Genomic DNA, 57,653 nt, shown 5'->3' on the forward strand with positions numbered 1-57,653 from the left:
AAAATGTACTTCCAGTCCCCTTATCCGTCATGCGACTTGCTGTTAATGCATTGATACTCACCGCTTCATCAGATGAGTTACGTTGCCACCATACCCCATAGGTCAAAACTGTACCTAATGCGACCCGATTATCAAAGAATAGAGGCACTCTCACTCGACCACGCTCATTTTGTAAATACACTTCACAGCCTTCTTTTAGTTTAGAAGCCAAATTCTCCTGATGATTTATATAGGCTGCCATAAGTGGCTTTTCCTTAGGATGCAAAATTTCATCATAGGCTTCATTAAACGAAGAGTCTAAAATACGTGGGTCTGGTGCATTAATAAGCCAGAATTCTTCCTCATCACCATATGGTGCCGTATACATAGGCAATGGTGGAGTTTCCCGAGGATTTAAAATTTCTATCTTATGTGATGGCGTTTTAAAATCCATCTTATAATTACTTGGCAAGGTAACTTCTACTGGTTCGCCCCTCAATACCAGATCTCGCTCTGCTTCACTTAAATTAGATACACGCAGCGTATCCGCTATAAGATCAACCGCCGTTTTATCAAAGACAGGGTCCTTCATGCCAAGAGCCTTCGCAATAGCGCAAATAGCATCCCAATTTGACTTACTGTCTCCGATAGGTTCAATACACTTTCTCCCCAAACCAATGGAATAATGGCCATAGGAATTATATATATCATCATGCTCTAAAGACGATGTAGCGGGCAGAACTATATCAGCATACTTAGCCGTATCAGTCATAAAGCGTTCGTGTACAACCGTGAATAAGTCATCTCTACTTAAACCTTTTCGAACAATGTTCTGGTCCGGCAAAGTAATGGCTGGATTGGAGGAGTATATATAAAGACACTTAATAGGCTTTGCCTCATCTAGCAAAGCAGGTCCTAATTGTACCATAGGAATTAAACGCCCCACTAGCACCTGATTATCAAAACGCCCCGCTAACGCTTGATTATCGGTCTTAATGGCATTTGCAAAATCTTCAAAAGTCTTACGAAGTACTTGTAAATCCTCAGAAAGGTTTTGCATATGCATATCCAAAGTACCTAAAGAAGGCGCATGTGTCTCCCATTTCATAATCTCTTTGTCCACAAATGCACTCCCTGAAGTACTGCTTAAAAATCCGCCCCCTAATTTTTCATAGGCTCCCACCAAGGCTGGCAAACAAGTGATGAGCCGAACGGTCATAGCCCCATTGCCATAACGCGATAAGCCACTGCCAAGGCGGATAAAAGGGGCCCTAGCACGACCATAGGCAAGTGCCAATGCTTCCATACGCTCTTCACTAACACCAGCAATCGTCGCTAATTCACCTAGAGAATACTTCGACAATACCTCTTCACTTAGTTCTTTATAGCCTTGCACATACTTAGTAACAAATGCTTCATCAACTAGGCCATCCCGATCTAATAACTTCATTAGGCCCAAAGCTAAGGCGCCATCACTACCTGGTTTAGTAATAAGCACCTCATCTGCCAGGTCAGCCGTGGTACTGTGGTACACATCAATAACCCAGACCTTAGCCCCTTTTGTCTTAGCCGCTTTTACATCGTGAAGAATATGTAAATTAGTACTCATTGCATTGAGGCCCCACAAGATAATTAAATCACTTTCGCCCATTTCTTGAGGCCTTGTGCCCAAGGTTTTACCCATTACGGCTTGCCAACCATGTCGTTTAGCTGGTGAACAAATGCCTCGATCCTGACGTGTAGCACCGAGTTTTGCAAATAGAGAATCGCCCGCTGCACTTTGAATTAAACCCATAGTCCCTGCATAGGAGTAGGGCATAATACTTTCACCACCATATTCTTTTATAGCCTTTTTAAATTGACTGGCAATCTCCTGAGTTGCCTCTGCCCAAGAGCAAGGTTCAAATCGTCCTGAACCTTTTGGCCCTACGCGGCGTAATGGTGTAGTCAAACGCTCTGGCGAATGAACCACCTTCTCATAATGGACCATTTTTTGACAGAGACTACCTCGTGTAAATGTATGGTCGCGATTTCCTTGCACTTTTACTATACGATTATCTTCTACGGTCACCACGAGTCCGCAAGCATCGGGACAATCATAAGGACATACTGAATGTTCTATATGCTTCATAATCTACCTCCTCACTTATTTTCTACACAAAGGTTAAAGAAAGAGCTCCCTATTTCTAGAGAGCTCTTTGACTTATTCAACCATATACGTACCATTTAAGTATGTATGAGTATAGCTGAATATGCCTAAGTATAGCTAATACCTGCATACAACTAATTATACACAAATACACCTGCAAACATACCGGTAAATCTTAGTAATTCCTAGTAATTCTTAATAATTACCCTTAAAATCCCCTGCTTCTGGTGGCTCATAATCACCAAAATAATCAGCAAAATTAAGGCCTATGGATTTACAAAGATTATAAATCTCAAGCATAGTCATATCAATAACAGGGATACCTTCTTTACGACGTTTTTCATAGGCTTCCACTTCTTTTTCACCATGCGTATAAATGCGTGGCTGTCCTTCCGCTTTTGGACTATTGCGGATTTCTTCAAGAAGCTGAGATAAATGTTGTTTAATCGCTTCTGCATCGCCAAAATAAGCAGGATTAATCGCCATAAAGCCATGACAAGTATTGGCACGGCCACCTTCACCTAAATGATTAGATGTTGCCCCTACCGATAAGATGGAGGCAAAAAGTTCTGCCACCATACCATTGCCAAAGCCTTTATGAGAACCCAATTCTTCAGTACTGCCGCCGAGAGGCATAATGCCACCGCCTCGTTTATGTGTTAAATTATCAAGAATCATCGCCGCATCATCACTAGGACGGCCTTCTGTATCAACAGCCCAATCCTTTGGCACTTTTTTACCTAATTTGTTATAAATTTCTAATTTGCCACGTGTTACCACCGTAGTGGACGCATCAAAGAAGAAATTATATGGCTCAGCTGGTGCTGCCCAAGCTTGCGGATTAGAGCCTAATAGGGCTTTACGGCCAAATGTAGGCACCATAAGGGATTCTGAATTAGTTGAGGAAAAACCAATGAGCCCTTCCTCAACAGCCATATTCGCATAGTATCCAGCAATACCATAATGATTGGAATGTTTAACCGTTACAATGCCTATACCATTTTGTTTTGCCTTTTCGATAGCAAGCTTCATCGCAAAATGGCCATTCACTTGTCCCATCCCATGATGTCCATCAACTACCGCCGTTACAGGCGTTTCAAAAATAACTTCTGGCTTTGTATTTACCTCAATTCTGCCATTTTGAATCCCTTTTTGGTAACGCACTAAGCGCTGTACACCATGACTATCAATACCATATAAATCGGACATGAGCAATACATCACGAATAATGCCCGCATCTTCTTTAGAAAAACCAAACTTCTCAAATGCATCCATGCATAAGCGATTTAATTGATCATACATAACGGTAACTGTGTGTTCCATACGGAGGCCTCCTCTTTGGCTTTTCAGCCCAATAATATCCTTTTCGGCCGCTTCACTTTCATTATACTATAGTAGATGTTAGCCCTATGTGGCTATTACCACATTCCTACGGTTTTACATATCTCATACTATTGACCTTTGCCGTCACGCTACAGAGCCTAATTAACTTAAGTTCCTATGTTAGCGTCTCATATATGATGGTACTCAAACTGTACGACCTACTGTGCCCGACCTTATTTGTCTATAGCTTCATTAATAGCGGCACTAATACTCTGTGCCTGTGCAGCATTACTAGCTGTTACTAAGGCAACTTGATTCATCATCACTACCTGTCCATTAAGGGTAGTCGTAGTCACTTGTTTATCATGGAATAAACGGGCTAATTTGCCGGCCACTAAATAGGCCCTTTCTTCTGATGAAAATTGTCCCGCCGCTTCCCCTGTATATACAGCTTTATTATTAATATATACAGTGCTTTCCTTTACCTGCACCTTCTTACCAGAGTATTCATATAGACGTTGTAAGTTTTCGTTAATGCGATTTGTAGTTTTCGGATGGTCATTAGGATTTATAATTTGAACTAAACCTTCTTGATACAATTCACCATATTTTTCGCGAATCGTATACATCGACATAGGGGCACCACCTAAGTTATATGCACTGTCTGCTAAAATTTCAAACCCTAGCTCATCAGCCTTTTTCTCTTGCGATACAGAGAATACCTGATTTGTTAAGTACTGACCGGCAATATTCCCCAATAGTACACTGGCTGTACCTGCATCAGACGTAGCAGCGCCAACAGCTACTTGAACGCCTAATTTTTTCTTAAGGCCACGAATGCCATCCTTGTGTTCACCATGGGCAATTTCATGACTCATAATATAAGCCAATTCATCATCTGTCATGCGGTCCATAGTACCCTTGTTAACTGACATAACTCGGCCAATCGCCATAAACGCATTAATATCATCTTCAGGATTTACATATACCACATAGGAGCGCTTCACTTTAGGAGATAAGGCCAGTGTATCTAAAATACGCTGAGCTCTCTGTTGATACGCCTCATTTTGATAATAGCCAGTCATTTCCTTGTATTTTTGCAAACTCGCTGCTTGCCCCTCCTCAGTATCATCTAGCTGTGAGGCTGTTTGATGCACTTCCGCCATCCCTAGCGCCCCTCCTAGCAATACTTCTAAGGCTGATGCCTGCACTGGTTCTATCTGAGAACTTGCACCTAGTAGCAAGGTAGCACCAAGTAAACCTACACCTAATCGTCGTCGCCATTGTTTCATAGTCATTCACCCCTACCAAATCACTATCACACATTTGCAAACCCATTCACTTGTAACGCCTTTATTTCATTATGACAAATAAACTACCTTTTGTCTTCAGGTTCCATAATAAATTAACCTTCCATAAAGGACTTATTTTTGGCCCTTTACTAGAATTATGGCGTCCTGTTTTGGCCTGTAGCACTATTACGCATTAACCTGTAGCACTATTACACATTAACCTGTAGCACTATTACGCATTGACCTGTAGCATCATTTGCATCTTCCTTTGACCCTAGATCGTCCACTATATAGTAATCTATAGCACTAACCACACATTATCGGTCTTTAGATCTAGTCATATAGTACCTATCTAGGGATTAAGTTATACTTCATCAGGTCGCGAAGTCGTATTACGGAATTTAGTTAAGGCGCCATCGAAGAGTAATCGAATCGTATCTAGCGCACCATTACGATGCTTACTAATAATTACCTCAGTCACATCTTGAGCATTTTCGTCCTTTGTATAATATTTATCGCGATATAAGAAAGCTACAATATCAGCATCCTGCTCTAGAGAACCAGATTCGCGCAGGTCACTGAGGAGCGGCCTCTTATCTTGACGCGCTTCTACGGCACGGCTAAGCTGTGAAAGAGCAATTAAAGGTACATTAAATTCACGGGCCATTATTTTAAGATTTCGAGAAATCTCTGAAATCTCCTGCTGCCGATTTTCAGGATTTGATTTACTACCACTGCGCCCCTTCATAAGTTGAATATAGTCTATGATAATTAAATCAAGACCATGGTCTACTTTGAGTCGACGAAGTCTCGAGCGCATATCCTGTGGTGTCATATCCGCTGTATCATCAATATACAATCTAGCACTGCCCATTAATTCCGCCGCTTTAGCTACACGGTTCCAATCATCTGGGTCGAGCTGACCACGGCGCAATTTCTCCGAGCTAACCTGTGCTACGGACGATAAAATACGCCCTACTAACTGTGCCTTTGACATTTCCAAGGAGAAAAAGGCTACTGATTTTTTAGACTCCAAGGCTACATTAGAAGCAATATTCAAAGTAAATGCTGTTTTACCCATGGACGGACGAGCTGCCACCAAAATTAAATCCGATGGTTGCAAACCATTAGTCAATTTATCAAGGTCAAAAAATCCCGTTGGCACACCGCTAATAGCATCTGTATTTTGCGATAATTCACCTACGCGATTAACAACTTCTTCCATGACTTGCCCAATGGAGGAAAAGCCTGTATCGGCCTTAATCTGGCCGCTCACGCCAAGAACTAATTGTTCTGCTCTATTTACGATTTCCTCGGCCGTATCGGCTCCATCATAGCTAATGCCCACAATTTGTTCCCCCGCCGCAATTAAACGACGAAGCTGTGCTTTTTCCGCTACGATGCGAGCATGCTCTTCTGCATTATATACAGCTAGGGAATCATTCGTAATTTGTGTAATATAAGCTATACCGCCTACTTCATCGAGTTTTTTTAAGCGCGTCAATTCATCCGTAAGCAATACAAGGTCCGCTCGCTTATTAGCGTACACAATATTTTGTATGGCCCCAAAAATAATTCGATGCGCATCGCGATAAAAATCTTGTTCCGTAATAATGCTACTAATATTGTCATACACATTATCCCCCGTCAATAGCGCTGCTAGTACAGCTCGTTCAGCTTCTATACTGTGGGGTGGAATGCGTGCATCCGCCATTAAACTTCCTCCTTTTACTGTGCCACTATGGCTTTTATCCTAGCTCCTTGAGGCTAATTGCCCCTTTATCAAAATCTTACCATCACTTTATCCCTAGTTAATAGTGCAAATAAGGCACCCAACACAATTGGGTGCCTCAGAATTAACCTTCTACTACCTCAACCTTAATGGTGGTGGTAATTTCTGGATGCACACGAATCACCACATCATGTACGCCCAAAGTTTTGATTGGGTCTTTTAATTCAATTTTCTTTTTATCTACAGTTACATCAAATTGCTTAGCCAATGCGTCAGACACATCTTTACCAGTAACAGAGCCGAACACACGACCGCCTTCACCCATTTTTACAGGAATGCGCACTTGTACTTTAGCTAATTGACTAGCCAAAATTTTAGCTTCATCATTATCTACCTGTTTTTTATGTGCTGCTGATGCTTGTTTTTGTTTTGCATTATTTAAATTAGCTGGTGTACCTTCAAGAGCTTGACCTTTTTTAATCAATACATTACGGCCATAGCCTTCACTTACTTCAATAATATCCCCACGTTTACCAACTTTTTTTACATCTTCTAATAAAATTACTTTCATTCTGAGTCTTCCTCCTCTTTCATGGCTAACAATTGCTGCTGCGCTGCCTTCTTAACAGCGGCGCGCGCCTCTGCCATTGTCATATCATATAATTGGCCTCCCGCTACGGTACGATGACCACCGCCACCGAGAGATTCCATAATAAGCTGTACATTAATTGCCCCTTGTGATCGCGCGCTGACACCAATGCCCCCATCAGCCAAAGCATAAAGAACAAAGCTAGCCTCAATGCCTTCAATAGAAATCAGCTGATCCGCCGCTTGTGCTGACACAATAGAGGCATTTTGAATACCTTCAGGGCATTCTGTGACAGCCAAACCATCAAATCGCTCTGCTTCTGCCAACATCTTGGCGCGCAATTGCATGCTGTCAAAACTTTCCATAAAGAGATGACGTACAATGGACAAATCGGCCCCTGAACGGCGCAAGAAAGATGCCGCATCAAAGGTCCTCGACCCAGTTTGCACTACAAAGTTTTTCGTATCTACTACAATGCCTGCATAAAGCGCACTCGCTTCTACTACATTAAGGGCAATAGGGTCTGCAAAATATTGAATCAATTCAGTGACCAACTCACTCGTTGAAGAAGAAGCTGGTTCTAAATAAGTCAATAATGGTTTTTCAATAAAGTCTGAAGCGCGGCGATGATGGTCAATGACTACGCGTCGCTTAGATAATTGCAAAGCCCGCGGTGCTGCCACCATGTCAGGACGATGCACATCCACTACAAACACTAAGGTCGAATCAGTTATAAAATCTTCCGCCGCTTGCGGGGTGATTAATAAACTTTCAAAACCCGGTTCAGTAGGGAACAAATCAGATAGTTTTTTAATAGCTACAGTCTGATCGCTCACAGCTACATGGACGGATTTACCCGCTGCCCTAGCCATCGCGGCTACGCCTATGGCGCCGCCAATACTATCATAATCTTCTCGCTCATGTCCCATGACGATGACGGAATCAGCATCATCCATCAATTCCTTAATAGCCTGTGCTACTACACGAGCTCGAACGCGCGTATTCTTTTCCGCCCCTTGAGTCTTACCGCCAAAGAATTTCAATTCCTTACCTACATACACACTGGCTTGGTCACCACCACGGCCTAAAGATAATTCCAGAGCAGAACGGGCCCGTTCAGATTGTTCTTTAATGGATGGCTCCCCAACAGCAATCCCAATACTAATAGTAGCAGGAATACGTCGACTGGTAGGTAAATTGTGAACCTTAGCCAATAAAGGAAAATTATGGCTAATCATATCTAATAAGGACTCTTTAGAAATACAGAAAATATAAGAGTCTTCCGTATAATTTCGCACAAAACCATCATATTGGTCAATTTCCTCTACAATGGCATTGTTAATTTCGGCCCAAAGATTGGTGTATTCCACATCACTAAGACCCTTAGTTACTTCTTCAATATTATCCATCATGAGAAAACCAAAAGCTGGTGCCATAGCTTCCGCTTCATGGCGCAACTGTTCAGATTCGGTAATATCATCAAAGTAAAACGCCATGTACGATTCTGGTACAGCTTCGCCTTTTTCCCAAGGCTCAGGTGCTACGCCCTCGATAAATTTATAGATAATCCGATAAGATCGTTCTTCAATTTGTTCATTGAAAAATCCCGACTTTCCCCATAATTTATCGAGTCGCAAGCTAGGAATAAATGTATTAAGTCGCTGCGTTTTATCGGGGTCCTGTGGCATCCAATCACGGAATACACTATTGCACCAGCAAACGCGCGCCTTACTATCAATAATAACAATAGCCGTTGGCAAGTTTTGAATAGCATAACTTGTCGCCTGAGTAATCCCTTTAGCAATCGTATCAAATTGAACACTCATATTCTTGCGCTGCTTATAAATAGCTCGACTAGCCACAATATAAGCTACAATAACAAAGAATAAGCTAAAGAGTGCCATAATCCAGTTTAACCAACAAATGACTAACAATAAAGCAATGACAACGCCTATAGCAGTGCCTTGCAGTGCTCCATAATAGCCTTTATTCGCATTCATACATTCGCTCCTTGTCCCACTTAATCCTCGCTAGAACGCTTAGCAAGGCGGTGACGTAAATCCATAAGTAAATCTAGCATGCCCACAATCATAACGGCATAACCTAATAATAAACTCATAAAAATAAGTAACATACGCATTGATTTAGAATAATTATAGCTACTTAAAACATACCACAAACAACTCAAGCCTTGTGCCAATAACATGTAAAGACCAAGTACAAAAAAGTTAGTAGCTATAAAATTTAGCCATTCATAAGGGTAGAGATTTACCCAATATTGTAAAATCAGTCCTAGTAAAAATAAATATACGGACCATTTCGGCATGCGCCATTCTGTAAGGCCTGGCAAGGGTACTTCTGCACCACCAGTGCGCCTCATAATACCATTGGCGAACCAGCAAGTAATATAATTTAAGCACGCCACCCCAACAAAGGACGCTGCCGCAATCATATAAGTAAATTGTTGCATAGCCTCACGGGCTGCCGTTAATTGGCTTTGAATCTGCTCTTCCAATAGGCCTTGACTTCGATACGTCTCTTCCATATTGTTAAGCGCATTAGCAAATTCTTGATCCCACAAGGTAACAAGGTCTACGTTCAAAAATTTAAAACTCAACCATGCTTCGAGTGGAAAGGCCACTAAAAAGGCTAGCGTGGGAATTACTAGTAAACGACTCACGGGCCAACGCCGTTCATACCCATAGGCCAATACTAAGGCCGGAAGTCCTACAGACAATACTTGCAATAAGGATTGTAAAGGGGAGATAAAAAACGCCATTACAATCGCCGCTGTAATAACAGCCAATACACTCCAGCGTATACCATGGCGCGCTGCTAGCACAAGTAAGGTAATAGGCACCATGAGGCTCACTAAAATATATAAAAAAGGTACACTGGAACCCACGAGAGTAAATACCATAATCAGAGCTGTTAAAAAACCTGTTTCCACCACAGCTCTTGTATTTGTTTGATTCATAATCACACTCCTATGTAAATAGACGTATGACTATTACGTCATACGTCTATTATTATATCATGTTACATTATATTTGAATATGTTTACGCCACCATCTAAGAAAGAGGCTCGAATCTAAAGCCAAGACTATAACACTAGATTAAGGCAAAATGACTATCTCTACCATAGAATATCTGACGCAAGGAAGCTATTGAAAGTAACAAATATATAGTTCTTAACTGATTGGCTTATACAGCTTAACTAATCAGCCCATACATTTTAACTAATCAACCTATACGTCTTGGATAATTGGTAAAATCATTGGACGACGACGAGTCTTTTCATATAAGAATTTACCCAATGTATCGCGCACCTGTGATTTAATAGTAGCCCAATCTTTAAGCTGTGCTGCCTCACATTTTTCAATTACATTTTCTACGCGATGCTGTGCTTCGTTCATTAAATCCTCTGCATCTCGTACATATACGAAACCGCGAGATACAATATCTGGCCCTGATACGATTTGACCGCTCGCCCGATCCATAGCCATAACTACGATAACCATACCTTCTTGAGCTAATTGTTGACGATCGCGGATTACAATATTGCCCACATCGCCTACGCCCAAGCCATCTACAAAGACTTTACCAGCTGTTACATGACCTGCTTTACGACCTGTACGACTAGTAAATTCAAAGATTTGACCATTGTCACCAACTAACACATGACTAGGTTTTACAAGACCCATGGATACGGCCAATTCACCATGTTTTTTAAGCATGCGGTATTCCCCATGAACTGGGATAAAGAACTTAGGACGCACAAGATTAAGCATAGTTTTTAAATCTTCTTGGCTACCATGACCGGATACGTGAATACCGCGATCACGGCCATAAATTACATTAGCCCCAAGGCGTAATAAATTATCAATAGTACGACCTACAGCTGCTTCATTACCTGGAATTGGCGTAGCGGAAATAATTACTGTATCATTTGGTGTAATTTCAATGGTGCGATGATTATTTGTAGCCATGCGAGATAACCCAGCCATTGGCTCCCCTTGGCTACCAGTAGTTAAGATCATAATTTGATCGTCACGATAGCGACCCATCTCTTCTACATCAATAAAGGTTCCTTCTGGCACATTTAAATAGCCGCGTTCTTGCGCAATTTCAGACACATTGACCATACTGCGGCCAAGAACAATTACCTTACGTTTAAATGCCACTGCCGCATCACAGGCTTGTTGTAAACGAGACACATTAGACGCAAATGTGGCCAATACAACACGGCCACGCGCTTCGCCAACAGCGCGAAGTAATGCTGGCCCTACAGTACTTTCAGATGGTGTAAAGCCAGGTTTTTCTACATTAGTAGAGTCAGACATAAGAGCTAATACACCGCGATTGCCGAGTTCAGCAAATTTATGAACATCCATTAACTTGCCATCAACTGGCGTTTGGTCTACTTTAAAGTCACCTGTATGAACTACAACGCCTACTGGTGTTTCAAAGTATACGGCACAAGCATCAGGAATGGAGTGATTCGTTTGGATAAAGCCCACTTTAAAAGCACCAATGCGAATTTCATCGCCAGCCTGCACTACATTAAGCTTTTTAGCGCTTACGCGGTTTTCTTTAAGTTTGCCTTCAATAAGACCACAAACAAGATTAGTAGCATAAACAGGTGCATCAATTTCTTTTAGTAAATATGCCAAAGAACCAATATGATCTTCATGACCATGAGTAATAACTACAGCACGCACTTTATCTTTATTTTCAATTAAATAGCTCATGTCAGGAATTACAATATCAACACCTAACATATCATTTTCAGGGAATGCCAAGCCTGCATCAAGAACGATAATATCATCACCATATTGGAATACAGTCATATTTTTACCGATTTCACCAAGGCCCCCTAATGGGATAATCATTAATTTATCTTTTTTAGAGCCACCTGTTTTGTGAGTATCTTCATGAAGAGAGGCTCCATTATTTTGATTATTTCGGGTAGTGCTGCGCCCTTTAGTCGTGGTGCGTGCACTCGTTTTGTGGTCACCCGTTTTAGCCGCTGCTGCATTCTTACTAGTCCGGCCAGCATTCTTAGAACTGCGTCCTTCTGCCGTTTTAGTACTTGTGCGATTAGTTTTATTAGTACGGCCATTGGATTTAGTCCCTTTAGCAGTCGCCGCTTCGCCCTCTTTAGGCGCTGTTGTTGTACGACCTTTACCACTAGTACGAGTACTGCGGCGTGCTGGCTTAGCTTCACCTGTAGCATCAGCCCGTCTCGTATGGCGAGTAGCCTGTGTGCGTGTTCCTTCCCCTTTTGCCTCACCAGCGTCTACAGAAGTGCTAGTTTGTGCTGTTTTGTTAGTAGCAGTGACTTCACTGCTTGCAAATTTTTCTAATTGATCTATCATGATTTAACTAAATCCTCCTATGAAATATGTAAAATACATGTGTATGTACGTTCGTTTCATATAAGTAATTAGCAAAATACGCAATTTATGTTATAACCAGTTACAACTAAGAATACAATTCTTACAGTCTCAGGCGCTTTACACGAAACCAAAGCCCATTAAATAGCTATTTTGTGCGCTCTGTCATATAGGTCATACAATACACAGTTATATACCATACGCTTCACTATGTACATTCTATGTTTCTATGAGCTGTATCAGTATGTATTAGCATGTTGGCATATTGGTGTATTGGCGTACTTGCTTTTACGTATTATTAATACGTAATTCCCCTAATGTCTAAATACTTATTACGTCTATGGGTAAGGGATTATTATTAAGCATAACAAAAAGAAGGACCGCTCCTTTGGGGACGCGCCTCTCTCGTTTGCTTTTTCACATTACCTATTTGTCAAATTATATATGATGCTTATAAGGAATAGTTTGCATCAAAAGCCGAACGATTACTTAAATTTAGTATAACATATTCCGATTATTTCGAAAAGACTTAGGTACCGCACCTTATATAGCAAGGGCGCAAATAGGTATGACCTATAGTTATAGGTCTTTATTTCAAAGCCTCTTTAAATTGCATTTTATACAAATTAGCCCCTCCATTGGCAGGATGGCGTAAGGCCACCGCCTCAACACCATAATGAGCTAAGGTTTGGGCTGCTTTTTGCCCTACTGCAAAGACCTTAGCCTCTCCATTAAGGGCTAGTAAGGCTTTTGTATAGGCCCAACCAGCGTCTAATTCATCTGGTGTAGGCGTACGATTAGATAATGACTCTTGCACCTTGTGAGGATGAAAAGGGAAAATATTCCAAAGCAACACCTTATAAGGATCTAGCCCATTTTCTACGATGGAATTCCACACCACAGTGTCCGTCGGTTCGTTAAAGCCTAATTGCTTCTGTGTAGTCTTTTCAATATAGGGACTATCTGAACGGCTTGTCCACTGTGCACCCACTTCTCCAGCTCCACCTAGTTTGCCTACTTCTTTGGAGCTGCCCAATATGCCTTGTTCACCAGTTCCTAGACCTTTCAAATCAGGTCCTACAGCCTTTAGAATCATGTGCGGTTTTATTGTCTTATGATGTCCTAATAACATGCGCTCACACGTAATGGCAATGCCTGTAAAACGCCCGCCTTGATAGCCCACAGCTTCTGCTACCACTACATAGGGCGCTGTCCCTAGACGAGGCTCTAAATAGGCGGCTAGCTGCGCCTGTCGAATCTGTGCCGCCTGAGGTACATCATAGCGTTCATCATAATCACGCCAAGGATTAAACACCCTTTCATTTCCTTCATAGAGACTCAACGCATTTACAAAATCACGAGCCGACCTAATGGACATGCCATTAATTATATTCATCTTAGATTCCATTACCTTCATCTAACCACCAATCTTCAAAGCTTAAACTTATAAATCTCAACTCACACATTTCACTTCCTAAATTTAGGCCCCTAATGCGTATGCCCCTTCTCAATTCCAAGCGGGATTATATGCACAAATATGCCAAAAGCCCCTTAGCAGCTATATAGGTCCGCCAAATACACAGTATTCCTACTGTAGATTCACGATTTTTCTACTGTAAAACTCACAGTATAACTACTGCAAAATCCACAGTCATCCTATATGTAAACCACCAAGGGGCTTATATAATCCTATTAACAACACTTAAGGTATAACATAAATAAACTCTCGTTCAGTTTGTTTTTTTAGTTCCACCAGTGCATATAATGGGGACTGTACAAAGTACTTCTGCTCCCCTTTAGCTACAATAATCATAGCTTGTTCTTGCTTCGCTCGTAAAGCTGTTAACTCTTCTAACGCAGCCTCCTCTTTAATCATCGGCATTTGATATTTCTCATCCCACGCCGCACTGCGTATCTCCTTAGGCACGACTAAGTACGAATCAATACGTGTAACAGGTTTGTCCGTATAATATACTAAAGAGGCACTATAGCCAGCAAAATAATAAACAGGGCCCTTAAACTGCTCAACGTCTTCCCTATAAGCTACGGAGGAGCGCTGTTCTACTAAAGGCTGTACGCCTTCATGAATCACAACACCACTAATAGCCAAGGTTGCTATGGTAATCACAACAGGCAGCATATAACGCTTCCCTTTTACATACGTAGCCACTGTCAAAATCACACCAGCTACAATAAATACATATAGCAAATACCAAAAGCCCCAAGGCACAAAGAAGCTCGCCACACCTAAAAGAATCCACAAGAAGAACGCCGGCCCCATGAGAAGCCACATGTTACGTTTTGCAGAACCAGGGCGAAGTATTTTAACCGTCCCAACAGCCCCTAAAAAACTAAATGGTATCATGCTGATAAATGTATAAGTAGGATATTTAGTGGCCATAAGGGTGTAAAACAGCACCGTCCCCCAGCCAAGAATCATGGACAATACATAAAAAGGCTGTTTTTGACGCCAACCATAATACATGCCATAAAAAATGGCCCCCGTCCAAGGCAAGGCCGCTACGGGCATAACAGCTAAATAATACCACCAATGATTATCGCCAGGATGTTCTGACTGCGTAGCACGCACTACATTATGAAGCCCTAAAAATCCATTGATAAAATCCTGACCATGGGTCATATACATAAATATATACCACGGAAGAGTAACTACACAAAAAGCCAGTAGCCCTTGCCAAGCAAATAAGCGTTTTAACATCTGCCCAGAGCGATTAACCAAAGCATATAGCAATAATAGTAGACCTGGTAAAACCAAGGCTACGGGCCCCTTTGTTAAGGTACCAAGACCTGCAAATATATAGGCCAAAACCATAAAGCCAGTCTTATTCTCCGTAAGCCCCCGATAGGCATAGCAGAAAACACCTATGGTAGTATACAAAAGAACCATATCGGTTACAATTCCGCGCGCCAAAATCCAAAACTCTAAGGAGGACCCTAAAATAAAGGCACACCAAATAGATAAGAGTCGACGCCCTGAAATTGTACGTACTAATTGATAGAAAAAGCTCACTGATAAAGCGGCAAACAAAGCAGCCGGAAAGCGTGCTGCAAAGTCAGTAATACCAAATATTTTATAAGATAAGCCAATGAGCCAATAAATCATAATAGGCTTATCGAACCAGAAGGTGTGATAAATCTGTGGTGACAACCAGTTGCCCGACATCACCATTTCCTTAGCGGTTAACGCATAATTTGATTCCACTGGGTCCGTAATTGGCAATGATCCATTACCAATAGCAAATATGGCTAAGGCTAAGATAAAAAATATAACACTTATGCGATGTAAGCGCATGGTATCACCTCCTTACTTAGATTCAGCTTGTTTATTTTTACGTTTTTTGAAATAACGATAGCCGAAAATAGCTGCCGCAATAGCAAATACGACAATCATAATAATAAGTAATTCATGATTATATTCAATGAGGTCTTGCCAATGTTCGCCTAGTTTCACACCAAGCCATACAAGTAAAATTGTCCATGGAATCGTCCCCAACACAGTCCATAAAATGAAGCGCCCCATGGGATACCGTGCAATCCCTGCAGGGAAGGAAATAAAGGTACGAATCCCTGGTAATAAACGCCCAAAGAATACAGCAGCACCGCCATATTTATTAAACATTTTTTCTGCTAATTCGAATTTGTGTTCATTGAAGAAAATATAGCGACCATATTTTAAAAGTAATGGTCGTCCGCCCCATTCGCCAAGCCAGTAGGAAATAACAGATCCCACCACACCAGCTAAGGTAGCCACCACCATAGTGGTGTACATTTCAAACACCCCTTGAGCGATTAAATAGCCAGAAAAACCTAATACCACTTCACTAGGAATAGGAATATTAGCATTTTCTAATACCATAGTAATAAACATGGCCCAATATCCATATTGTTCCAAAAATGTAATTATATGTTCCACTGTATGCTCCTTTTACTATTTATGATTCATTTTCTATTTGTGATTCATTTACTATTTATGAACCACTATTTATAAACCATATATCGACAAAATTAAATACTTTCTCACATTACCTTTTATTTTATCATATTTTGCTTATTTTTCACATAAATAAAATGCATGCATCAAATCGCGGAACGCATAGCACAAATATTCAACTTTCTGGGCCAATAAAAATCGCTAAGCCTAGATGCATAATCAAGGCTTAGCGAGCATTTAATTTATGTATTTATAGATTAATCCGCAAATACATCGTGTAATACGATAGTTTGACTACGATTTGGACCTACTGACACAATGCCAAGACGAACGCCTGTTACTTCAGAAATACGTTCTACATAGCGGCGTGCTGCTTCAGGAAGATCTTCATAGTTACGAATAGCACTCGTATCAGTTTCCCAACCAGGTAATGTTTCATATACTGGTTCACATTGTTCAAGTTCACGAAGGTCTGCTGGGAAGCCTTTTACAGGCTCACCATCTTTAGTATAACCTACGCAAATTTTTACTTCTGGTAATTTATCGAGAATATCTAAACGAGTAATAGCTAAATAATCAAGGCTATTTAAATCTGCCGCATAGCTTACTACGGCAAGATCCAACCAACCGCAACGACGAGGACGGCCTGTTACAGTGCCAAATTCATGGCCTGTATTGCGAAGATAATCGCCTGTTTCATCAAGAAGTTCAGATGGGAATGGACCTTCCCCTACGCGAGTTGCATATGCCTTTACTACGCCAATAATGTTTTTCAAGTAGTTAGGACCTACGCCAGCGCCTACAGAAGCACCACCAGCAATTGGGTGAGAACTTGTAACAAATGGATATGTACCGTGGTCAAGGTCAAGCATAGTAGCTTGTGCCCCTTCGAACAAGACTTTTTTGCCTTCTTTAATCGCTGTCACTACATTATAGTTAGTATCAGTTACATAAGGACGAAGGCGTTCTGCATATTCAGTATAGTCTTTTAAAATTTGGAAGTAATCAACAGCTTCTGTGCTGCCATATACTTCACGAAGAATTTTATTTTTAATGCGTACATTGTAATCAAGTTTTGCCTTGAATACTTCTTCATCTAAAAGGTCACAAATACGGATACCTACGCGATTTACTTTATCAGCATAGCAAGGGCCAATACCATTTTTAGTAGTGCCGATTTTTAAATCCCCTTTGGAATTTTCCTCTGCTTCATCAAGTAAATTATGGTAAGGCATAATTACATGAGCACGATTAGAAATCTGCAAGGATTGTGCACTTTTGCCTTCATGCTCTAAATTTTCAATTTCATTGAGCAATACTTTAGGGTCCACAACCACACCTGTGCCAATAATATTTGTTTTATTATCGTATAAAATACCACTTGGCAATAAGCGAAGTGCAAATGCACGGTCATCAACAACTACAGTGTGTCCTGCATTATTACCGCCTTGACTACGTACAACTACATCAGCCTGTTCTGCTAAATAGTCTACGATTTTGCCTTTCCCTTCATCGCCCCATTGGGTGCCAATTACCATACTGGTTGCCATAATATTCGAACCTCCATCTATATATGTCATAGTTAGTCATGTATGGCCTGCTTCTTATAGAAGCATTTCATACACTTCATTATAACATAGAAACAAAAAGCATGCATCGAGTAAATAAAAGCGTGCTTCATGTAAATAAAAGTACACCTCATATAAATAAAAACACACTCCTTATAAATAAAAGCACGCCTCATGTAAATAAAAAAAGCTGTACTAAATAAAACAATGTCTATTCAGTACAGCCTTTAGTTTTAGTTATAATTTTAGTATTAATCTCAGTTTTAGCTGTAATTTTAATTTCAGCCTTTGCATTAATTTCAACGTTCCCATTAGTTTTAGCTGTAACTTTATTAATTTTAGCTCAAGCCTTGCACCGTATTTATTAGTTCAAAACTTATACGGTCCAAGTCAGCGCCATCAATACGTATGTCCTGATAAAACTCGCTCTATATAAAACTATCTCCACATAAAGCTATCTCTATTAATGCTTGTATCCTTATATAAAATTACAAACCAAAGCGTGCCATAATAGTATCTACATGACGAAGCATGCGATGAGGATCAAATAATTCATCAATTTCTTCATCTGTTAAATACTTCTTAATATCTTCATCACCTTTAAGACCTGCTTTGAAATCCTTGCCTTCTAACCAACGAGCCATGGCATGACGTTGAACCCAACGATACGCTTCATCGCGCACAGCACCTTTATCTACAAGGGCAGTTAGAATTTGCTGACTGAAAATTAAACCGCCCGTAAGCTCAAGGTTCTTTTTCATATTTTCAGGATATACTAATAATTTGTCGATAACGCGGGTAATTAAAGACAACATGTAATCTACAGTAATAGTGCTATCTGGTAAAATAACGCGTTCTACAGAGCTATGAGAAATATCGCGTTCATGCCATAATGCCACATCTTCAAGAGCTGCTTGCGCATTACCACGTACGACACGAGCTAAACCACAGATGCGTTCACAAGTAATTGGATTACGTTTATGAGGCATAGCAGAGGACCCTTTTTGTTTTTTGCTGAAATATTCTTCTGCTTCACGAACTTCCGTACGTTGTAAATGACGAACTTCGAGGGCAATTTTATCTAATGTACTAGCAATAATAGCCAATGTGCTGCAAAGTTCGGCATGACGGTCACGTTGGATAACCTGAGTGGCAATTTTAACTGGTTCAAGACCTAGTTTTTCACATACATATTGCTCAATAAAAGGATCATTTACAGAATATGTGCCCACAGCGCCAGACATTTTACCAACAGCTACATTCTTCTTAGCATGTTCTAAACGTTCGATATCGCGTTCAATTTCTGCCATCCATAGACAGAGTTTCAAACCAAATGTAGTTGGTTCCCCATGAATACCATGCGTACGGCCCACCATTGGGGTATATTTAAACTCCGCTGCACGACGACGAAGTACGGCATGAAACTCGTGTAAATCTTCTAAAATAATGTCACAGGCTTGCTTCATCATAGCGCCAAGAGCTGTATCTTTAACATCAGTAGAAGTCAGACCTAAATGAATATACTTAGCTTCTGCCCCTACATATTCGCCCACTGCTGTAACAAAGGAAATAATATCATGGTTAGTTTCTTTTTCGATTTCGTGAATGCGTTCCACATCGAAATTAGCTTTTTCACGAATCACTTTCGCTGCTTCTTTTGGAATAATTCCTAATTCAGCTTGTGCTTCACAAGCTAAAATTTCCACTTCCAACATTTGATCGAACTCATTACGTTCACTCCAAATGTGGCCCATTTTTTCTCTCGTATAACGTGCAATCATCGTGCAAAACCTCCATAGAAACTAAGAGAATACTTACGTTACATAACTATCTTTATCATATCATAGGGGCTATAAGTGGTCAACATTAAAACCCGAACATTAAAAAGAATAATTTATTAATGTTCGGATTTTTATCCTTCCACTACAACTTTAGCGTCACAAACAATAAGAACATGCTACGAGAAACTATGAAACTAGCCCTTAAACTATATAAGTAAGCAAAGAAACTCCAGCTAAATATGTAGTAACCATTCTCTCCTCCCACTACTACCTTAGGGCCACAGGTGGAAATTATGGCAAAAGAAACTATTGTGCCTGAAAAATATACTAAAAGCCCCCTCTAAATACGGAATGACCATTCGAGCTTGACTAGCTGGGAATGAGTATTTAGAGGGGGCTTTCTAGCTTTCAATCAATTAGTTTCTTAATGCAGAAACTTACACCTGTGACCCTAAAGTCGTAGTCTCTACACGTACTACATCCTTATAAGGATAGGCACACAAACCAGCCACAGCCTTACCAATATCTTCAAAATCCACAGGATCCACTGCAGGGTTTACAGGATTTACACTAATGGATTTTGTTTTATTTTCATCTAAAGTTAAGCGAATTTGTGCCCTAACTGCTTCTACCATATTGCGTTCTACTACATCTGCCATATATATACTCCTTTTCTAGAGCCACACTAGGCTCTCAAAACAACAATTTATGCTCTACAATCACATGTAAGATATTAAGATAAAGGGGTAATGGTGCTAACCGCCATTTGTGCGCCTTTAAAATCTACTAATACGTCCCCTTTAGAAGACATAATAAACTGCTTATTTAACATGGCCTCCCCTACGGCGCGACATTCGGCTAAACTCACATTCTCCTTAGGCACCGAGATTTTAAATAATGTTTCCTTATTTTCTTTGTCCGTAAAAATTAATTGTAATTCTTTTTTAACATGTACTTCATTAGCCATAATAGCCCTCCTTATACATAAAGGTACAATATTCAACAATTTCTCAGATTAAACCATTTTGCGCGCTTTCATAGTTAATCCTCTTGCAAGAGCTGTAAGACTTCAATTTTCATCTTCGCCCTACACCTTTATACATTCCGTTAAAATTGATTTGTAAACCTATATTTTTAAAAAATTTTTCACTCATTTTTTCTTCCATCTGGTAAACAAAAAACTGTAAACTAGCACAGTGACGCTATTTCTATTTTTTTCAATATAGTCAAGAGGGGCTGCCTTGCAAATTTCACAACGCATTGTGTCAAAATTCCTCTTTTATTTTTTCTTCAAATAATAGTATAATAGAGTGTATCTTGTAGAAGGGAATCAGTTTCATATACAAGATATTGATTTTTTCAGTACATAGCTGACACTACACTACGTTGTAAGTATCAGCTCTTTTTTTAAGTATATACACTTGTTTAGGGAAGGATTAGTAGTATTTATGGCTATTATGATCAAGAAGCGAGACGGACACTACGAACCGCTCTCCGTAGAAAAAACGAAAAAGATGATTGCCTTTGCATGTTTAGGTCTTGAAACATGTGACCCTATTGAGCTTGAAATGGACTCCAAGCTTCAATTCGTAGACGGCATGAGCACTAAAGAAATTCAAAAGATTTTAGTACAAACTGCTATTGAAAAAGTAATCCAAAAAACTGACGACGGCTTTGGCAATCAAGTAAATCGCATGAACCAAGATTGGCAATATGTAGCCGCTCGCTTATATTTATTTGATTTATATAAAGAGGCAGCAATTAATCGCAAATACAAGGCATTTGGTTACGGCAATTTCCCAGCCCTTGTAAAAACCTTAGTAGACCTTGGCCGTTACGCTGATTTCTTCCTCAAAGACTACACTGAAGATGAACTTCAAGAGCTCGGCGATTACATTAAGCCAAAGCGCGACTATCTCTTCAATTATGAAGGTATTAAGCTCTTAGCTGATCGCTATCTAGTAAAAGGCTTCGACAAAGAAGTCTATGAACTTCCACAAGAGCGCTTCATGGCTATCGCTATGCATCTCGCTTTAATCGAAGGGGATCGCAAAGTAGAATTTGCTAAAAAATTCTATGACTTAATGAGTGAGTTAAAAATGACTACAGCTACACCGACTTTGGCCAATGCAGGAACGCCATTCCACCAATTGAGCAGCTGCTTCATTTCCGGCGTTGATGATAATCTTTGGTCCATTTACGATGTAAATAGTAAATTCTCTCGCGTATCTAAACATGGCGGCGCCCTTGGCATTTACATGGGTAAAGTGCGTGCTTTAAACAGCGATATTCGTGGCTACAAAAATTCCTCTGGCGGCGTTATCCCTTGGGTTCGCCTTTACAATGACACCGCTGTTGCCGTAGACCAATTGGGCAAACGCAAAGGTGGCGCCACTGTAACACTTGATATTTGGCATAAGGACTTCTACGAATTCGTAGAACTTCGCACTAATAATGGTGATGATCGCCGTAAAGCACACGATATTTTCCCAGCCATTGCGATTCCAGATATTTTTATGGAACGCCTTCTTGCTCGTGAAAATTTCTCCCTTTTCGATCCTCATGAAGTAGAACGCGAAATGGGCTTTGCCTTAGAAGATTACTATGACGAAGATGATAATAAAGCCTTCACTGAACGATATTTACAATGTGAACAAAATCCAAATCTTCACTCCATCCAAGTCAGTGCCCTCGACATGATGAAACGCATCATGCGCAGTGCTGTAGAAACAGGTACACCATTCATCTTCTTCCGCGACACAGTAAACCGCACAAATCCTAATAAACATGCGGGCATGATTTATGCGTCCAATCTCTGCCATGAAATTGCTCAAAATGTAGGCTTTACTAATTTACAAGAAGAAGTCATCAATCCTGATGGCTCCATTACCACCAAAACTATTACGGGCGATATGGTAACTTGTAATTTAAATTCCATTAATTTAGGTAAAATTACTGACGAAGAATTAGAAGAAAATGTAACACTTCAAATTCGCATGCTCGACAATGTTATTTCCATCAATCAATTCCCTGTACCTGAAGCTAAGATGACGAGCGAAAAATACCGCGCTATTGGCCTTGGTACAAGTGGCTATCACCACTATTTAGTGCGTCATCAATTGCAATGGGAAAGCGAAGAACATATTAAGGCAGCAGACGAATTATTTGAAAATATTGCGTACTATGCCATCAAAGCCTCTATGGAACTGGCAAAAGAAAAGGGTGCCTATCCTGCATTCAAAGGCTCTGAATGGGATACTGGTGCATACTTTGAGCGCCGTGGCTATACCTCTCCTCGTTGGATGAAACTTCGCGAAGATGTAGCTAAGTACGGCATGCGCAATGGCTATTTAATGGCTATCGCACCAACTGGCAGTACCTCTAACATTGCAAACACTACAGCTGGTATTGACCCTATTTTCAAAAAATTCTTTATTGAAGAGAAAAAAGGTAGCTTCACCCCTAAAACAGCACCAGATTTAGACAATTCTACATTCTGGCTTTATAAAGAAGCCCATACCATTGATCAACAATGGAGCATCAAGGCTTGCGGCGTGCGTCAACGTCATATTGACCAAGCACAATCCTTCAATCTTTACATCACACCACAAATGAAGGCTAAAGAAATCTTAAATCTCTATGTAGAAGCCTACAAGCAAGGGATTAAAACAATTTATTACATCCGCAACCAATCCCTTGAAATGGATGAATGTACAAGTTGCTCCTCTTGATGAGCTGATGAATCATTTCTATTATAAATATATTTGAAATATATTTATAATCTATTTCAAATCCACGTGCCTTATATAGGCGCTCATGATATACTAAACTTATAGTGGCCCTCATTATGAGGGCCCACTCCTATATACAGAAAGGGTGAATGCAATCATGGAAAAAAAATTGATTTTCAACGAACACGGCGATCGTGGTACAGAAAGTATGATTGGCGGTAACACCACAAATCTTCGTGAATGGAACCGCATCAAATATGATTGGGCTACAGTTCTTTATCGCACAATGCTCAATAACTTCTGGATTCCTGAAGAAATTTCCTTAAATGAGGACGTAAAACAATTTCCTTATTTAACAGATAGTGAACGCCGCGCCTTCGATAAAATCATTTCCTTCTTAAACTTCTTAGATTCCATTCAAAGTGAAAACTTACCTAATTTAAGTCGTTATGTAACGGCTGCTGAAGTAGCATCCTTACTTAATATTCAAGCGTTCCAAGAAGAAATTCACGCGCAAAGTTATTCTTATATTTTGGACACTGTAACAAATCCAATTACTCGTGACCGCATTTATGACGAATGGCGTACGGATGAAGTATTGCTTTCTCGCAATCGCTTTATTGCCGATATTTACCAACGCTTTAGCGATGATCCATCAGAACACAATTTCATTCGCACCATCATGGCTAACTATATCTTAGAAGGTATTTACTTCTACTCAGGCTTTAGCTTCTTCTATACATTGGCACGGCAAGGTAAAATGACAGCAACTAGCACGATTTTCAAATACATTAATCGCGATGAGGTAACACATTTAATTTTATTCCAAAATATTATTCGTGAACTTCGTGTAGAACGTCCAGAACTCTTTACGCCTGAGCTTGAAGAAGAATTGACCGATATGCTCCGTCAAGGCACGGAAAATGAAATTGCTTGGGGTCAATATATTACTGACGATAAGATTCTTGGCATTAACAATGTCCTAATCGAACGATATATTAAATACTTAGCAAACCTTCGTCTTGATGCAATTGGACTTAAACCACTCTATCCAGAAATCAAGGAAAATCCTATGGCCTGGATTGAAAGTTTCTCTAATCTCAACAGCACAAAGACTGACTTCTTCGAAGCCAAAGTTACTAACTATACTAAAGCAGCGGCCTTTGACTTTGACGATTTAGAATAATTTAAAACCCTACTATGTAAAATCTAAGACTATATATTTCATGTAATAAATAAGACTACATAATTTCATGTAAGATAAATTTTACATATAACTAATATAAACTTACATACAACATAACAAAATCTATGCAATATAAAACGCTCATTCCATACAACTTATGGAATGAGCGTTTTTTCTTATTAAATTACTTTCCTAAGAATCTATCAGCTAATGCCCCCAACCAAGCAACACCCTTAATCATATCGTCCTCATCAATATCAAAACAAGGATTGTGATGTGGCGCCTTAATAGGGGAGCCTAAAATCATATACGTAGCCTGTCCTCCCCGTTCAATCACACGGTGCATAAAGTACGCGCAGTCTTCACTACCACCACCATAGTAGGCCAAGACCACGCGGTCAAAAAGTTCTGTATCTTCCGCTAAGGCCTGCACTTCTTTAGCTAGTGATTCAGTATTAATCACCGCTGGAGCGCCACCAGCCTTAACAATCTGTACTTCACAATCATGCATTTGTGCTGCTGCTTCTAAAATGGTACGGCAACGCTGTTCCACATACTCATTAATGTCTGTAGTTTCACCCCGTACTTCAAGTTTCAAGCTTGCATTACCAGGTGTTACATTGCGGCCTGTACCAGACTCTAATACGCCCACATTAACCCGTGTAATCCCTCCGGAATGACGAGCAATAGCTTGCAAGTTAAGAACCGCCGTACAAGCCGCTAACATAGCATTATTTGCTTTTTCAGGACTGGCTCCGGCATGAGCAGAATACCCCTTGAAATTTACATCTAATTTCGTTGTAGCTAAAAAACCTGGGTCACTGCAAGCCAAGGCTCCCGTAAGGGCCCGATCAATACCGATGTGCATACCAAATAAAATATCCACATCATCTACTACGCCAGCCTCCATCATGGCACGAGCGCCGCGAACACCTTCTTCAGCGGGTTGAATAATTAATTTTACAGTCCCTTTAAACTGTTCCTTATGGGTCGCTATATATTCGGCTAGGCCCAAAATCATCGTCAAATGTGCATCATGACCACAAGCATGCATAGCCTTATCATGAATGGAAACAAAGCCTTCTTTGCTTGGCTTATGTTCTTCGTCCTGACTCTCCTGCACATCATTAGAATCAATATCTGCACGAAATGCTACGGTCGGCCCCTCTTCAGCAAACTTCATAGTGGCCACCAATGCGGTTTTACCATAACCAAACACACTCACCCAACCTGGATCAGCGCCTTCACTAATAGCTCGGTCCATAGCGGCTTTCATTACTTCATCTGATGGCAGCCCCATGCGCACATCCAAATCAAGGACCTCTTCACCAGCTTCGATAGTATACCCTAATTTACTAAGAACAGTGGCCGCTAAGGCAGCAGTACGATATTCCAACCAACCAGGCTCAGGATGTCGGTGCAAATCACGACGTCGCGCAATATATTCCTCTTTTTTAGCCTTTGCAAAATCAATGCTATTCATAATGTTTCCTCCTCTATCTATAAATACAAGCTTTATAATCATCTATTCCTAGTACATCCTATGACAAAACAATATAAAATGCACATATATAATACACCATAAATAAAATGATACGATAGAAAATACATCTGTTCAATATAAATACACTTGTATACATGTATACATGCGCCCTCCTCATTGCGGCGCGTCGAGCAATTCGTTATAATTCGGGGTATAGTTTTTAGGTATTATTTTTCATTTATTCAAAAGAGGGAGATTATTATGGTTATTGCAGGTTCCATTATTGTTATTGGCACCATATTACTACTGATTTTAAAATTTGATGCCAAAGTTGTTCTTCTTGGTGCTGGTTTTCTTATGGGCATCATCGGTGGCGTGCCTATGGATATTTTCAAGGCCTTTGAAAAAGGCATGACGAGCGCCGGCCTCATTATGTCCATTTGTTCTTGCATGGGGTTTGCTCTTGTTATGAAATACACCGAATGCGACAAACACTTAGTTAACCTCTTAGCCAGCGTTATTAAAAATGTGCCCTTCTTTCTTATTCCAGGGGTAGTTATCGCCACCTACTTTATCAATATGGCCTTACCTAGTGCAGCGGGCACAGCCGCAGCGGCGGGGGCCGTATTTATTCCCCTTATGATGTCTGCCGATATTCATCCAGCCATGGCGGCAGCCGCTTTAAAAGCAGGTACTTATGGTTCCATGTTAAATCCAGGGCTCGCACATAATGCCTTTGTAGCCAAACTAGCTCATGTATCGCCCATGGATGTAATTAGCTTCCATTATATTGCCAATGTAACCTCTTTAGTAGTCGCTGCTATTAGCCTCAGTATTGTAGCCTACATTACTAAAGAATATAAGGGACATCCAGCACCTGATCTTCAAACCGATTTTAATTTTAAAATCAACTTTATCTACGCCATCATGCCTATCGTGCCTATAGCCATTTTGCTACTAGGTGCCACAGGACTAATCCCAGCTTTCAAGGTATCTGTTCCAGCGGCCATGTTAATTGGTGCCTTTCTTACCATTTTAGTAACTCGCACGAACCCTCGTGAAATCGCCAATAATTTCTTCAATGGCATGGGCGAAGGCTATGCTAAAATCATGTCCATCATCATTGCTTGTGGCGTATTCGTAGCTGGTATGGATTCCATGGGCCTTGTTAAAGCCTTCACGCAAGAAATGATGCAAAATCCATCCATTATGAAAATTGCAGCTGCCGTTGGTCCCTTCCTACTCGGCCTCATTACTGGCTCAGGAGATGCTGCTACTATGGCCTTTAATGAAGCCATCTCGTCTCATGCCTTAGACTTTGGTATGACCACTGTGCAAATGGGCTCCATGGCTACTTTAGGGGGTACTTTGGGCCGTACTATTTCGCCTATTGCTGGCGCTACTATCATCGTAGCAGGCATAGCAGGTGTTAATCCTATTGAGGTAACCAAACGCAATGGTATTCCTATTATTCTTGCCTTAGCAGCAGGTTCTTTAGTCCTTGCTTTAGGATATTAATCACCAGCCCCTTAAAGTTCCTAAATGGGACCCCCATAGAGATTCTGTTCAGAATACCACTGGAGATTTCAGTCAGGAAATTCCAGTCAGAAGACCCCTTCAAAATCCTAATCGAACTATCAATCGAAATATCAACTGAACTAAAAGTTAAACATCGAATCTGATTGGTAATGGAAATTTATTTTTCCATAGAAGCCATCTATTAAAAATGCCCAAATATAGCGATTTTATCTATGTTTTGTACACTTTAACAATACAAATGTTGGTCCAGTAGATTCATTTTTTATAAAATTTCTTGAAAAATTTACTTGCCAAACCTTATACCTTAGGTTTATAATGTGAAAAACTACTTAACGAAAGGAGCTATACCAATGATGAATCAAATCAGCACGATGAACAGCCAATACTTCTATTTTGGGTTCTTTATCCAGTCTACGGGTAAAGGACTATTTGGGCTACGCTGATTTAGGTCATCTAGGCAAGGCTTACTATAGTAAGGAGCTACCCGTATTGGAGACGGGTGGCTCCTTTTTTGTTACCCCTCCATATACTTAGAAGTCCTTACTTAGCTACCTTTAAGGAGCTAGTATTTTAACTATGTCATCTCGTAGTATAGGAGCATAGTAATATCAAATCGATACCTAATGTTCGTAGCATAGTAGTATAGTAGGTGGCTCAAATGAGCCTGTATTTAATCTAATGGAGGAATGTATCATGATTATCACCTTAAAAGACAATGCGAACCCTGTAGAATTACAAAAATTAAGAGAACGCCTTATTAGCCAAGGCTTCCAACTTGTACCAGCGAAGGGAACGCATTACTCTATAATTGGTATTATTGGCGATACCGCATCCCTTGATAAACGCCAACTTGAATCCTTAGACATTGTCGAAAAAGTAAGTCGTATTCAAGAGCCTTTCAAAAAAGCCAATCGTAAATTTCACCCCGATGATACCATAGTCAATGTAGGGGGCGTAAAAATTGGTGGCGGTCACTTCGCTATTATGGCTGGCCCTTGCTCGGTAGAAACACCAGAACAAGTCCTCGCCACAGCGCAGGCCGTAAAAGAAGCCGGTGCTACTATTCTTCGTGGCGGTGCCTTCAAACCTCGCACCTCACCGTACTCCTTCCAAGGCATGGGTCCAAGTGGCCTAGAGCTCTTATTATTAGCCAAAAAAGAAACAGGCCTTCCTATTGTGTCCGAAGTGATGGATCCATCGCAACTTCAATACTTTGATGATGTGGATATGCTTCAAATTGGGGCCCGCAATATGCAAAACTTTACCTTATTAAAAGAAGTGGGGAAACTTAAAAAGCCAGTGCTTTTAAAACGTGGCCTATGTGCTACTTACGAAGAATGGCTAATGGCTGCTGAATACATTATGAGTGAAGGAAATGACCAAATCGTTCTTTGCGAGCGCGGCATTCGTACCTTTGAAACCAAAACTCGTAATACCCTTGATGTGACAGCTATCCCAATGATTCACGAATTAAGTCATTTGCCAATTATCATGGACCCTAGCCATGCAGCGGGAATGAGTCGTATGGTTCGCCCTCTATCACTAGCTTCCACTGGCGGTGGTGCTGATGGCCTTATGATTGAAGTTCACAATGACCCGTCCAAAGCACTTTGTGATGGTCCTCAGGCTCTTCGTCCTGACCAATTCAAGGCATTAACAAAAGAAGTCTTTGCCCTTAGAGATATTGTAGCCAATGGGCTTGTTTAGAAAGGATTGCTATGAGTACAATTCATATTGAAGCCTCCACCGCTTATGATGTAATTATAGAAACTGGTGCTCTTCATAAGGCCGCCAACTATATCCGTAAAGTCAAAAAGCCTTGCCCCGTTGTTATCGTAACAGATGATCAAGTCGGTCCCCTCTATGCGAATACATTAACTGACCAATTAACATCAGCAGGCTATACCGTGAAACTGTATCAATTTCCCCATGGTGAAGCACAGAAAAATGCCCATCAATTACTCCACTTAGTCGAATTTTTAGCGGCACAAGCGCTAACTCGCAAGGACCTACTCATCGCCCTTGGCGGTGGCGTTGTTGGCGATATGGCAGGCTTTGGAGCCGCCACATATTTACGTGGCATCGATTATATTCAAATCCCCACCAGCTTACTCGCTATGGTAGACTCTTCTGTAGGAGGCAAAACAGCTGTGAATCTACCGGCTGGCAAGAATCTCTGGGGTGCCTTTAAACAACCACGGCTAGTACTCTGTGATCCTTCCACCCTTCAAACATTGCCAACTAAAGAATTCATTAATGGCTGCGGTGAAGTCATTAAATATGGCATGATTGGCTATCCTCAATTACTAGAAGAGTTAGAAACCACGCCTTTAACTATTAATGATATGGACCATATTAGCCGCATCATCGAATGCTGTGTAAAAGCCAAGACTGAAATAGTACAACAAGATGAATTAGAAAAAGGCCTTCGCCAAATGCTCAATTTTGGTCATACCTTTGGTCATGGCATAGAAATGGCTAGCCAATTTACCATTCATCATGGCTATGCTGTTGCCATTGGCATGGCTATTATGATGCGCAGTGCCGTAAAAAAAGGGCTCATTTCTGAAGATGTAAGCCATCGATTCTTACAAATTCTTACCCACCATCAATTACCTACTACAACAACGATTAGTAGTACCATATTATGCGAAGCAGCAACCCATGATAAGAAAAGCCAAGGCCATACAATTACCATTATCCGGCCTACCCAATGGGGACAATGTGAACTAGCCACAATTTCACATGATGAACTCCCCTCCTATTTAGATGAGTAACGCAGACCTAACTACAAGGCATTTTACTAAGAAATCGTGCTAAAAAGTATTTAAACAAAAGAGATAGAGACACTATTTGAATTGAAATAATTTAGTAAGGAGACCATTATGCATATAATTACCCAAGCCGCCCCAAGTGGCACTATACAAGCTATCCCCGCGAAGGCACATGCCCATCGGGCCCTCATTGCTGCTGCATTAAGCAATAGCCCGTCTACCTTGCGCATAGCTTTATATTCTAAAGATATAGATGCTACCATTACATCCTTGTGCGGTTTGGGCGCTCGCATAGAGAGAACAGCTACAGGGGTTACTGTAAGCCCTATAAGCTATGAGAAAAAGAGCTCCATAGACTATGAGAAGAAGGACACTACAGGCCATGAGAAAAAGAGTCCTCTAGGCTATGAAAAAAAAGTTAATCAAGATGCTATTATTGACGCTCACGAGTCAGGTACGACCTTACGGCTTTTATTACCTGTCGGTGCTACCCTAGGCACTTCAGTAAAAGTCAGCGCCGCTGGTCGATTACCAGAGCGACCTCTAGAACCCTTAAAAAGTCAAATGGAAGCACATGGTGTTCAATTTTCTGAAGCCAAACCGCCCTTTACCATGACAGGCCATTTGCAAGGCGGAACCTTTAATCTTGCTGGCAATATTAGTAGTCAATTTTTCTCTGGTCTCTTACTAGCTGCACCTCATATGGCTCCTATATTAGATAGGCAAAACCAAGAGCCGGTAGTTACCATTCATAGCACCACAGCGCTTCAATCACGAGACTATGTAGAACTAACCATAGGAGTTATGCAAGATTTTGGTGTTACCGTAACTAAAAAAGGGGATACCTTTATAGTCAACACCGAGCAAGAATACCAAGGCTGTAACAATTATGCCATTGAAGGTGATTGGTCCAACAGTGCGATTTGGATTGTAGCGGCTGCCCTCACAGGACAAGTTATAACAATTACGGGCTTACAACGCCATTCCGTACAAGCCGATCGACGTATTATGGATGTTGTAAAAAGAGCCGGATTAGCAATTAACTGGGTCCCCAATTCTAACACCCATGAATTAGACCTTCACTGCCAAGGAAAAGCCACTAAGCCCCTATCCGTAGACTTAGAGCAAATGCCTGACCTGTTACCAGTACTCGCCGCATTAGCTTGCGGCATAAAAGGCAAAAGCGAATTTATAAATGGCGCCCGTCTTCGCCTAAAAGAATCCGATCGCTTAGACGCTGTCACGAATTTAGTTAATAATTTAGGCGGCACAGCCTACTGTGTAGGCGACAATCTTTATATTGAAGGCACTGGGCATTTAACGGGCGGGCAAGGCCATTGCGTCAATGACCATCGCCTAGTCATGGCCGGCACCCTAATGGCCCTCATTAGTAATGAACCCGTAACACTTAAAGATAGCGAAGCCATTAGTAAATCGTATCCCTTATTTTTTAATCATTGGAATCAACTAGGAGGACATGCAAATGAGCTCTAATTTTGGCAAAGATTTAACTATTTCTGTATTTGGCGCCTCCCATGGTACGGCCATCGGCGCTGTCATCGATGGCTTACCTTGTGGTGAATCCATTGATATAGATACATTATTAACTTTTATGAGGCGCCGCGCACCAGGACAAAGTTTAGTCACTACACAGCGCAAAGAAGCGGACACACCTGTATTTCTAAGTGGTCTCGTAAATAACAAGCTCAGTGGCTCTCCTTTGGCTTTCTATATTGAAAATACTAATCAGCGTTCTGGTGACTACAATAATCTGCGCGATGTGCCGCGCCCTTCTCATGCAGACTACACAGCACGGGTACGGTACGGCTCTTATGTAGACCTTAGAGGGGGCGGCCATTTTTCTGGTCGACTTACGGCCCCACTTTGCTGTGCCGGCGGTATTGCCCTTCAACTCTTAAAAGCTAAGGGCATTGAAATTGGCGCTCATTTAAAACAAGTAGGACCTATCAAGGATACAACCCTAGATTATGTAAATCCACCCATGGATGCGCTTCACCAAGTAGGTCATGAGACCCTCGCCATGGTTGACAATCAAGCACGACTCAATGCCATTACTTATGTTGATGAACTTCGCCAACTAGGTGATTCCACTGGCGGCATCATTGAAGTATTTGCCACCGGCCTTCCCGTAGGCATTGGCAATCCTAATTTTGACGGCATAGAAAACCGCCTAGCACGCACGCTCTTTGGCATTCCTGGGGTCAAAGGTGTTTCCTTTGGCAGCGGCTTTGACGGTTGTGTACAACGCGGGTCTGAGCAAAATGACCCTTTCCGCATTGACCACAGTAAAAATAATCACATTGAAACTAGCACTAATAATAGTGGCGGTATCCAAGGTGGTATTACTAATGGCATGCCCCTAGTCCTTCAGGTGGGAATGAAACCAACTGCATCCATTTCACTTATGCAAGATAGCATTAGCTTTAAAGAACAAGAAAATGTAGAACTACAAATTAAAGGACGTCATGATCCATGCATCGCCGTTCGTGCCGTTCCGGTAGTAGAAGCAGTCACCGCATTAGTACTACTGGATTTCTTGCTCCCTTATTATGATAGACTACCACTTACTTCCATTCGTTAACATATATCCAAATTTTCAGCGTACTACAAAGGAGCTTTCACCATGAGTATAGAACCAAGTTTGACGGCTTACGGCCTCTTAGGCAAGATGCTGGGCTACAGTTATTCCCCCTTGATTCATAAAACCTTAGGCAATGACGAGTATAGCCTTTACGAACGCAATCCTGAAGAGCTTGCCGATTTCTTTTCTAATCCAGCCCTTAAAGGATTAAATATTACCATTCCCTACAAAGTGGATGCCCTAAAAGCCTGCACTACAGTCTCCTCTGAAGCTAAACGCATCGGTTGCGTCAATACCATGGTGCGCCGCGAAGACGGCTGGTATGGACATAATACAGATTATGATGGCTTTCTCTTTATGCTCAAGGTGAGCGGTATCCAGATTCCTGGTAAAAAAGTTATCATCCTCGGTGATGGCGCCACTGCACATACCATCCATATCGCCTTAGAAGACTTAGAAGCTAAAGAAATTCTTCATTTATCTCGAAATACAGCCCCTTTCTATAGTGATGCACCGACCATTGGCAAGGACGCTGACATAGTTATTAATGTTACCCCTGTGGGAATGGCACCTCATTGCCCTGACTCACTCATAGATCTTAAGGATTTCCCAAATCTAGAAGCTGCTATAGACGTAGTATATAATCCATACCGCACAGCCCTTCTCATAGAAGCAGAAAAACGAGGGGTGCGCTACGCAGACGGCCTAGCAATGCTGGTGGGGCAAGCTGTAGCAGCAGCTAAACTCTTTTTAAATAAAGAATTTACCACCGAAGAAGCGCTCAACATCGTTAAAACGATTCGAAAATCCCAAGAAAACATCGTCCTCATTGGTATGCCTGGTGTAGGTAAAACCACTGTGGGTTCAACACTTAGCCAATTACTAAACCGCCCTATTATTGATTGTGATGCTATTTTCGAAGAACGATATGGCCATCCTTCCACCTATATTGCCACCTATGGTGAAGCTGATTTTAGAGAAAAAGAAACGGCCATATTACATGATATAAGCAAAGAAACAGGTGCTATTATCGCAACGGGCGGTGGCGTTATTACTCGCTCTGAAAACTACGCCTTACTACGTCAAAATAGCCGCATCTATTGGCTTCGTCGGCCCCTAGAAAAGCTGGACACAAGCGGGCGCGTCCTCTCCAATGGGGGCTTACAACGTTTACAAGAATTATATACCGTGCGAGAACCTTTATATACAGCCTTCGCTCAGGTCATCATTGACTACACCACACCAGACAATGGGGCCCAGCAGATTGCTAACGAGTTCCATGCACACTATGACAAGCCAGCCATGATAGAATAATTTATCCTATCATACATGGTCAAAGCAAATAAGAAGGAGTTTTCTATGCGCATTCTAATTATCAATGGCCCTAATATCAATCTATTAGGCCTTAGAGAGCCACATATTTATGGATCAACTACCTACAATGATTTAGTAAACCAATTAACAGCCTATGGTCAAAAATTAGGCCTTACTTTGAGCTTTTTCCAAAGTAATCATGAAGGGGACATAGTCGATCGCATACAAGCAGCCCTACTCGATGAAGAACTAAAGGCGGAGGCCATTATTATAAACCCTGCCGCCTATACCCATACGTCCGTGGCTATTTTAGACGCCCTCAAAGCAGTGAACCTGCCTACCGTAGAGGTCCATATTTCAAACCCTAAAGAGCGCGAAACCTTTCGACACCATTCCTTCGTAAGCGAATATGCGGAAAAGACAATCATGGGGGAAGGCATTAGAGGATATAACCTTGCGGTTGACTATATACTTGATAAAAATATTTTATAATAACAACAATCTTAATTTTTTCATCTTAATTTCCATCTAACAAAAAATAATAAACCCACTAAAAAAGCAGTAGAAATTGTCAACAAAGCAATGAATACTGCTTTATTTTTATTTCAAAAAAACATTATCCTACAAACAACAAATTTATATAATTATTTTTTCAAATTACAAATAACATTTCTTAATTTATAACATTTTATATCAAAAATTTTAATATTACGATAATTTTTCATTGTTAAATGAATACCAATTCGGTATAATATCGTCATAGTTATTACTTCAAGTGTATTCTCTACCTAGATATATATATGAGCATAATAAGTAAAGCAAAGAGAGTACACTGGTTAAATTGTAATTTTTATAATGGAGGTTCTTCATGAATCAAAAAAGTGCAATGTTAAAAAAACTCTCTTTAGCTTTAACTGTAGCTGCTTTAACAGGTACTATGACTACTGCCATGGCGGCTCTTAATACACCTGGCAGAGGCCAAAATGGTGTGGCTTTTGGAACTGGCTCTAGAGCCACCATTAATGCCGCCGGTTCTGTCGCTCTTGGTAATAATGCTGTCGCTGCCTATGAAGGCAATATCGCTATCGGCAACAATGCTAAACCAACTGGTAATGATGCTATCGCCATTGGCACAGATGCTTATACAAAAGCTGCGCCTAGAGCTATTGCCATTGGTAAAAATTCGAAATCTTCTTGGGAAGACAATATTGCTATGGGGACTAACTCTATATCTGAAGGTAGAGAAACTATTGCCATTGGTAATGAATCACATGCAGACGGAGGCACAGCTATTGCCATGGGTAAAAAGAGTTACTCTGGTGGCGAATATTCAATTGCCTTAGGTGATGAGGCTAAAGTTGACTCGAGCGTAGAATCTAGTGTAGCTATTGGACACAAGGCTCATGTAAGTGCCCTAGCAGGCATAGCACTTGGTGATGGAGCTACGGCATCTCAAGAAAATGCTATTGCGCTTGGTAGTGATGCTACTGCTGCTGGTACCAATTCCGCCGTCCTTGGTAATGGCGCTAATGCAACAGGCAACAATTCACTAGCATTGGGCTTAAGCGCAATGGCTGTGTCTGATAATTCTGTTGCTTTAGGTGCAAATTCTTCTGGTAATATCGCTGACACCAAAGCAGAAGCTGCTTATATTAGCAGTGAAGCATATACCTCTGATACAGCTGGCGTTGTATCCGTAGGTGATTCTGCTAATGGTCTATATCGCCGCATTACTAATGTAGCTGGCGGTGCTGCTGACCATGATGCTGTTAATGTACTGCAATTAAAAACCTTAGAGTCTAATATTAATGACAAAATTGAAAATTTAGATTCCACTAGTGCCACAATTGGTGGAAACACAACAATCAACGAAGGTGGCATTACTATTAACAATCCTGACTCTGGTAACTCTACAATCATCACTGGTGATTCCATTACAACAACTACTGTTAACGCTGATACAGTAAATACTGACAAAGTTGTAGTAGGTGGTAATACTTATATCACTAAAGATGGCATTGATGCTAACAATCAAACAATTAAAAATGTAGCGCCTGGCGTAAATGGTACTGATGCAGTTAATTTAAATCAATTAAATGAAGTAGCTCAAGGCGTTAGCAATGTAGGTGCCTCTGTAAGCCGTTTGAACACTAAAGTAGACAAAGTTGCCGCTGGCTCCGCTGCCCTCGCTGCTCTTCATCCATTAGACTTCGACTCTGATGATAAATTGACCTTTGCTGTAGGTTTTGGTGCCTATAAAGGTGAACAAGCCGCTGCTGTTGGTGCCTTCTACCGTCCAAATGACAATTTAATGTTCAATGTAGGTGCTGCCGTAGGTAACTCCGACAATCAATACAATGCAGGCGTATCCTTCAAATTTGGCGATTCCTCTCCATATACTAATATGAGCAAAACAGAAATGGTGACTAAATTAGAAAACCAAGACAAAGAAATCGCTAACTTAAACGATCGTCTAGCTAAATTAGAAGCCCTAATTGCTGCTAAATAAAAAACTAACCGAGCTGATAAGCTATTAAACACATAATATTTAGCTCAACATAATAAACCGCTATACCACAAGTCAGTACACTTAGAATCCTCTAAGCCCCTTGTGATATAGCGGTTTTAATTTTTATACCATTTTAACCTTCCCCGATGAAATGTCTTGCCGTCGTTTAAGGTTAGTGAGTTAAACGCTAATTCAATAGAAATAACTACAAGCGATAACTTATAATTAATGAACAGCATAAAAATAACCCTATTACAAGTAAAGTGAATTTAGAGCTTGTCTCGTCTGAACTTTCTTGTAATAGGGTTATTTGATATCTTGCGCTTAACAATCAAAAATTGTAGCCATTTCTTCAGCAATTAAGCCTTAGCAGCCTTAAACTTGGCAATCATTTCATCAGCCACTTCCATGCAGTCCCCCACAATGCCATAATCGCACACTTTAAATATGGCTGCGTCAGGGTCATTATTAACAGCAATGATTAAATCAGAGCCTGTAATACCTGCTGTATGTTGGATGGCTCCAGAAATGCCAAAGGCAATGTAAAGCTTAGGGGCAACGGTCTTACCAGTCTGACCAATTTGACGACTTAGTTCATACCAACCTTTTTCTACAATAGGACGGGTAACACCAAGTACACCACCCATAACTTCGGCTAATTCTTCTAATTTTTTGAAATTCTGCGGATTACCTACGCCACGGCCACCAGCTATAATAATTTCAGCTTCTTCAATATTAACATCATTCATATCAATATTAATCATTTCAACGAAACGATTGCGAATATCCGATATATCTAGTGCCACCGCTTCCTGACTAATCGTGCCTTGACGGCCTTCTTGACGTTCTGGCATTTTAAATACATTAGGACGAACCGACCCCATTTGCGGACGATGTTCTGGACAAATAATTTCAGCTAAAATATTGCCCCCTAAGGCAGGACGAGTCCAGTCAACTAAGCGGTCTGCTTCATTAACGGATAAAATCGTACAATCTGCTACTACGCCATTTTTCATGCGTCCAGAAATACGTGGTGCCAAATCACGGCCATCATTAGTGGCCCCGATGAGGATAACATTAGGCTTGTTATGAGCAAAGAAATCAGTAATTACCTTTGTATAACCATCAGTGGTATAACGAGCTAATAGAGGATGCTCAAACACATGGACAAAATCAGAACCATATTCGATTAAGCTTTGTGCCTCTCTTGCAATCGATTCACCTAAAATCAATGTATGTACATCTTCATTGAGCTGATCTGCAATGAGCCGCGCCTGACCAATTAATTCATATGTTACCTTGCGCACTTCACCATTAAAGCAGTCAGCGATTACATATACACCTTTATAGTCTTCAAACATGTTAATCCCTCCTCGCTCCTATAGTAATTCACGCTTAGTCAAAACATCCACAATTGTGTCCACTGATTCAGCTGTACCATTAGTCAACATAGTCCCAGCGGAACGCATAGGAGGGCTGTATACTTTACGAACACGAGTTGGTGACCCCTTAAGGCCTAGACGAGCTGGATCTGTTTCCATATCCTTCACAGTGATTTTTTTAACTTCATAATCAAAGGCCCGAATAGAATTTAATAAGGTGGGATAGCGAGGCTCATTGAGCGCTTTTACAGCCGTCACCAATACAGGCATGTCTGTATCTAATACTTCAAAACCTTCTTCATGCTCTCTATGAGTGCGCACTACACCATCAGCTAAAATATCCAATTGGCACACATAGGTCACTTGAGGAATACCCATTTCTTCAGCAATTTGAGGGCCTACTTGAGCAGTATCACCATCGATAGCTTGCTTACCACAGAAAATAATATCAAACGCCTTGCCTTGAAGCTCTTGTACCTTTTCAATAGCTCTAGCAATAGTATAACTTGTAGCCAATGTATCAGCACCAGCAAAGGCGCGGTCTGTAATTAAATACGCTTCATCAGCGCCCATAGAAATACATTCGCGCAATGCCACATCTGCTTGAGGTGGTCCCATGGTTATAACCGTAACTCGTGCACCAGGATTAGCATCCTTTACCTTTAGAGCTGCTTCTAATGCATTCATATCAAATGGATTCACTATACTAGGTAAACCTGTACGAATGAGGGTATTCGTTTCTGGATCTAACTTAATCTCTGATGTATCTGGCACCTGCTTAATACATACCAGTAATTCCATAATATGCCTCCCTATTAACCTTGACGAAATTCAACACCCTTGGTGTCATCTGGATATTCCCACTTTGTCACGATGGTATGACCACAGAGTACGCGACATGTACCACATTCAACGCAACCTGCATAATCAAAGGCCAAGGTACCATCATCATTTAAGGTATAAAGACCTGCGGGACACGCATTAACAAGCTTCATTTTTTCCTTCATATCAGGATAATCATGAATGATTTCAATATGAGGATGCCCTTCATTTACATAATATTTATTGACGCCTAATTTTTCTTCTAAATTTGTCATAGTGCACGCCCCCCTTTGAGCATATCCACAGCCAAGTTAAGTAAGCCTACACCATTGGCGCGTTTAATAAGTTTAGGTACCAAGGATTTAGCCCCTTCACCATTAACGGTAAATACATCTTGCATAATACCATTAACCATAGCTGGATATTTTTTGAAAATGCGAGGATTGTTAAGGAATTCAGGGAAGTAACGATAGTGTTTAAGATCTTTGCCGATGAAACTATCATTAACTAAAATATCATAATAGCGCATAGCGCCTGCAGAGTAATCATTAAGTTGTTTAGCCTTAATAACTGCATCAGCTGCATACATACCGGACGCAATGGCAAAATCCATGCCACGCACGGTATAGCCCATATTAATACAGAAGCCCGCCGCATCACCTACGATGGCAAAACCATCGCCACTTAACGTGCTCACCGATTTATAACCTGCCTCTGGCACCATATGACCGCTACGCTCTACTAATTTGCCGCCCTTTAAAAGCCGTGCAATCGTTGGATAAGCCATAAATTCTGTCATCATATCTTCAATGGTAGCATCCGTTTCACCAATATGTTCAAGGCCCACTACAATCCCTAAGGAAAGGCTATTTTTATTAGTATATAAGAAACCGCCCCCCATAAGACCATGAGTTATATCCCCCATGAAGAGCCACGATAAACCTTCATTGCCATCTAAGCCTAAACGATCTTCTAGTACGCCTTTATTAAAGGTATATACTTCCTTAGCACTAACAGCTACTTCATCAACCTTAATCGGTGCGCGAAGGCCTGCTCGTTCAGCCAGTAGCGAATTAACGCCATCCGCTAAAATAACCACATCAGCTTCCATTGTGTCTTGGCCACAACGAACGCCAACGACCTTTTTACCTTCCATCAAAAGATCGGTCACTTGAATGCGATTGACCACTACAGCACCTGCTTTAGCCGCCTCATTGACGAGCCATTTATCAAATGTACTGCGAAGTACTACATAGGACTCATCCTTTGGATCTTCTGGCTTAGCCTCATACTCTACGGTGGTAGCTTTGCCTCCTTCTAAAATAGAAATGCGCTCTTTCGTAACAAAGCGTTCTAAAGGCGCTGTGCTTCTAAAATCAGGAATTAATTCCTCTAATGAATGGGTATAAATACGACCGCCTGTCATATTCTTCGCCCCACCATAACTACCGCGCTCAATCAAGAGCACATTGACGCCAGCTTTGGCCATCCGATATGCAGCAGCTGCGCCTGCCATACCGCCACCTACGACAATTGCTTCAAATCGTTTCATGCTTTACTCTCCTTAGATTATTAATATAGTAAACATTATGTTTTACCATTAGAGCTAAAATAAACACTAAGAAATTTACTGCATAATATATATATTCTAATCTTATACCAAAAATACCTTTTTTGCATAGCATATATATTCTATAGTTATAACAAGCATAAACAAAAAAAGGGACAGGTCAATACCTGTCCCTTTTTATATGTGAAATAATTCATGTTATAAGGCTATATTACTAGCTTAAATAGACCAAAACGAATCGTGGAATATAATCTTGCGATAGGTTTCAAAACGAAGCCAAGTATCATGCCAAGCCCCATCATGAACTAAATTATCCTGTGTCGATTCACGTAAGAATTGTGCCACATCTTCAGCGGAGTTCACTTGAATAGCAAAGCCACGGCCATTGACTACTGGTACATCATGATACACATAGTCTGCTAATGCCATAATATCAGCTAATTTGCCATCACGTACAATCAGTGCGGCCTTATCACGAACGACTAAAATATCAAAATCGCTTGGATAGGAATAGCTAGCTCCTTCCAATGGAAGTTCATCACCAATAGTAAAGGTAGCACGGGTTGGCCTAATTTTGTCCATCTTGAGTCCTTCCACATTATAATAGAATTCATCAAATACATCGCCGCGTGCTGTTATGCCATTACCTTCAAATGTATGCTGCTCTGCTACAGTACCGACAGCTTCCACAATGCCGCAAGCAGAGGTCATATTAGTAAGACGATTAATTAAAATCAATTCGCCCATCGTTTTGTGACGGCGGAATTCGTCAATCACAACAGGTGATTGAAAATGAATAGTGCATAAAGCAATACCATTTTTATTCAAAGTGGCTACCGGTTGTTCTGTCCCAGTGTTTACATCAATTTGGTATTGAATATCTGTCACCGTGCCAGCCACTTGTTTTGTGCCAAGACTTACTAAATACTCATTGCCCACGGTTAATGGTTCATCATCCATCCAAAGAAGTTTTACACTGGCTGTTTGGGCTGTAGTAATGCCTGTAGATTTTACAAATACACTGCCTCGCGACACATCAATTTCACGATCTAATTGCAAGGTCAATGGCTGCCCTTTATGAGCTCGTTCCACTGTATCAAAACCAACTTGCAAGGAAAGCACTTCCCCTGTTTCGCCACTAGGAAGAACGGTAACAATATCGCCTACAGCGACTTCGCCCGCTTCTACCTGGCCTTGGAAGCCTCTAAAGGTATGGTTTGGACGGCATACACGCTGTACAGGCATGTAGAAACCATCTTCTACAGTCCCCTTTGTATCCACTGTTTCCAAATAAGGTAAAATGGCCTTACCTGTGTACCAAGGCATAGCTTCCGAGTGAACCATAATATTATCCCCTTCAGTAGCTGATACAGGGATAACAGTATATTGCTTTAAGCCTACATCCTTAGCCAGCTCTGCAATATCTGCTTCAATAGCGCGGAATACATCTTCCTTATATCCGATTAAATCCATTTTATTTACGGCAAAGACAAAGGATTCAATACCCATGAGCGCACAAATGCGAGCATGACGACGTGTTTGCACTAAAATACCTTGTGATGCATCCACTAAAATAATCGCTAAATCAGCAAAGGAAGCACCTACCGCCATATTGCGAGTATATTCTTCATGGCCTGGTGTATCCGCTACAATAAAGCTACGATTATCCGTTGTAAAATAACGATACGCTACATCAATCGTAATCCCCTGTTCCCGTTCTGCCATAAGACCATCGAGCAATAAGGAATAATCAATGGCACCGCCACGGCTCCCTACCTTACTTTCTAACTCTAAGGCTTTTTTCTGATCCGCATATAATAATTTTGCTTCATATAAAATGTGGCCAATAAGTGTAGATTTGCCATCATCTACGGAGCCACAGGTAATAAATTTTAAAAGTCCCTTCATCGCTGTATCCTCTCTATTCTCTAGTATAAACTCATGTGAATCACTAGGACTCAACATGGTGCTATTGGATTAATAAGTCTATATTTAGAAATACCCTTCTCGTTTACGACGTTCCATACTACCTGCTGCTTCATTGTCGATAACACGAGTGGTACGTTCTGAAGATACAGCCGATAAAGTTTCTTCAATAATTTCATCTAATGTAGTGGCCTCTGATTCAGTACCACCAGTTAATGGATAGCAGCCAAGAGTACGGAAACGCACTTTTTTATGCTCAATAGTTTCGCCAGGCAATAATTTAAAGCGATCATCATCTACCATAATAATATTGCCATCACGATATACTACAGGGCGTTCTTCTGCAAAATAAAGTGATACTATATCTATATTTTCCCGTTTAATATATTGCCAAATATCTTTTTCAGTCCAGTTAGATAAAGGGAATACACGAATACTTTCACCTTTATTGATTTTTGCATTGTAGAGCTTCCACATTTCAGGGCGTTGGTTCTTAGGATCCCATCCATGTGATGCATTACGGAAGGAGAAGATACGTTCCTTAGCGCGTGATTTTTCTTCATCCCGGCGACCGCCCCCAAAAGCTGCGGTAAAGCCATATTTATTAAGGGCTTGTTTTAATGCTTGCGTCTTCATAATATCGGTGTAAGCCGCGCCATGGTCAAAGGGATTGATTCCCTGTTTAACGCCATCTTCATTGATATACTCAAGCATTTGAAGACCAAATTTTTTCGCCGTTTCATCACGGAACCGAATCATTTCTTTAAACTTCCAAGTCGTATTGACATGTAAAAATGGGAATGGTGGTTTTTCTGGATAAAATGCCTTTCGTGCTAAATGTAGCATAACGGAACTATCCTTACCAATAGAGTACAACATAACTGGCTTTTCGCATTGCGCCGCTACTTCACGGATGATGTATATGGCTTCTGCTTCTAATTCATCTAAATGGGAGTATTCACTCATGGTCCCTACCCTCTTTCTCTCAATCGCATGCCCACAAATGGGGCCCTAACAAAACTAGTAAATATAAATTAAATATGGCGTATTTAAGTGGCCCTTATATATATATAACAAGCCCAAGTAAACAGAGATAAACAACTTCACTTGTAATGAGCTACAGAAAAATTTACTTATAATACACTACAGAGAAAAAATTACTTATAGCAAACTACAGAGAAAAGAAATTTACAGTACTTAATACTTGTTTGATTCCTGTGCATTCACATCAATAGTCTGCACTTGCCCATCAATTCCTTTATATTGCCAATGCCATATGGTTCCTTCACGGCGTGCCTTCATAGTACCGCCGAGGCCACCCATGTCAGGGCCTAAGAAGTACTCAATAGCCCCTACAGGACATTCTTTAATACAAGCCATACAACCCCAACAATCTTTTGGGAAGGCCATATACGCCTTGTGCTGATCATTCATTTGTGGCAAACTGCCTGGACAAATATTAACACAGCGCTGGCAACCTACACAGGTTTGTTGATCAATTCTGATGCTCATAATAATCCCCCTTCACTAGTGGGCGCAGCTTAATCTCTACTTGCCCGGCTTTCACTGTAGAATTCACATAGCAAAGCCAATCATCGCTGGTATGAGGATAGTCTAAATTCTCTGCAAAGCTATGCCAACGTGTTTCCTCACGAGCGCCTAAATGAGCAATTAACACTAAGCATACAGTCAAGCGCTCCTTAAGTTCGTAAATGTACATAAGCTCTTGCATCGTAGTGGCTTGTAATTGAGGCACCAATTGCTCAATCTCTTCAATCCGTTGTTTCGCTCTTGCCAATTGTTTACTATTAAAGCGATAATAAGCGCCAATGCCACCAGCATAACTATCCATAGCACGTTGCATGGCTTCTTCTAATTGCTCGGTTGTAAAGAATGGAGTCGCTGTTGAGGCACCTGATTGATTGGTTTCTCCTAATCGGTTAGGTGCCGCCTTTTGCTCACTTGTCCCTATATGTAAAAATCGTTCGTATTCCTCCATTTTAGCCTGTGCTTGTGCTAATACCTTAGCACTTGTCTTAACACCACCTAAAACAAGCTTACCATGGCTAGATGCTAACACTGTATTGGTATGGCCAGATGCTAACGCTGTATTGGTATGGTCAAATGCTAACGCTGTATTAGTATTGTCAGCTGCAGCCTCTGTATGGGCTCCTACTGCGTCCTTACCTCGCCCTAATTGCTCATGAATTCGTTTCGCAATGGCAAGACCTGCAATTTCACCTTCTGCTAAAGCACCAGTTACATATTTTTGAGGACAACCACCAGCTACATCGCCCGCTGCATAAAGATTGTGAATCGTGGTTTCACGGTTCGTATCTACCCAATAGCCACTCGCCGTATGGCCGCCTACAATATAGGGCTCCGTTCCTTCAATCTCAACATTTTGATCCTTTGGTCCATACCCCGATTCAAGCCATTTTAAAGTTTGACCAGGCGCCATATTCAAATAGGCTTTTAAAAGGTCCATGTTTTGCTCACTTGTAATGCCTTCCGTAGCTAAATAACAAGGCCCTCGTCCATCTAATGTTTCTTTCACCGTACCATACACACGCTGCGAAGTAGTGAGTCCATATTTTGTTTCATATACATCCCCATCTGCATTCACTTGTTTAGCCCCTACCCCTTGAGCAATGGTACCCGTTGGAGCAATGGTGTCTTTACAACGTAGGGCAATAAAGCGCATTTCAAAAGTAGTCATTTCAGCGCCTGCATTGATACCCATGGCAAATCCAGCGCCCGTATTAAATGGTGAGTACCACATTTTATGACGGGAAAATCCTGGATTATTTGGTCGGTATAAACCCGCGGCGCCACCGGTGGCACAGATTACATAGGGTGCATAAATTTCATAGGCTACGCCATCACGCATAGAAAATCCTACGGCCCCTTTGATCGTGCCATCTTCTACTAAATAGTCAGTCATGACTACATGCTCTAAAATATCTACATTATCTAAAGCCTGAGTGGCTTCGGCCAACAATGGTTTAATATTCTCCCCATTGATTTTTATATTCCGATTACCCCGTGCCATATACTCGCCCTGCTCATCTTTTAAAATAACAAGGCCCAACTCTTCGAGGACTTTTGTCACGCCATTTAAACGCTCACTCATAGTCAAGAGCAAATCATGCCGTACAATGCCCGCCGCATCTTTAGTGGCATAGTCTACATAATCTTGAGGCTTACGACCTTTTACAATATATGCGTTGAGTGCATTTACGCCCGCTGCCAAACAACCACTGCGACGAATCGCCGCCTTTTCAGCAATAACTATATGCGCATCACAGGTTTTGCGAAGCGTTAAGGCAGCGTAACAACCGGCTGTACCACCACCAATAATGAGCACATCCGTATCAATCCGTTTTCGTTCTAATGGCATTTGCGCTACCACCTTTTTTACGGTTGCCTTTCTTGCTGCTATTGTTTGTGCCATTGTTTTTGACCCTATTTCTGTTTGTTCTATGTTATCTTGATTTATTTTGTTCTGTTCCATTTTCTTTTGGCCTAATGATGCTTGTTTTAGTGACTTTTGACCTAATACATCGCGCTCCACTGAATCCATAGAAACCTCCTCTGTGCCATGTACGATATGACGCACGATATCACGTGCGATAGTAACTCATGTACGGTACTAAATATAGAAAACGGGTCCCGTTTCTAAGGCCTTATTCTTAGCAATATGAACATCCGTATAGCTACATAAAAATAGGCGATAAATTAAAACTTGTACCTCTTCTCCCACTTGAAACGAATTGGCTTCAATAGGATGGTCCGCTTCAATTACATGGTCCCCAATTTTAATACGCATAGTCAATCGTGTGCCTCGAAATGTGACTGCTTCAATAATGCCCTTTTCAACAGCACTTCGATTATCATGCTCCGCATCAGCTTTATAAACAGATACAAACTCTGGACGAATCACCGCCCAATCAAAGGTCTTTTCTTTCTCAAAACCTTTTAATGTTTCATATTGCATAATCACACTAGCCTTACCCATAAAGGCTGCTACAAATGGTGTAGCGGGCTCTCCATAAATGGATTCTGGCGTCCCAAACTGCTCAATCCGTCCTGTATTAGTAACAATAATGCGATCGGCTAACTCTACCGCTTCTTCTTGATCATGAGTTACAAAAATACTAGTAATCCCGGATTTTTTAATGGTGTCCTTTAGCCATTGACGAAGTTCTAATTTTACTTTCGCATCAATGGCGGCAAAAGGTTCATCTAATAATAATACCTTTGGTCGCGGTGCCAATGCTCTTGCAAAAGCTACCCGTTGCCGCTGACCACCAGATAATTCACCAGGATACCGCTCAGCTAAATCAGCTAAACCAATTAACTCCAATAGCTCGGTTACACGCTCTTTAATCTGAGCTGGCTGCGTATTCTGTACTTCAAGACCAAATGCAATATTATCAAATACAGTCATATGTCGAAACAAAGCATAATTTTGAAACACAAAACCAATGCCACGCTTAGCTGGTGCAATTTGATTCACCCTCTGCCCAGCAATATATATATCGCCCGAATCAGGATGCTCAAGGCCAGCTAACATGCGGAGAATCGTCGTTTTTCCACTGCCGCTAGGACCTAATAAAGCAATAATTTCGCCATCCTCTATTTTAAAATTAACATCTTTAGAGGCTTCAAAATTACCATATGACTTAAAAACCTGATTCATTTCTACGGCTTGGACTGTACTCATCCAATCACCTCTTTTTCTCTCTTACTATCTCCATATCTACACGGTTAATAATGGTACAGCTATTAATACAGCGCCTATCTTTCATGTCCCACTGCTCAATCGGTGTACCATGTACTTATAACTGTTCCATTCGCTTAAGCTCTATCATATCCTTATATCATTTACTTCTACTATGTCCCATTTTATGCTCCACATAGGCTCGAAGGAGCAATAAGCAAATAGATAAAAAGACCAATAATGACGAGGCTGCAAATGCAGCAGTTACACTATCATTAGTAGCTGATAAGTACAATGCATCAATTTCTAAAGGCAGTGTAAACGTACTTCCCCGCGCTTTTGATAAGGCACTAACGGCACCAAATTCCCCCAATGCACGAGCAGAGCAAAGCAATACACCATATAAAAATCCCCATTTTATCTGAGGAAATGTAATCTTCCAAAACACCGTAAAGCCAGAGGCCCCCATGAGAACAGCAGCTTCCTCTTCTTCACGACCATGAGTATGCATAACCGCAATCACTTCGCGAAACACAAAGGGTAGTGTAACGAAAATCGTAGCCAATAACACCCCTGGAATGGCAAAAACAACACGCCAATGGGTGCCCAGCCATTGATTTATGGTATCTAAGATTTCATACCCCCAACCAATGCGACCAAACACCATAATAAAGGCTAACCCTGCAATAACCGGGGATACCGAAAATGGCACATCAATGAGTGTCATTAGAACTTGCTTCCCTTTAAAATCAAATTTGCCAATGGCATAGGCCGCACAGAGCCCAAAAACACTACTCACTATAACGGCCACTAAAGCCGCCCCTAAGGTCAATCCTAAAGCATGTAGAACATACTTAGTTGTTATAGCCTTTATAAAAAAGGCTATACCTTGTTGGAAGGAACTAAGCAAAACCGTCATCAAAGGAAGCACTAACATAAAACATACGAACAATGCGCCTAAAGTGATAAGCGTATATTCAACCAACTTGGACTCTTTAGTTCCTTGTAAATTAGGATTTGCCATACTATCTACCTCCTACGCGTTTTGCTTGTCTAAGCTGCAATAAATTAATGCTAAGCAAAATCATAAACGCCATAATCAGTAATAACACGGCCATAACCGTAGCCCCTTCATAATCAATGTAATTTAATTTCTGCATAATCACATAGGATACAACCTGTGTCTGTGCTTTGGCACTATTGCCAGAAATATAAATAACACTGCCATATTCACCAATACCTCTAGCAAAGGCTAAGGCAAAACCGGATAAGCCAGCAGGCAATATTTCAGGTAAAATAATCCGTCTAAAAATAGTAAAGCGACTCGCTCCTAATACGGCGCCGGCCTCTTCAAAAGAGCCGTCTAATTTAGACAATACGGGCTCTACAGCACGCACTACAAAAGGTATGCCTACAAATACTAAAGCAATAATAATGCCCATTTTTGTATAAATAAGGGAAATACCTAATTTAGCTAGGCTCGCCCCCATAAGACCAGAATCAGAATACAGTTTAGATAGTGTAATCCCTGCTACTGCCGTAGGCAACGCAAAAGGCAATTCAATTAAACTATCAATAATCCGCCGTCCTGGAAACTCATAGCGCACTAAAATCCAAGCTAATATACAACCAAATACTAAATTAATCCCCGCGGCCACTAAGGCGGTGGAAATACTGGTCATAAATGCATGAAATACAGTTGGTTTAGCTAAGATCTGCCACATCTGCTCCAGTGGAACCTGTATGGCTAAACCAAAAATAGTTCCCATGGGTAATAATATAATTAAAGATAGAATGCTAATGGTTATTCCCATGGTAAGTCCGAAGCCAGGTAATAAACGTGGCCCCTTTTGTCTCTCTCTCATAGGCCCTCCTACTAAGCTCTTACTGCTCTCGCAGTGTATCAAATACAGCCCCATCTTCAAAGAAGCGTTCATACGCTTTAGTCCAGCCACCAAAATCACGAATCGTTACCATACGACTGGGTGTGGGGTATTGATTAGCTACTTCCTTCATAACTTCAGGATTAGTAGGCCTAAACCCATATTTTGCAATTAAGCGTTGACTTTTCACATCATATAGATAGGTCAAATATTCCTTTGCAATGTCATAGGTGCCACGCTTCTTAGCCAATTCAGCCACTAAAGCTACGCTTGGCTCTGCTACAATGGACACACTAGGAATTACAATTTCATACGCCCCTGGATGATTGTTCATACTTTGAATGGCTTCATTCTCCCACGCAATGAGCACATCCCCTTGCTTATTCTCCACAAATGTTGTGGTAGCCCCTCTCGCACCAGCATCCATGACAGTCACATGATTATAAAATTCTTTTACATACCGTTCCCCAGCTGCTTCATTCCATTCAGGGCCACTGCCATACGCATAGGCAGCTAAAAATATCCACGCTGCCCCACCACTACTCTTAGGGTCAGGAGCAATCAACCGTACACCGGGCTTAATCAAATCGCCCCAATCTGAAATCCCCAAAGGATTCCCTTTTCTCACTAAAAAGACAATCGTTGAAGTATAGGGAGCGGAATAATTAGGTAATTCATTCTCCCAGTTAGGGTTTAATAAATGAACCTTTTGTAATAAATTGACATCCTGTGCCAATGCCAATGTCACCACATCCGCATCAAAGCCTTCTACCACAGCACGAGCTTGGTTACTAGAGCCTCCATGGGATTGATGGACAACTACATCTTGTCCTGTCTTGGCCTTATAATACGACTCAAAATCCGCATTATAGGCTTCGTAAAATTCTCTCGTCGGATCATAGGACACATTAATAATCTCTTTTGCCTGACTCTCCGATGAAGGGCCTGCCATATGATATAATCCGCCTAGTGCTGCCCCCACAACAACTAAGGCAATGAGTATAATCCTTCTCTTTTTCTGCACTGATTATCACCTCAATTACAGCGCTTACATATCTCTTTTTTCTCAAACCAACAATCTCTTGCCTATAAGTCCTTGTGTAGGAAGTTGTACCTAATCATATAAGACTTTGTATATAGAATTGTCCCCTCACAATTCTAATTTTTAATTCCTATATTTTTAAAAGGAATTTATGGCAAAAAAATTGTAAAAACACTTAAAACTGTTTGTTATTTTACGTTTTAAATCATACATTGTCAATAGGATTTATTACATCCTAAAATAAGCCCAAAAGTATATCTACATTAATAGATTTATTTATTGAGAAATATTTTTATTTACTGATTTTTACAGTTTCAATTCTGATTTTCTACTTTTCCATATGCTATACACAAAGTTTGAGTAATTATTGGGTAATTATATAATACCTATAGTATATATTATTTATAATAATTAAATACTATTTATAGTCCTTTTATATGATAATTATTATCATATAATTTAGATTGTATAAACCTTATATTATATTCATGTTAACAATGATTTAAAAGAATATGCTATACTAAATACAATACTAAATACAATATTAAATATAATCGTACATTTATTAAGTAATAAGAAGCATGACTTTAATCACTCCATAAAAAACTCTTTAAAAAGTCGTCTTTACATAATATGTCTTTAAGTTATACATTCTTTAGGTACCAAACCTGGAAAGGAGCCCTTATGAAAACTCTTATACAATCGCCTATGGAGCGGACTACAAAAATTCTTATGAAACCACTTACGAACGCTCTTATGAAACCACTTACGAACGCTCTTATGAATCCATTGGCAAGCTCTCTTATGAAGCCCCTTACAAGCTCTCTTACGAAAGCGATTACAAATAATCTTATAAACCCCCTTTCAAATACTCTTATGCACTCATATAGCCGTACTAAAGCATGGCAAACGGCTGCACTTACACTAACCATCACAATGGGTTTAGGCGTGGCCATGCCCATCCTTACCAATGCTAGTACAGTATACAGTGCTGCCCCCAATTACCGAGCTGTTAATGAACAATTAGCCACTAGCCTATTACAACAATTTCAAGGAACCTGGTACAATCACCAAGGACAGCCTATGTTAGACATTCAAAATGGCTATATTAACAGCACCCAAGTAACAGGGATTTATAACTATGCGGGGAGTAAAGCTAAAGGTGATGCGATTCTTCGTTTACAAGAAAAAGCGGGCCCTAAAGATTTAAAATTTAGCTGGTCTATTCGCCATACACCAAAAGACTATATTGTTGTCAATGATATGACCATGCTTCGCAATGTACCTACGGTTAGTTACAATGAATCCATTGCGGGCGTCCATTTAGGCATGAATGCCTCTGAAGTTAAAGCACAGCTTGGCAATCCAAGCCAAATAGGCCGTCTAAACAATCTATACATACTCAAAGGTTGGTATTATGGTGATAAAAAAATCGCCCTCTCCTTTAAGGGCGATACAGTGGACGGAATTTACCTCCTAAAAGGAAGTGCCTTACGCTTTAAAAAATCTGGTTTAAATGCAGATAATGCCTTAGCTACTTTTGCTGAAGAGTATAATTTTAAAAGTGCCTCCTTACGCCTTGGCACCACCTATCCTATAGGCCAAGATGAGTATATGTATTTCGATGAACAAGGTCGCTTTGTGTGGCTAAAAAATGAGCCGAATTGATTAGTCCATAATTTAATATAAATATCCTTCAGTGTAGTTTCATACCTAGTATTAAAATAACCCTCAGTGCAACTCATCTATACAGCTTTTAATAAAGATGTATAAATGAGGTACTGAGGGCTTTTTATACTTCTATATTACTTATTTTCTAGAAGTGGCACAGTGTAGGAACCATGAGGCATCAAAATAATAGGTGCATCAGCGCCCAATTTAGCTTCTGCCATTTTTAAAGCTTCTTCTACAGAATGTACTGGTGTAAAGAAGGCTTCTTTAGCATATTCATCGGGAAGCGTCGACAAGAGATAAAATTCTGCTTTTTTCATTAAGCGCGTCACAGCATACGCCTTATGGCGGCCAATTTGGAAATCTTTGCGTACGGAGTCTTCTATAGCTTGAATGGAGTGGTAATTATGTACGGTCTCGTCAAAAATTGCCGATCCAGAGCCTTCACGACACTCAGCTAATAAAATAACCACACCACCTGGCGCTACAGCCTTTACCGCATTATCCATGGTCTTTTGCATTTGATAAATATTAATATCTTTTGGATAGCCACCAGTAGATGCAATTACAATGGGAGCCAAGTCTTTAATAGGCACGCCATTTTGCTTATTAACAAAATCACAGGCTGCCTTATGTGCTGTAATATAATGGCCCGCAAATACACCAGTAAATTCCTTTTCCCCATTTAATACTACATTTAATAGGAATGTTGGTGGACAAAAAGCAACGCCTTCAATTTGATCATCATAAATTGGATTCCCATCAAGTTCGCCAATAGCCGCCTTATCATCAAGCATTAAGCTGTGATTTTTACGAATTGTTTCATACGATGCAACGCCTGGAAAAATAGCTTTTCGGCCACCGCCAAAACCAGCGAAAAAGTGATGTACTACAGAACCTGTACAAATAATATGATCTGCTTCTACAACATGTTTATTTAACTCTACACGCGTGCCAAAAGATGTTGTACCTACATATACAAAATCTTCCGCTTTTTTCGCATTAGAGTTGATTAATTGAATTCGATCAGCAATGGCTGGACTTACTTCCTGACGCATTTCTTCTTCCGTCATATCCCGATGCGTTCCAAGTGCAAATACAATTTTAATATGATCATCCTGTACGCCTAGTTCGTTTAAATAATCAACTAAAATAGGCATAAACACATGAGTATTTGCAATGCGCGTTGTATCATTGGCAATAATTGCCACCGTTTCGCCAGCCTTAATCAATTCTTTTAATGGTTTAGAATCAATGGGATGGTCAAATGAATCCCTAATAGCCTGCTCTGGATTGGGTAGCACAGGAGTCTCTGCCATGTGTAGCTCCCCAATAACACGCTTTTCATCTAATTTAAAATCAACAAAACCATCACCATAGTGAAAGGAGTATGCCTTCATACTAAATACCTCCCTAAAACCTCATGTACTTTTGTAATATACAATAGTATATTAAATGTGAGTTTATTATAACATATGGGGAGGATAGGGACTATAGAGTAATAACTAATTTTCTAAATCCCCAATTTCTACTATATAAAATTTATAGTAGAATTACTTAATTTTAACTAAATATAATGCAATAGACCCAATAATAGGGAAAATTGCAATAACTAATAAAGCAGTCTGATAATTACCTGTAGCAGATAAAATTCCGCCTAATAGCATTGGTGCTGATAAGGAACCTGCTTGATTAAACAAGTTAACAAATCCTGCTGTAGTTGCTCTTAAGTGATCTGGTGCCGCATTAATAACAAGGGCATTTGTTAATGCACTATACATAAAAGCACCTATTCCTAAAATAGCTCCAGTTATATAAAGCATATTCGCTTGGCTAGTATTAGCAAATATGATTAAAGCTGGTGCAAATAAGAATAAGCAAAGTGATGCTAAATGACTCTTTTGAATTGGTAAAATATCTGATAAGAAACCAATAGTAGGCTTAGATATTAAGGCTGCTAAACCATAAATAGTCATTATCGTTCCCGCAAAAATAGGCGTTACGCCTAAGTTTTTTACCATGTATAAATTAGTCCAATTAGTAACCCCCCAGGTAGCACCTGTAGCGAAAAATCCAGTTATAGACATTAATATGATATTTTTATTGCATATTAAATATTTTAAATTAGCTTTTAAAGATGTATTAATCCCTGGTTCACTTTTATTATTTTTAATATCTGACTCTATGCTGATTTTATCTCTAATAGGTTTAACTGTAAAAAATGATAGTAACATAACAATTAATGGCAATACTGCAGTTACTGCAAAAGCGACCCGCCAACCATAATGAGTCGCAACATATGGTGCATATAAATTAATTGTTGAAATCCCAAATGAAGTACATGTTATAAAAATACCAACAGCTGTACCTCGTTGTTTACTAGAAAAATAATCTCCAATAGCACTTAGGCAAGAGGACTGTACAGGCCCCGAAACAATCCCTAATAAAAATCTTAGAACCAACCCCATAGTATAACTTGTAATCATACTCATAAAACCAGTTATAATAGACATTGCTAGTAAACTAAATAAAATTGTCTTTCTATAACCAAATCTATCGGCCAACATACCTCCTGGTAAAACCATCAAGGCATATCCAAAATAAAAAGCTGTTACATACGTTGTACCTTGAGTTACAGTAAAATTCATTGCATCGTTAACTATAGGCATAAGTGTAGACCATGATAGCCTAGTCACAAAGCTTAATAAAAATGTAAGCCATACTGTAATTAATACTAATATCTGTTTTTTAGTAAATCCCTTTGAATTCATACCTAATCTCCTTTATATTAAAACCCCTTGACGTATTAATTCAGATTGAATCTCTACCACCGATACACTAGTTCTTTGCGTCATTAAGGCCGCAGCAACACCCGCTGCTTGACCAGTTACCATTGAAGTTCCCATAACACGTAAAGATCCAAAAGCAACAGAGTCTGTACTCACTAATCTGCCTCCTACCCAGAGGTTTTTACAATCTCTTGCTTTTATTATTCCTAAAGGAATAGATGCATATTCATTATCGGGTAAGAGCTTATACTCAACAGCTCTATCACCTTTGTGTAATTCTACACTCCACGCTGCACGACCAATACTATCATTTCGTTTTACACAAGCCAAAACATCTTTTCCTAATAAGATCTCTTCCCCTATAACTCTTCGGCCCTCTCTAACCCCCAGTTGTGGTCCACTTTGAACTAGTTTAACGTTTTCACAACCTCTTATATATTTTCTAATAACGTCAACATATGAAAGAACCTGTTTTCTTAAATTGATTTCAGCTTTTGTTAAAGTCTCTCCATTTAAATGCTCAACAAAAACACTCGGAATAGTACAGTATCCAATAGTATCATGCTCGTGTTTGATTATCATCCCCTTTTCCTTAAAAATATTCTTTATACCATCTTTTTTAGCTTGTTTAATCGCATTTTCAATTTCTACATTCAATATATCCCGACTAGGCAAATTTGATAATTTAAACACCATAGAAGCCTGTTGTGTATTGCCGTACTCATCTCCCCACACTATAGGCAAACCTAAATTTTGTATTAAATTTCCATTACCAGTAGTATCAATAAATTGTTTTCCTTCAATAACAAGCTCTCCATCATCATCAACACAAATAATACTATTAATCTGATGATTAACTGCATTCGCTTTAACAAATTGTGTATGTAAACGTAGTTCAGTCCCTGACTCCACTAAGAGTTCATCAAAAATTACTTTCATAATTTCTGGGTCAAACTTAATATTACTATTTCCAGTTGATTTTGATGGATATGGCTTTATATCAAAGCCATACTTCTTCATCTTATTCAAAAGAAGCTCTCCAACACCACCAATTACTAAGTCAGGATGTGTTCCCCTAGTATAAAACCCACAAAAAGCTGCTACCTGAGACATGGTAGCTTGTCCTCCAAACATGCCTTCTCGTTCTATTAATATGGTTTTAGCACAACTTTTACTCGCAGAAATAGCAGCTGCAATACCAGCGGGTCCCCCTCCTATAACTACAACATCATAATTAAATAAACGCATATATTCCCTCCTTAAAATACCAATACATCTCTTGTTTATTACTATACAAAAAGTTTTTTAATTGGTAAAATTGTATTATTATATATTTTTAATAGTTTTTTTATATTAAAAAGAGGGTCTATGAATTTAAAGCAAATTGAAGCTGTTTTAGAAATAAATAAAACAAAAAATTTTACAACAGCAGCAGAAAATCTATTTATTTCTCAACCAACTTTATCTACTCATATTAAGCAATTAGAAGAAGAGCTAGAAATTGAACTTTTTAAACGGCATAAAAAAAGAAAAGTAGAGCTTACATCTGCTGGTGAAAAATTTATTATTTACGCTGAGCGCATTCAATCAAATTTAGATAAACTCTCTTGGGCTATGAAAAAAATAGATACAAATACATCAGGGGAGCTAAGAATCGGCCTACTCTGGACATTTGGATATACTAGAATTAGAGAAACAATTCGAGAGTTTAGAAATAAATATCCTAACATAAAATTACTTTTTAAAATTGATGCAAGTGAAGTGTTAATTCAAGATCTTCTTCGTTATCAACTGGACTCTATTTTCATTACTGAGGCCAATAAAAACTCCTTATTTGGATTAAATGAAGAATTTAATCATTACTTAATTTCTCAAAGTAATTTAACGCTAGTGATGAATAAAAATCACCCTTTAGCAACAAAAAAATATATTGAATTTGAAGATTTAGAAGGTGAATCTATATTAAATGTATCAAAACGTTCATCAATGTATCCCGAAATAACCCCACAATTAAAAAAAGAGCATGCAGCAATTATTGGTGAAAGCTCTCAAGCCGATATTATTTTTCAAATAGCAGAAGAAGCAATAGGAATGGGGTTTTTAGCAGAAGAAACTTGTAAATATTTTAACAATCCAAATGTTGTTTCAATTCCATTATTCCCTCCAATTAAACGTAATATTTATTATGTCTGCAACCCTGAATCTGAAAACTCAAAATGGAGTAAATTATTTAAAGATTTTTTACTATCTAAAAATTCTACAACATAGTTAATAATATTAAAAATTTGTCTTCTAATTTAATTTAATAATTCTAATTCATTTAAAATCTAAAGTATTATTTTTAGTTATCATGAAACCCCAAACTTACAAAAAAGACTATGCCTTTTGGCACAGCCTCTTTTTATAAATCAGTAATTCCCTACCTAATAAGTTAGAGATACTCCTGCCTCCTTGGCTGGAAGCGACTCGTAAAATTGTTCCTCGTCAGAGTAACAAAAAAAGAAGCCATGTCTTTTGACATGAGCTTTATTCCTTGCAACTTCCTGTTCTCAGCTGTGAATTCTTCTTCAAAGAATTTTACGCTGCGAACTAAAAGATTCGCACTCATTTGTGCGTCACTAACGTTCCTTCAAATGAGGCTCTCTATTTATTCCAGACCGCTTCTATTGTGCTTATATCCATAGAGATACCTCTACTATTAACTCTTCTTGGAAGCGGCTGGACAGATGGATAATTCTCAAAATAACAAAAAAACAGCGACTTCCTGTTCGGATGCTGTGGACTTTTTCTAATGTTCGCCTTTACCTTTATAAATACTTCCGTTCGAAGGCTGTGGACTTTGCTGCGCAAAGTCTTACACATCGAACTAAGCGATGTTCTATGTTTTATGCGTCGCCTTGCTCCTTTAAAACATGAACCCTGCTTACCAGGTGCCCTGGGAGGATA

General features: G+C 40.1%; 43 protein-coding genes. 12 read left to right on the forward strand and 31 right to left on the reverse strand.

Features of this window, described 5'->3' with window-relative positions:
• From Q0376_RS02125 to Q0376_RS02195, 15 genes are all read right to left on the reverse strand, one after another.
• Nucleotides 1-2,110: molybdopterin-dependent oxidoreductase (locus tag Q0376_RS02125; RefSeq protein WP_298703573.1), on the reverse strand; the 2,110-nt coding region annotated here is incomplete at its 3' end.
• 213 nt (nucleotides 2,111-2,323) lie between these two features.
• Nucleotides 2,324-3,451 (reverse strand): Ldh family oxidoreductase, encoded by a 1,128-nt coding sequence (locus Q0376_RS02130; RefSeq protein ID WP_298703575.1) that lies wholly within the window; start codon nucleotides 3,449-3,451, stop codon nucleotides 2,324-2,326.
• Nucleotides 3,452-3,684: 233 nt separating this feature from the next.
• Complete coding sequence (locus Q0376_RS02135) at nucleotides 3,685-4,743, reverse strand: M48 family metallopeptidase (RefSeq protein WP_298703576.1); 1,059 nt, start codon at nucleotides 4,741-4,743, stop codon at nucleotides 3,685-3,687.
• A gap of 364 nt (nucleotides 4,744-5,107) precedes the next feature.
• Nucleotides 5,108-6,457: a replicative DNA helicase gene (gene dnaB, locus Q0376_RS02140; RefSeq protein WP_298703578.1), complete on the reverse strand. Its 1,350-nt coding sequence runs from the start codon at nucleotides 6,455-6,457 to the stop codon at nucleotides 5,108-5,110.
• A gap of 142 nt (nucleotides 6,458-6,599) precedes the next feature.
• Nucleotides 6,600-7,046 carry a 50S ribosomal protein L9 gene (gene rplI / locus Q0376_RS02145; RefSeq protein ID WP_298703580.1) on the reverse strand — a complete coding sequence of 149 codons (447 nt, stop codon included), beginning with the start codon at nucleotides 7,044-7,046 and terminating at the stop codon, nucleotides 6,600-6,602.
• The gene (locus tag Q0376_RS02150) at nucleotides 7,043-9,064 is read right to left on the reverse strand and encodes a DHH family phosphoesterase (RefSeq protein ID WP_298703583.1); all 2,022 of its coding nucleotides are present in this window, start codon (nucleotides 9,062-9,064) and stop codon (nucleotides 7,043-7,045) included. Before Q0376_RS02150 ends, rplI begins: the two co-directional genes overlap by 4 nt.
• 20 nt (nucleotides 9,065-9,084) lie before the next feature.
• Entirely contained in the window at nucleotides 9,085-10,041 is a 957-nt protein-coding gene (locus Q0376_RS02155; protein ID WP_298703585.1) for a YybS family protein, read from the reverse strand.
• A 271-nt stretch (nucleotides 10,042-10,312) separates the two neighbouring features.
• Entirely contained in the window at nucleotides 10,313-12,442 is a 2,130-nt protein-coding gene (locus Q0376_RS02160) for an RNase J family beta-CASP ribonuclease (RefSeq protein ID WP_298703587.1), read from the reverse strand.
• A 607-nt stretch (nucleotides 12,443-13,049) separates the two neighbouring features.
• Complete coding sequence (locus Q0376_RS02165) at nucleotides 13,050-13,877, reverse strand: uracil-DNA glycosylase (protein WP_363302977.1); 828 nt, start codon at nucleotides 13,875-13,877, stop codon at nucleotides 13,050-13,052.
• Nucleotides 13,878-14,162: 285 nt separating this feature from the next.
• Nucleotides 14,163-15,773 (reverse strand): glycosyltransferase family 39 protein, encoded by a 1,611-nt coding sequence (locus Q0376_RS02170; protein ID WP_298703589.1) that lies wholly within the window; start codon nucleotides 15,771-15,773, stop codon nucleotides 14,163-14,165.
• A 12-nt stretch (nucleotides 15,774-15,785) separates the two neighbouring features.
• The gene (locus Q0376_RS02175; RefSeq protein WP_298703592.1) at nucleotides 15,786-16,394 is read right to left on the reverse strand and encodes a DedA family protein; all 609 of its coding nucleotides are present in this window, start codon (nucleotides 16,392-16,394) and stop codon (nucleotides 15,786-15,788) included.
• A gap of 275 nt (nucleotides 16,395-16,669) precedes the next feature.
• Nucleotides 16,670-17,962 carry an adenylosuccinate synthase gene (locus tag Q0376_RS02180; RefSeq protein WP_298703594.1) on the reverse strand — a complete coding sequence of 431 codons (1,293 nt, stop codon included), beginning with the start codon at nucleotides 17,960-17,962 and terminating at the stop codon, nucleotides 16,670-16,672.
• A 506-nt stretch (nucleotides 17,963-18,468) separates the two neighbouring features.
• Complete coding sequence (gene purB, locus Q0376_RS02185; RefSeq protein ID WP_298703597.1) at nucleotides 18,469-19,761, reverse strand: adenylosuccinate lyase; 1,293 nt, start codon at nucleotides 19,759-19,761, stop codon at nucleotides 18,469-18,471.
• A 437-nt stretch (nucleotides 19,762-20,198) separates the two neighbouring features.
• Complete coding sequence (locus Q0376_RS02190) at nucleotides 20,199-20,420, reverse strand: hypothetical protein (RefSeq protein ID WP_298703599.1); 222 nt, start codon at nucleotides 20,418-20,420, stop codon at nucleotides 20,199-20,201.
• A gap of 74 nt (nucleotides 20,421-20,494) precedes the next feature.
• On the reverse strand, nucleotides 20,495-20,728 hold the full coding sequence (locus Q0376_RS02195; protein ID WP_298703601.1) for a DUF2922 domain-containing protein: 234 nt from the start codon (nucleotides 20,726-20,728) through the stop codon (nucleotides 20,495-20,497).
• 481 nt (nucleotides 20,729-21,209) lie between these two features.
• On the opposite strand from Q0376_RS02195, the gene Q0376_RS02200 reads away from it, so the two are divergent.
• Together Q0376_RS02200 and Q0376_RS02205 are read left to right on the forward strand one after the other, a co-directional pair.
• Nucleotides 21,210-23,492 carry a ribonucleoside-diphosphate reductase subunit alpha gene (locus Q0376_RS02200; RefSeq protein ID WP_363302978.1) on the forward strand — a complete coding sequence of 761 codons (2,283 nt, stop codon included), beginning with the start codon at nucleotides 21,210-21,212 and terminating at the stop codon, nucleotides 23,490-23,492.
• Between the two features lie 157 nt (nucleotides 23,493-23,649).
• Nucleotides 23,650-24,678, forward strand: a complete 1,029-nt coding sequence (locus Q0376_RS02205; RefSeq protein ID WP_298703605.1) for a ribonucleotide-diphosphate reductase subunit beta — start codon at nucleotides 23,650-23,652, stop codon at nucleotides 24,676-24,678.
• A gap of 184 nt (nucleotides 24,679-24,862) precedes the next feature.
• Here Q0376_RS02205 and Q0376_RS02210 read toward each other — a convergent pair whose 3' ends face one another.
• Nucleotides 24,863-26,161 carry an amidohydrolase gene (locus Q0376_RS02210; RefSeq protein WP_298703607.1) on the reverse strand — a complete coding sequence of 433 codons (1,299 nt, stop codon included), beginning with the start codon at nucleotides 26,159-26,161 and terminating at the stop codon, nucleotides 24,863-24,865.
• Nucleotides 26,162-26,422: 261 nt separating this feature from the next.
• On the opposite strand from Q0376_RS02210, the gene dcuC reads away from it, so the two are divergent.
• From dcuC to Q0376_RS02250, 8 genes are all read left to right on the forward strand, one after another.
• Nucleotides 26,423-27,679 (forward strand): C4-dicarboxylate transporter DcuC, encoded by a 1,257-nt coding sequence (gene dcuC, locus Q0376_RS02215; protein ID WP_298703609.1) that lies wholly within the window; start codon nucleotides 26,423-26,425, stop codon nucleotides 27,677-27,679.
• Nucleotides 27,680-28,393: 714 nt separating this feature from the next.
• Nucleotides 28,394-29,407 (forward strand): 3-deoxy-7-phosphoheptulonate synthase, encoded by a 1,014-nt coding sequence (gene aroF, locus Q0376_RS02220; RefSeq protein WP_298703611.1) that lies wholly within the window; start codon nucleotides 28,394-28,396, stop codon nucleotides 29,405-29,407.
• 11 nt (nucleotides 29,408-29,418) lie between these two features.
• Nucleotides 29,419-30,477: a 3-dehydroquinate synthase gene (gene aroB, locus Q0376_RS02225; RefSeq protein WP_298703613.1), complete on the forward strand. Its 1,059-nt coding sequence runs from the start codon at nucleotides 29,419-29,421 to the stop codon at nucleotides 30,475-30,477.
• A gap of 108 nt (nucleotides 30,478-30,585) precedes the next feature.
• Nucleotides 30,586-31,968 carry a 3-phosphoshikimate 1-carboxyvinyltransferase gene (gene aroA / locus Q0376_RS02230; RefSeq protein WP_298703615.1) on the forward strand — a complete coding sequence of 461 codons (1,383 nt, stop codon included), beginning with the start codon at nucleotides 30,586-30,588 and terminating at the stop codon, nucleotides 31,966-31,968.
• Nucleotides 31,958-33,076: a chorismate synthase gene (aroC, locus tag Q0376_RS02235; protein ID WP_298703617.1), complete on the forward strand. Its 1,119-nt coding sequence runs from the start codon at nucleotides 31,958-31,960 to the stop codon at nucleotides 33,074-33,076. The genes aroA and aroC overlap by 11 nt, the downstream gene beginning before the upstream one ends.
• A gap of 42 nt (nucleotides 33,077-33,118) precedes the next feature.
• Complete coding sequence (locus tag Q0376_RS02240) at nucleotides 33,119-34,390, forward strand: shikimate kinase (RefSeq protein ID WP_298703619.1); 1,272 nt, start codon at nucleotides 33,119-33,121, stop codon at nucleotides 34,388-34,390.
• 45 nt (nucleotides 34,391-34,435) lie between these two features.
• Complete coding sequence (gene aroQ, locus Q0376_RS02245; RefSeq protein ID WP_298703621.1) at nucleotides 34,436-34,882, forward strand: type II 3-dehydroquinate dehydratase; 447 nt, start codon at nucleotides 34,436-34,438, stop codon at nucleotides 34,880-34,882.
• 376 nt (nucleotides 34,883-35,258) lie between these two features.
• A complete protein-coding gene (locus tag Q0376_RS02250) occupies nucleotides 35,259-36,899 on the forward strand; it encodes a YadA-like family protein (protein ID WP_298703623.1) in 1,641 nt (546 codons plus the stop codon).
• A 359-nt stretch (nucleotides 36,900-37,258) separates the two neighbouring features.
• Here Q0376_RS02250 and Q0376_RS02255 read toward each other — a convergent pair whose 3' ends face one another.
• From Q0376_RS02255 to Q0376_RS02310, 12 genes are all read right to left on the reverse strand, one after another.
• Complete coding sequence (locus tag Q0376_RS02255; protein WP_298703625.1) at nucleotides 37,259-38,260, reverse strand: electron transfer flavoprotein subunit alpha/FixB family protein; 1,002 nt, start codon at nucleotides 38,258-38,260, stop codon at nucleotides 37,259-37,261.
• Between the two features lie 18 nt (nucleotides 38,261-38,278).
• Nucleotides 38,279-39,082: an electron transfer flavoprotein subunit beta/FixA family protein gene (locus tag Q0376_RS02260; RefSeq protein WP_298703628.1), complete on the reverse strand. Its 804-nt coding sequence runs from the start codon at nucleotides 39,080-39,082 to the stop codon at nucleotides 38,279-38,281.
• 14 nt (nucleotides 39,083-39,096) lie between these two features.
• Nucleotides 39,097-39,378: a ferredoxin family protein gene (locus Q0376_RS02265; protein ID WP_295787935.1), complete on the reverse strand. Its 282-nt coding sequence runs from the start codon at nucleotides 39,376-39,378 to the stop codon at nucleotides 39,097-39,099.
• On the reverse strand, nucleotides 39,375-40,655 hold the full coding sequence (locus Q0376_RS02270; RefSeq protein ID WP_298703630.1) for an FAD-dependent oxidoreductase: 1,281 nt from the start codon (nucleotides 40,653-40,655) through the stop codon (nucleotides 39,375-39,377). Before Q0376_RS02270 ends, Q0376_RS02265 begins: the two co-directional genes overlap by 4 nt.
• A 237-nt stretch (nucleotides 40,656-40,892) precedes the next feature.
• Entirely contained in the window at nucleotides 40,893-42,581 is a 1,689-nt protein-coding gene (locus tag Q0376_RS02275; RefSeq protein WP_298703633.1) for a sulfate adenylyltransferase subunit 1, read from the reverse strand.
• Nucleotides 42,582-42,665: 84 nt separating this feature from the next.
• Entirely contained in the window at nucleotides 42,666-43,565 is a 900-nt protein-coding gene (cysD, locus tag Q0376_RS02280; RefSeq protein ID WP_298703635.1) for a sulfate adenylyltransferase subunit CysD, read from the reverse strand.
• 231 nt (nucleotides 43,566-43,796) lie between these two features.
• On the reverse strand, nucleotides 43,797-44,111 hold the full coding sequence (locus Q0376_RS02285) for a ferredoxin family protein (RefSeq protein WP_298703637.1): 315 nt from the start codon (nucleotides 44,109-44,111) through the stop codon (nucleotides 43,797-43,799).
• Nucleotides 44,095-46,182 carry an adenylyl-sulfate reductase subunit alpha gene (locus tag Q0376_RS02290; protein WP_298703639.1) on the reverse strand — a complete coding sequence of 696 codons (2,088 nt, stop codon included), beginning with the start codon at nucleotides 46,180-46,182 and terminating at the stop codon, nucleotides 44,095-44,097. Before Q0376_RS02290 ends, Q0376_RS02285 begins: the two co-directional genes overlap by 17 nt.
• Nucleotides 46,183-46,251: 69 nt before the next feature.
• Nucleotides 46,252-47,325, reverse strand: coding sequence for an ABC transporter ATP-binding protein (locus Q0376_RS02295; RefSeq protein WP_298703641.1), 1,074 nt, complete (start codon nucleotides 47,323-47,325; stop codon nucleotides 46,252-46,254).
• 157 nt (nucleotides 47,326-47,482) lie between these two features.
• The gene (locus tag Q0376_RS02300) at nucleotides 47,483-48,346 is read right to left on the reverse strand and encodes a sulfate ABC transporter permease (protein WP_298703644.1); all 864 of its coding nucleotides are present in this window, start codon (nucleotides 48,344-48,346) and stop codon (nucleotides 47,483-47,485) included.
• Nucleotide 48,347: 1 nt separating this feature from the next.
• Nucleotides 48,348-49,187: a sulfate ABC transporter permease subunit CysT gene (gene cysT, locus Q0376_RS02305; RefSeq protein WP_298703646.1), complete on the reverse strand. Its 840-nt coding sequence runs from the start codon at nucleotides 49,185-49,187 to the stop codon at nucleotides 48,348-48,350.
• A 19-nt stretch (nucleotides 49,188-49,206) separates the two neighbouring features.
• Nucleotides 49,207-50,229, reverse strand: coding sequence for a sulfate ABC transporter substrate-binding protein (locus tag Q0376_RS02310; RefSeq protein WP_298703647.1), 1,023 nt, complete (start codon nucleotides 50,227-50,229; stop codon nucleotides 49,207-49,209).
• Nucleotides 50,230-50,931: 702 nt separating this feature from the next.
• Here Q0376_RS02310 and Q0376_RS02315 point away from each other — a divergent pair.
• Nucleotides 50,932-51,915, forward strand: coding sequence for a hypothetical protein (locus Q0376_RS02315; protein WP_298703649.1), 984 nt, complete (start codon nucleotides 50,932-50,934; stop codon nucleotides 51,913-51,915).
• A 137-nt stretch (nucleotides 51,916-52,052) separates the two neighbouring features.
• Here the strand turns inward: Q0376_RS02315 and larA are convergent, their stop codons facing one another.
• The 3 genes from larA to Q0376_RS02330 all read right to left on the reverse strand — a co-directional run bounded on the left by larA (nucleotide 52,053) and on the right by Q0376_RS02330 (nucleotide 55,955).
• Nucleotides 52,053-53,318 carry a nickel-dependent lactate racemase gene (larA, locus tag Q0376_RS02320; protein WP_298703650.1) on the reverse strand — a complete coding sequence of 422 codons (1,266 nt, stop codon included), beginning with the start codon at nucleotides 53,316-53,318 and terminating at the stop codon, nucleotides 52,053-52,055.
• A gap of 153 nt (nucleotides 53,319-53,471) precedes the next feature.
• A complete protein-coding gene (locus Q0376_RS02325; protein WP_298703652.1) occupies nucleotides 53,472-54,689 on the reverse strand; it encodes an MFS transporter in 1,218 nt (405 codons plus the stop codon).
• A gap of 12 nt (nucleotides 54,690-54,701) precedes the next feature.
• On the reverse strand, nucleotides 54,702-55,955 hold the full coding sequence (locus Q0376_RS02330) for an FAD-dependent oxidoreductase (protein WP_298703654.1): 1,254 nt from the start codon (nucleotides 55,953-55,955) through the stop codon (nucleotides 54,702-54,704).
• A 120-nt stretch (nucleotides 55,956-56,075) separates the two neighbouring features.
• Between Q0376_RS02330 and Q0376_RS02335 the strand changes: the two genes are divergently transcribed.
• Nucleotides 56,076-56,975: a LysR family transcriptional regulator gene (locus Q0376_RS02335; protein WP_298703656.1), complete on the forward strand. Its 900-nt coding sequence runs from the start codon at nucleotides 56,076-56,078 to the stop codon at nucleotides 56,973-56,975.
• Nucleotides 56,976-57,653 lie beyond the last annotated feature (678 nt).

The organism is uncultured Veillonella sp., assembly GCF_937981445.1.
Lineage (GTDB): Bacteria > Bacillota > Negativicutes > Veillonellales > Veillonellaceae > Veillonella_A.

Excerpts from the sequence above, each read along its gene's own strand:
- Q0376_RS02130 (WP_298703575.1), bottom strand. The coding sequence starts at position 3,451 with ATGGAACACACAGTTACCGTTATGTATGATCAATTAAATCGCTTATGC.
- Q0376_RS02135 (WP_298703576.1), bottom strand. The coding sequence starts at position 4,743 with ATGAAACAATGGCGACGACGATTAGGTGTAGGTTTACTTGGTGCTACC.
- dnaB (WP_298703578.1), bottom strand. The coding sequence starts at position 6,457 with ATGGCGGATGCACGCATTCCACCCCACAGTATAGAAGCTGAACGAGCT.
- rplI (WP_298703580.1), bottom strand. The coding sequence starts at position 7,046 with ATGAAAGTAATTTTATTAGAAGATGTAAAAAAAGTTGGTAAACGTGGG.
- Q0376_RS02150 (WP_298703583.1), bottom strand. The coding sequence starts at position 9,064 with ATGAATGCGAATAAAGGCTATTATGGAGCACTGCAAGGCACTGCTATA.
- Q0376_RS02155 (WP_298703585.1), bottom strand. The coding sequence starts at position 10,041 with ATGAATCAAACAAATACAAGAGCTGTGGTGGAAACAGGTTTTTTAACA.
- Q0376_RS02160 (WP_298703587.1), bottom strand. The coding sequence starts at position 12,442 with ATGATAGATCAATTAGAAAAATTTGCAAGCAGTGAAGTCACTGCTACT.
- Q0376_RS02165 (WP_363302977.1), bottom strand. The coding sequence starts at position 13,877 with ATGAAGGTAATGGAATCTAAGATGAATATAATTAATGGCATGTCCATT.
- Q0376_RS02170 (WP_298703589.1), bottom strand. The coding sequence starts at position 15,773 with ATGCGCTTACATCGCATAAGTGTTATATTTTTTATCTTAGCCTTAGCC.
- Q0376_RS02180 (WP_298703594.1), bottom strand. The coding sequence starts at position 17,962 with ATGGCAACCAGTATGGTAATTGGCACCCAATGGGGCGATGAAGGGAAA.
- purB (WP_298703597.1), bottom strand. The coding sequence starts at position 19,761 with ATGATTGCACGTTATACGAGAGAAAAAATGGGCCACATTTGGAGTGAA.
- Q0376_RS02190 (WP_298703599.1), bottom strand. The coding sequence starts at position 20,420 with ATGGCAGATGTAGTAGAACGCAATATGGTAGAAGCAGTTAGGGCACAA.
- Q0376_RS02195 (WP_298703601.1), bottom strand. The coding sequence starts at position 20,728 with ATGGCTAATGAAGTACATGTTAAAAAAGAATTACAATTAATTTTTACG.
- Q0376_RS02200 (WP_363302978.1), top strand. The coding sequence starts at position 21,210 with ATGGCTATTATGATCAAGAAGCGAGACGGACACTACGAACCGCTCTCC.
- Q0376_RS02205 (WP_298703605.1), top strand. The coding sequence starts at position 23,650 with ATGGAAAAAAAATTGATTTTCAACGAACACGGCGATCGTGGTACAGAA.
- Q0376_RS02210 (WP_298703607.1), bottom strand. The coding sequence starts at position 26,161 with ATGAATAGCATTGATTTTGCAAAGGCTAAAAAAGAGGAATATATTGCG.
- dcuC (WP_298703609.1), top strand. The coding sequence starts at position 26,423 with ATGGTTATTGCAGGTTCCATTATTGTTATTGGCACCATATTACTACTG.
- aroF (WP_298703611.1), top strand. The coding sequence starts at position 28,394 with ATGATTATCACCTTAAAAGACAATGCGAACCCTGTAGAATTACAAAAA.
- aroB (WP_298703613.1), top strand. The coding sequence starts at position 29,419 with ATGAGTACAATTCATATTGAAGCCTCCACCGCTTATGATGTAATTATA.
- aroA (WP_298703615.1), top strand. The coding sequence starts at position 30,586 with ATGCATATAATTACCCAAGCCGCCCCAAGTGGCACTATACAAGCTATC.
- aroC (WP_298703617.1), top strand. The coding sequence starts at position 31,958 with ATGAGCTCTAATTTTGGCAAAGATTTAACTATTTCTGTATTTGGCGCC.
- Q0376_RS02240 (WP_298703619.1), top strand. The coding sequence starts at position 33,119 with ATGAGTATAGAACCAAGTTTGACGGCTTACGGCCTCTTAGGCAAGATG.
- aroQ (WP_298703621.1), top strand. The coding sequence starts at position 34,436 with ATGCGCATTCTAATTATCAATGGCCCTAATATCAATCTATTAGGCCTT.
- Q0376_RS02250 (WP_298703623.1), top strand. The coding sequence starts at position 35,259 with ATGAATCAAAAAAGTGCAATGTTAAAAAAACTCTCTTTAGCTTTAACT.
- Q0376_RS02255 (WP_298703625.1), bottom strand. The coding sequence starts at position 38,260 with ATGTTTGAAGACTATAAAGGTGTATATGTAATCGCTGACTGCTTTAAT.
- Q0376_RS02260 (WP_298703628.1), bottom strand. The coding sequence starts at position 39,082 with ATGGAATTACTGGTATGTATTAAGCAGGTGCCAGATACATCAGAGATT.
- Q0376_RS02265 (WP_295787935.1), bottom strand. The coding sequence starts at position 39,378 with ATGACAAATTTAGAAGAAAAATTAGGCGTCAATAAATATTATGTAAAT.
- Q0376_RS02270 (WP_298703630.1), bottom strand. The coding sequence starts at position 40,655 with ATGAAACGATTTGAAGCAATTGTCGTAGGTGGCGGTATGGCAGGCGCA.
- Q0376_RS02275 (WP_298703633.1), bottom strand. The coding sequence starts at position 42,581 with ATGAAGGGACTTTTAAAATTTATTACCTGTGGCTCCGTAGATGATGGC.
- cysD (WP_298703635.1), bottom strand. The coding sequence starts at position 43,565 with ATGAGTGAATACTCCCATTTAGATGAATTAGAAGCAGAAGCCATATAC.
- Q0376_RS02285 (WP_298703637.1), bottom strand. The coding sequence starts at position 44,111 with ATGAGCATCAGAATTGATCAACAAACCTGTGTAGGTTGCCAGCGCTGT.
- Q0376_RS02290 (WP_298703639.1), bottom strand. The coding sequence starts at position 46,182 with ATGGATTCAGTGGAGCGCGATGTATTAGGTCAAAAGTCACTAAAACAA.
- Q0376_RS02295 (WP_298703641.1), bottom strand. The coding sequence starts at position 47,325 with ATGAGTACAGTCCAAGCCGTAGAAATGAATCAGGTTTTTAAGTCATAT.
- Q0376_RS02300 (WP_298703644.1), bottom strand. The coding sequence starts at position 48,346 with ATGGCAAATCCTAATTTACAAGGAACTAAAGAGTCCAAGTTGGTTGAA.
- cysT (WP_298703646.1), bottom strand. The coding sequence starts at position 49,187 with ATGAGAGAGAGACAAAAGGGGCCACGTTTATTACCTGGCTTCGGACTT.
- Q0376_RS02315 (WP_298703649.1), top strand. The coding sequence starts at position 50,932 with ATGAAAACTCTTATACAATCGCCTATGGAGCGGACTACAAAAATTCTT.
- larA (WP_298703650.1), bottom strand. The coding sequence starts at position 53,318 with ATGAAGGCATACTCCTTTCACTATGGTGATGGTTTTGTTGATTTTAAA.
- Q0376_RS02325 (WP_298703652.1), bottom strand. The coding sequence starts at position 54,689 with ATGAATTCAAAGGGATTTACTAAAAAACAGATATTAGTATTAATTACA.
- Q0376_RS02330 (WP_298703654.1), bottom strand. The coding sequence starts at position 55,955 with ATGCGTTTATTTAATTATGATGTTGTAGTTATAGGAGGGGGACCCGCT.
- Q0376_RS02335 (WP_298703656.1), top strand. The coding sequence starts at position 56,076 with ATGAATTTAAAGCAAATTGAAGCTGTTTTAGAAATAAATAAAACAAAA.